Here is a 40862-nt window from a genome sequence, read left to right as displayed (position 1 = left end):
CCCTCTATCGTCCCCACATTCAGGTAAGGGTGGGTAATGCCCTCGACTTTCGATGTGACTTGTTTGTAAAGGGTGTTTTGCGCATACAGGGCATTCAAAATTTTCACTGCTGCCTGCAAGGCATCGATACCCGAATCAGGGATAGCTGCATGGGCCATCTTGCCATGTACGCTTACTTCCACCTGCAAGCAACCATTGTGCGCCGTGATGACCTGGTAAGAAAAACCGGCAGCGATCATCAGGTCAGGCTTGATCAGATTATGCTTGAGCATCCAGCCGGGGCCGACTTCGCCACCAAATTCTTCATCGTAAGTGAATAGCAATTCCAGTGTACCCGCTGTTGGTTTTACAACGGCTTCGAGGGCACGCAGGGCAAAAGTATAAGTCGAGAAATCACATTTGCTCACAGCCGTAGCGCGGCCATAGATATTGCCGTTTTCTATTTCACCACCGTAGGGGTTCTTGGTCCAGCCTTCGCCCGGTGGCACCACGTCACCATGGGCATTCAGCAGCACGGTCTTGCCTGGGCCATACTGGCGGCGTACCAGCAGATTCGTGATACTTTGCAGGCCAGCGTCTTTGACTTCGCTCTCTGGCACAGCATGTTTTTCTGCTGTGATCCCCATGTCTTGCAGCAGGTCGGCGGTACGCTCTGCATGCGGGGTGTTATTGCCGGGTGGGGTATCAGTTGGTACGCGCACCAGTTCTTGCAGGAATTTGACTTGCTCGTCAAAGTGATTGTCTACCCAGGCATCGAGTTGTTCGTAGTTATTCATGGCTTTGTACTTTCTTGAATTTGGCTGATTTATTTCGCACCGGCCTGGAACCAGGCACCGACGACTGCACGTTCTTCTTCCGTCATTTGCGTCATGTTCCCGATAGGCATGGCCTTGAGTTGCACGGCCTGCATATTGACCTTTACCGCATTTTGTTTGATCAGTTCTGGCGTATCGAGCTTGATACCGGCGGGTGCGGTGGCAAAGCCCGGTTGGGTCGGTGCGGCCGCATGGCAAGACACGCAACGCTGCTGGATGATGCCCTGCACTTTAGTGAACTGGGCCTTGTCTGCTTCTGCCGCCGACAAGGCCGGGTCAGGCGCTGCCACTTTGGCAGGCGGCTTGGGGGCAATCGCAATCGCCACTGCCAGCAATAAAGTCACGCCCGCCGCAGGATAAGCCCAGTTGGTAATGCCCTTGTGGCGCAGGTTGAAGAAATGACGTATCAATACGCCCGCCGCCATGATGGTCGCCAGCACCAGCCAGTTGTATTCATGGTTATAGGTCATTGCATAATGGTTGCTGATCATGATGAACAGCACAGGCAGGGTAAAGTAATTATTGTGTACGCTGCGCTGCTTGGCTTTCTGGCCGTGGATAGGGTCAGGCGATTTACCCTGCTGCATGGCTTCAACCAGTTTGCGCTGGCCGGGGATGATCAGCATCAGTACGTTACCCACCATCATCGTGCCTATCATGGCACCAACGTGGATATAGGCAGCGCGGCCACTGAGGAATTTCGACAACACAAAAGCTGTCGCCACAATGAACACGAACATGATGATGCCCAGCAAACCTTCACGCTTTCCCAGCGGTGAGCGGCACAGCAAGTCATACACCGTCCAGCCCACCAGCAGCGTACCCAAGCCTATGCCTATGGCTTGCCAGCTCGTCAGATCAGCGACGGACTTGTCTATCATCATCGCAGACGCATTGAAGTAATAGACAATAAACAGCATCGCAAAGCCAGACAGCCAGGTGGCATAAGCTTCCCATTTGAACCAGTGCAGTTCTTCCGGCAGCTCTTTGGGGGCGATCAGGTATTTTTGCGGGTGATAAAAACCACCGCCATGCACGGCCCACAATTCACCGGACACCCCCTTGTTGGCCAGTTCAGAACCGGGCTTGGGCGGGCGGATATTATTGTCCAGCCAGACGAAATAGAAAGATGCACCTATCCAGGCTATGCCAGTGATCAGGTGCAGCCAGCGGACGATCAGGTTCAGCCACTCAGTGCCATACGCAAGTAAAAAAGCTTCCATGTTTTCTCTCATGTTAGAAGCTCGTCTGCCTCCGCGGGGCTCTTCAGACGAGAGGGATAGAAAAATATCCCAAAGTGGTCGCGAACCGAAGCTCCGCTGCGACCGGTGTTATTAGAACTCATTTCATCAATAGGGTGAGATGCGTTTGCCTCATAACGTGGGCTGGCAAGGCAGACGAGGCAGTCAATAGCAGTGCTATTGATAACGAGTCCAACGCAGTCCAGCGCGCGTTATGAGGCAAACCCTCCGGGAACTGACGATTTGGGCGCATTGCAGCGTTGTGCCACTTGCAAAGGCGGACGCCTTAGCTGCGCGTCACGCCTTGCACTGCATCCCCAAATCGTCTTGTTCGCACTCATCCTATTGATGAAATGAGTTCTAAGAAATATACATTCCTATTATTCACGATGTCAGTGCTAAAAAACCACAAACTGCATCTATCTGCTGCAAATGTCTCCTATTGCCGCGGTTAGACCAAGGGCAGGAAGCGTTGGATTGTCACAGTCCAGCACTAATAACAAAAAACTTGGTGAAGTCTGGTAACGATAAACTTTTTCCCTACAAACTTCATTGAAAACGAAGTATATTAAAAATACAGATTTCGATATACGTTTGAAGACAGGCATCAGCATGGCACAACTACCCAATCATCTCGATCTGCATCTGATACGCATTTTGTATCTCTTGCTCAGTGAGAAAAACGTCTCCCGCGTGGCTTTGAAGCTTAACCAGCCCCAGCCGTCGATTTCTGCCTCGCTACGCAAACTGCGTGAGCTGACCGGCGATCAATTGCTGGTGCGTGGTGGCCGTGGCATGGTGCCTACCCCCCATGGTGAAACCCTGCTCAAGCCTGCCAAGCGCATACTCGATGAAACCGAGCTCTTGTTTGAACGCAAGGTGCCCTTCGTGGCCCAGCAAGAGAGCAAGACCTTCCACATCGCTGCGCCAGATTCCCTGCATGTGCAATTCTTGCCCAGTGTGGTGGAGCGCCTGCGCCGTGAATCACCCAGGAGCCGCATCGTCATTCATGGCCTGGGGGCGGAAGTCGATTATGTGCGCCACCTGTCTGACGGCGACCTTGACCTCGTCATCGCCAACTGGGATGAACCGCCGCAGCACCTGCACCTGTCCAAGCTGTTTGAAGACCCCATCGTCTGCGCCATGCGCGCCGACAGCCCCTATGCCAAGCGCACCGGCACTGACGACATGACGCTGGAAGACTATCTGAGCCTGCCGCATGTTGCACCTTCTCAACTCTTGTCCGGTTATCACGGCGTCATCGATGCCCATCTGGAACGTCAGCACCTGCGCCGCAACGTTGTCGTCGAGTCGGCCTACTTTGGCCTGATGCCGCATATGCTGACGCAGTCAGACATGGTGCTCACGACAGGCAAGCAATACCTGAGCTTTTATGAGAAAAGCCTGCAACTGAAGACTTTTTCCATTCCCATCAAATTCCCGCCACTGCGCTTTTACCAGCTCTGGCATGAACGCGTCCATCATTCGCCAGAACATAAATGGCTGCGTGAGCAAATCGCCCAGGCAGCCAAGTCGCTGATGTCCAAATAATCCTGAACAACGCAGGGGCTTAACTACCCCTGTAAGTCGAGTACGCCCATGGCGACACCACCAGCGGCACATGGTAATTCTGGCTGGCATCAGCCACGCCAAAAGCCAAGGTCACGCGGTCTATGAATTTGGGGCTGGGCAGATCCACGCCCTGCTTGTCGAAATAATCACCTGCGGCAAATACCAGCTCATACAGGCCGGGCTTCAGGCTGTCACCTTCCAGCAGGGGCGCGTTGCAGCGGCCATCATGGTTGGTGGTTTCTGTCTTCAGCAAGGTTTTCTCACCCGCATTGACGGCATACAACTCCACCTGCACACCCACGCCGGGTTTGCCAACGGTGATATCCAGCACATGTGTACTAAGCTTTCCCATACTGATCTCCTATATTGATGACTTGAAATGCGCTATCAGCCAAATCTTATACTGCCAGCAGTCTATCAATATACTATCGAGGATATACAGATCATGAAGACAGCAGCACATTACAGGCCAGGATTGGGCTTAAGCTTCATCATCATGCCGGGACAACACCGGTCACATTAATGAATACGTACCAATAACAGGCACAACGCCTGAGCAATTATGACGACAACTCTGGACCACCTGAACCACTGTAGCCCGCAAGACTTTGTGCACATCCTGCACGGTATCTATGAACATTCACCCTGGATACCCGAGCGGGCAGCCGTCAGCCGCCCCTTTGCCAGCATCACAGCTCTCAAGCTGGCCTTGCAAACCGTGGTCAGCCAGGCGACAGAAGCAGAACAACTGGGTCTGATCCGTGCCCACCCCGAGCTGGCAGGCAAGGCTGCCATCGCCGGAGAATTAACGGCAGAATCGACCGGTGAACAGGCCAAGGCAGGCCTGACCAATTGCAGCCCTGAAGAATTTGCGATACTGCACAAGCTCAATGCTGACTACAACAGCAAGTTTGGCTTCCCCTTCATCCTCGCCGTTAAAGGGCCGGATGGCAAGGGCTTTACGCGGGAAGCCATCATCGCCACCTTCCAGCGCCGTTTTAAAAACCAGCGTGAAGATGAACTGGCAGAATGCCTGCGCCAGATAGGCCGCATCGCTGAACTGCGCCTGAATGACTTGCTCGAACATAGCCTGCAATTTGGCAACACCATCATGCAATGGTCAGAAACCCTGGCCGCCTGGAGCGATGACGAAGATGGCTTGACTTGCGCCTATATGACACCCGCGCACCAAAAAACCGCAGAGCAACTGGCCGCCTGGATGCGCGAAGCGGGCATGCATGTGCATATCGATGCTGTCGGCAACGTCGTTGGCCGTTACCTGTCTGATGCAACCGATGCCAAGACCCTGCTGACCGGCTCCCACTATGACACCGTCTGCGATGGCGGCAAATACGATGGCCGTGAAGGCATCCTGCTCCCCATCGCTATCGTCAAGCACCTGCACGAAAGCAATGAAAAACTGCCTTTCAACTTCGAGATCATCGGTTTCTCTGAAGAAGAAGGTGTGCGTTTCAAAAGCACTTTCCTGGGCAGCAATGCCATCGTCGGCCAGTTTGACCTGGCCTTGCTGGACAAGATTGATGCTGACGGCATTAGCATGCGTGAGGCACTGACTGCCGCCGGACATGATGTCAAACAAATCCCGGCCATCGCGCGTGACCCTGCACAGATACTGGGCTATGTCGAAGTGCATATAGAACAGGGCCCGGTCTTGCTGGGCCGCGACCTGCCGGTGGGCATCGTCACTTCCATCGCGGGCAGTTGCCGCTATCAGGTGCAACTCAAAGGGGTTGCCAGCCATGCCGGCACCACACCCATGAGTATGCGCAAGGACGCCGCTGCCGCTGCCGCAGAAATCATTTTGTATGTAGAGCGGCGCTGCGCCAATGGAACATCCCTGGTAGGCACGGTCGGGCAGTTACAGGTGCCGCATGGCTCCGTCAATGTTATACCCGGCTCCTGCAATCTGTCGCTGGATATCCGTGCTGCTGACGATGCCTCCCGCGATGCTGCGGTGAATGACATCCTCGCCAACATACAAACCATCTGCCAGCGCCGCAATATTGAAGTGAATGTGGTCAAAGCCGTATCCGCCCCGGCAGCGCCTTGTGCCCCATGGCTGATGCAGCAATTGGCAGCAGCCACGCAAAGGGCAGGTTTGCCCGCCTTTGAATTGCCATCAGGCGCTGGCCATGATGCCATGGCGATAGCCAAAATGACCGATGTGGCCATGCTGTTCACCCGCTGCGGCAACGGCGGCATCAGCCACAACCCGCTGGAAACCATGAGCGCCGATGATGCAGAGGTCTCGGCACAAATCTTGCTCGATTTTTTAAGGAATTTTAAGGGTAGGGATTAAGACCAAAAAGATCACCACAGAGACACTGAGGCACAGAGAAAAGCATGAGAAAAGCAATTCAGATTCTGTGCAGATTAAGAAGTTGTTTTTTAGCCTTTCTCAGTGTTAACTCTGTGTCTCTGTGCCTCTGTGTTGAGAGGTCTTGCTTTTAAGTTTCAACATTTTATTACCAGGAATTCTGGCGCCACTTTCAGTATTGCCTGGATCAGCTTCGCAATGAAGACCTGATGCAGAACAAGGACTGAGCTTGAGCCTGCTGCCATGTTTGCGCTTGATAACGCTGCATGGTTTGAGGCGACGCAAGAATATGTCTTTACCGGCATTTTTTTACGACGCAGATCAATCCTGACGAGATGTCTCCTTCCAGTTTGTGGAGGATGCACTTCGTCAGGCAGCAGTGAAAAGCGCAGTCGGACACTATGTTTCGGCTGTATTTGTAGCCGCTCTTTGTGACGACACCATCGTCAGGAAGGCAAACCAGGAGTCATGCACATGATGCATTCTTCCCCCGTCCCGATTACCAGTCGCTTTAATTTGTAGTATGCGCATTTCCAGCCATCACTGACAAAAATTCCGTCAGAGAATCCAGCAGTGACGTGGCAAAAAACCAAACCATCAAGCAAGGAAGAGACAATGCAAACAGCGATACACCCGGTAGATGAAAAGCTACCAGCAGCAAAATTATTCACGCTGGGCATACAGCATGTGCTGGTGATGTATGCCGGGGCGATAGCCGTGCCTCTCATCATCGGCGGTGCCCTGCACCTACCCAAAGACCAGATAGCCTTCCTCATCAATGCCGATTTATTCTGTTGCGGCCTGGTGACCCTGATACAGGCGCTAGGCATCTGGAAATTTGGCATACGCATGCCTGTCATGATGGGCGTGACGTTTGCCGCAGTTGGCCCCATGGTGGCGATGGCGGGCAACCCCAACCTGGGCATACTCAGCATTTATGGGGCGGTTATCGCCTCAGGTATTTTCGGTTTGATTATCACGCCCTTCATGAGCCGGGCCGTCAGGTTTTTCCCGCCTGTCGTTACCGGCACCATCATCACGGTCATTGGCATTACCCTCATGCGTGTGGGTATTAACTGGGCCGCGGGTGGGCAACCGATGATCTTCGATGTGGCGAGCAAATCCATGCAGCCCAATCCCAACTATGGTGCGCCTGAAAACCTGGCGATTGCCTTGTTCGTGCTGGTGTCCATCATGGTCATGACACGTTATTTGCGCGGCTTTTTGGGCAATATCTCGGTCTTGCTGGGCATGGTGGCGGGCTTTGTGGTTTCACTGGTCTTGGGCAAGGTCAGTTTTGATGGTCTGGGCGAAGCAGGCTGGTTTGCCTTCATCATGCCGTTTCAATATGGCATGCCGACCTTTGACCTGGGTGCCATCATAGGTATGTGCCTGGTCATGATCGTCACGATGGTGGAATCGACAGGCATGTTCCTCGCCCTGTCTGAACTTACCGGCAAGCGCATCAGCAATGAAGAGCTGGCGAATGGCTTGCGGGCCGACAGCCTGGGCACGGTCATCGGTGGTGTCTTCAATACTTTTCCTTATACCTCGTTTTCACAAAACATAGGCCTGGTCGGTGTCACTGGTGTACGCAGCCGTTATGTCTGCGCGGCTGCGGGTGTGATCCTGGTAGCGTTTGGCATGTTCCCCAAAATGGCGCATGTGGCGGCATCGATACCTGTGTATGTACTCGGTGGTGCAGGCATCGTCATGTTTGGCATGGTAGCCGCCACCGGTATCAAGATACTCGGCAATGCGGGTCTCAATCACCAGCGCCATAACCTGTTCATCGTCGCTGTCAGCATAGGTGCAGGCATGATACCGCTGGTGGCACCGCAGTTTTTCTCGCACTTGCCGCACTGGCTGGGCACGATAGTCGATAGCGGCATCTTGCTGGCCACCATTGCGGCAGTGACGCTCAATCTGTTTTTCAACGGTCAGGGTGCTGAGTCTGACGCCAAGGCATTTGCCATGGCTGCGGCGCACAGTTCCGACCATTAATCTTTTCTGTTACTTTATTTGTTATGGCCAGCTTACTTATCAAAAATGCCCGCGTCGTCGTCACCATGGACGACACGCGCCGAGAAATCAGCAATGGTGCGGTATACATCATCGACAATATCATCGCGCAGGTGGGGTCAAGTGCAGACTTACCACACACCGCTGATGAAGTCATTGATGCGACTGACCATGTTGTCATGCCCGGCCTCATCAATACCCATCACCATATGTACCAAAGCCTGACGCGCGTCATACCTGCGGCGCAAAATGGTGAGCTGTTCAACTGGCTGACCAACCTCTATCCGGTTTGGGCCAATCTGACACCAGAGATGGTGCAGGTATCGACCCAGGCCGCCATGGCAGAACTGATCCTGTCAGGCTGCACGACCAGCAGCGACCATCTCTACATTTATCCAAATGGCTGTCAGCTTGATCACAGCCTGCAAGCCGCACAAGAGATAGGCATGCGCTTTCATGCGGCGCGTGGTTCCATGAGCGTGGGTCAGTCAAAAGGTGGCTTGCCACCAGACCGCGTGGTGGAAGATGAAGCCAGCATACTGCGCGACACCCAGCGCCTGATAGAGACTTATCACGACAGCAGCCGCCACGCCATGCAACGCATCGTCGTTGCACCCTGCTCGCCATTTTCTGTTTCACGCGATCTCATGCGTGAATCAGCAACACTGGCGCGCAGCTATGGCGTATCGCTGCATACTCACCTGGCAGAAAATGCCAATGACATCGCCTACAGCCGTGAGAAGTTCAATATGACCCCGGCAGAATATGCCGAGGATTGCGGCTGGGTAGGTCATGATGTCTGGCACGCGCACTGTGTGCAGTTGGACGATGATGGCATCTATATGTTCGCCCGCACCGGCACTGGCATTGCCCATTGCCCCTGCTCGAATATGCGCCTGGCATCCGGCATTGCACCAATACGCAAGATGCTCGATGCCGGTGTCAGTGTCGGCCTGGGTGTCGACGGTTGCGCCTCGAATGATTCCGGCCATATGCTGGGCGAAGTCAGGCAAGCCATGCTCCTGCAACGCGTTGGCTTTGGCCCTGACGCCATGACCGCCAGACAGGCGCTGGAAGTCGCCACCCTGGGTGGTGCCAAGGTACTCAACCGCGACGACATAGGGGCCCTCAAACCCGGCATGTCTGCGGACATTGTCATGTTCAACCTCAAACAGATAGGCTATGCCGGTGCCTGGCATGACCCGGTCGCGGCACTGGTCTTTTGCACGCCATCAGATGTGGCTTATAGCATCATCAATGGCCGTGTCGTGGTAAGGGAAGGGCAGATCACGTCGATAGATTTGCCACGCGTCATGGAAAAACATAATCATCTGGCTCTTCAACTGGCAGAAGCAGCAGGTTGAAGAACCTGAGAGAATCGTAAAAACATCGCTCAATTCACCCAACAAGCTGATTTGCTGCATAAATGTGAGAAAGGCTCATCTTTTATCCTGTTAAAGACGCTTTTATCGCTAAAATCATGCGCTTGTCGCGAGCAAGCCATGAGCGCCTTTTTCTCTGGCAAAGTGACAACATGACATGTCGTCATGAACAGGAGAAAACATGAAACTGAGATTTATTTTTTTATCGATACTTGCTGCAACGTCTTTATATGCGCTGGCTGCAGAATCTGTAGAAAAATTGGGGGCACCGTGGGATCTGGCTGGTGAGACGCCAAAATCCTATCAGATCGGTATAGACCGGAGTCAGACTATCAGTGGTAAGGGGAGCAAGTTTATCCGTTATGCCAATGGTGATGATCAAAGCTGGGGAACCCTGATGCAAATGATCGCGGCAGATCGGTATCTCAACAAACGTGTGCGTTTTCAAGCCAGGGTAAAAACCAAAGATGTGGATGGCTGGGCCGGTTTGTGGATGCGTATTGATACAAAGTCAAAGTCAGAATCCCCTTTTTATAATAGTGAAGACAAACCCATCAAAGGTACAACAGACTGGCAATTACGCAGCGTGGTACTGGATGTACCTGCCGATGCCAAAGCAATTGCATTTGGCGTCATTGATGACGGTAAAGGCCAGGTTTGGCTGGACGACTTGACACTGGAAGTGGTAGGCGCGGATGTACCTGTCGACAAAATGAAGCCGACCAAATCCTTGCCGACTAAACCCAGCCTATGAATCTGGCTTTGTTGAATACCCTGGCGACAGCAGGCAAGCGCCTGCTGTGGACCAGATCATCTGAAAAGAATAGCCACAGCATGCCAGACAGTGACGCTGCATCGGTAGTGTTTACTATGCTGGGCTTTTCAAGATCACAGTTCCTGCTCAGCCTATGCATGCTGGCGGGCGTGATTATGCTGGCGATAAAGTGGCACGCCCATGCCTGGCTGGGCTTGCTTGGCTTACTGGCCTTCCCTTTATGTATGACAGCATGGACTCTGCTGCTTAGTCTGCGACTGTTTAGCAAATGCCGCAACTGGCTGTGGATATGGTGTTGTCTGCTGTCGGTCACTGCATTGACAGTCTGGATGGCAGTACGCACGTATCACTGGTGGGTGGATGCTCATGAACTGCATGGTCTGAATACGTTGCAGGCTTTTGCAAGTACTATCGTGTTCAGTGGCGTATTGCTGGGATGGCCTTTGTGGCGGGTGCAGATCCAGTCACATGACTTACAGATCGCCAATTTGAAACAATTGGCGCTGGCGGCAGAGCTGAAGGCTTTGCAAGCCCAGGTCGAACCGCATTTTCTTTACAATACCCTGGCTAATAGCCGTTATCTGGCGCGTCATGACCCAGACAAGGCTGTGCAGATGCTGGACCACCTGATCGCCTACTTGCAAAGTGCCTTACCAGATTTGCGCAGCCCCATGTCTACCGTGGAAAGAGAATTTGAACTGGCAGAGCATTATCTGGCATTGATGGCCATACGTTTTGGCGAGCGTTTGAGTTTTCAGATGCATTTTTTACCAGGGTTGAATAACGCAAGTTTACCACCCATGATGCTGATGTCACTGGTGGAAAACGCCGTGCAACATGGCGTTGAATGCCAGCCGGGTCAAGTGAAAATAATGCTACGGGCGCACGAACAGGCAGGAAGTCTGTACATCACCGTCAGTGACGATGGCGCAGGACTGGAACAAAAAGTACTGGGTAGTGGCGTAGGTTTGCGCAATCTGCGCCAGCGCCTGCATGCCCTCTATGGCGACAAGGCAAGTTTTGAACTTCGCATGGAAGCCGACCAGCTCACTATGGCTGAACTGATTTTGCCGCTAAATTTGTACTCTGAACCGAACCATGAATAGTCCCGACAGAAAACCGCGCTTGATGATTGCAGATGATGAACCTTTGCTCAGGGCAGAATTGCGCGAATCGCTGGCTTTGCTATGGCCGGAAGCCGAAATCGTTGCTGAAGCCAGCGATGGTTTTGAATCACTCAGGCTGGCCAGAGAAATGTCGCCGGATGTGGCATTTCTGGATATACGCATGCCAGGCTTGAACGGCCTGGAAGTTGCCAAAGCTTTTGCGGCCCGCACCCATGTCGTCTTTGTTACTGCATTTCAGGAACATGCCATCGCCGCATTTGAAGAAGGCGCACTGGACTATGTCGTCAAACCCAGCAGCCCCGCAAGACTGGCACGCACCATCACCCGCGTGCGTGAACGCCTGGGTACGCCACCGCCTGATCTGAGCAGCTTCATGCAGAAGATACAGGACAAACCACAAAAGAAAGCACAGTCTCCAGCCTGGTTGCAGGCAGCGGTTGGCAATACCATCCACTTTATCGATCTCAGCGAAGTCATCTATTTTTGTGCTGAGCAGAAATACACGCGGGTAGTAACAGACAAATTAGAAGCGCATATACGCATTCCTTTGAAAGAGTTGGCAGATACCCTGGAAGAAGGCGGCTTCTGGCAAATCCATCGTGCTTACCTGGTCGCCGTCAAACGCATTGCCAGCGTTAATCGTGACGCTGATGCCGCACTGTGGCTGAGCCTGCGCGAACATAGTGCCCGCTTGCCAGTGAGCCAACGTTATCAATACAGATTCAAGGGAATGTGAATTGATGAGCTCTCACGCCATTCTGCTATAGTCTCAAAAAATCCCCTCCATACTGACGTGAACTCAGGTCAATTCTCTTTATTCATAAGTGCAAAAAAAAATTCCATCAAATCTAGCTGAAATTACAAAGCTGCAAAAACAGTTTTTCCATTCCCTGAAACTGGGAACAGGCAGGGCGATGTTGCTCTTGAAAGCGTATCCGCAAATAGATTTCTCTGCGCAGATACTCGCTGCCACTGTCAATAACCTTGCCTATGACAGACAATGTGAAGGCAGCAGAGCCGTATATCTGTACAGCCTGATCAGGCGATCACGTCAAAAAGATGAGCTGATTCGTACTATCATCAAAAAATTCAGCGCTAAAAAACGCAATGACTATGGTATGGATCAGCTTGGTGATCTCGTCCTGTATTTCTATCAGGATGGCATAGCCGGAGCGAAAGAGGCTTTGTTAAACAGGTTTGAAATAACTTTCAGCAATGGCTATGAGCTGTATGCGAGAGACGTGTTGCTGGAAATCAAAGGCATGGCGGGCCTGATCATGGCTGCTGAAAAAGTAGGGCAACTTCCAGAGCAAGAAAGAGCTGATTACGAAGACCGCTGGCGCGTTGATGATTTTCAAGAGATGAACAAGTCTATTGATGTCTATGCAGAATTGACCAAGGCCGCAGAAACAAACCCAGCGATAAAAAATTACCTTGATCTGATCTTGTCTGCTGAACCCAGGGAAAAATACAGGCGTAGCAAAACTATTCCTTATACAGTGGCAGAAATTGATGAGCTGATTGATGAGGCAGGTCGCTTCCCCCGCTTTTGGGCCTCGCACATTTCAGGAATAACACAGGCAGATATAGAAAAAATTGCGAGAAATTTTCTTGCCGAAAAAGACGGTGACAGAAAGTACAAATACCTGCCCTTCTTTTATCAAACGAAATTCCCTTTTGATTACGGGGTTCTGCTGAAGTTGGCAGGCGGCAGAAATGTGAAGCAAAATCGCCGGATAATGCATGCAGTGAATGCCCTCAGTCATTTCAAAGGCGATGATATCCGTGCACTTGCATTAAAAAGATTTGCCAGTGAAAAGACACCCTGGGATTACCTGAAACTGCTGATCAATAATTATCAAGCAGGTGACGAGAAAATTTTACTTGAGATCATACAACGCTCAGACAATGTACATCACATACATGAACTGGTCGCAGGCATCATTGACGTTTATGACGCCAATCCGGATATGGAATGCAAGGCACCGCTGGAGGCCATGTACTACAGCATGAATTGTGCAATGCATAGACGGAGCGTGATAGACCTGCTAAACAGAAATGGGGTCTTGTCTGAGGAAATCGTGGAAGAACTTGCCTATGATACCGATGAGGACTTACGAAAATTATCCCGAAAAATAAAACGCCAGCGCAGCGCTGCTGCCGTGATGAATTAAGCTGAACTGATCGCTTTCTGGTTCACATGCATCGAAATGCATGTGAACTCTCAGTCAGTTTGTTAACTCAAGCTGCTCAAGCCGCAATAGCAGCGCGGAGTGCATTCTTTTCCTGCTCAGTAAAGTCAAGTGTCGTCAGATCATCATTGAGCAGGACGATATGTGGTGTGCCAGTGAGCCTGACGGCCAGTGCCATATCTTCCTGATGCGGCATGAACAGAGGGCTTTCTTTTTTGCGCAAGATATGACGGAGTTTTTTCTTCGCGCCATCTATATCGGTTTCAAAAAAGACGGTGCGTTGGTTTTGTATGTCTTTGACTCTGACCATCACCGGTAGCAAGCCCGGTTTTGTTTGTATCAGGCGATTAAAGAGATGGCTTAACCAGGCCGCGTACAGGCAACCGAAAGTCACGAAACCAAACAGCAGGGTAAAAGTCAGTATCATGAAAAAACGGTTGGTGATATGTTCTGTCGCCATCGTCGTCGTGATCATGCCGGGGTAAGATCTTGATCTGACGGCCTCGGTGGACATGGATGGTTGAAAACTGACAAACCAGAAGCTGTGTTTGATCTCTTTTGTTACGGTGTCTTCCGGCGTAGGCAGGTAACGGATCTTGACATCGCAGTCGATAAAAATGACTTTGCGGCTCTTGCAGCTACCGTGAATTTCTGCGCGTTCATCGACGACAGGGTCTTTGGATACCTTGTAGTCATACAGAAAATCCGGCACCGTCATATAGATCAGGCCGACCAGGAAAAGCAGCCCGGCAATGGACAGGCCTATCAACATCAGCACCCCTTGTTTTCCGGTAGCGAGTATCTCCATGCGGCGCTTGGGGAAGGCAGCGTTGATGGATGCAAGTTGTGCTTCCGCAGTTGTGCCGCGTGTTTGAAATTGTGTTTGGGACATGTCTGGCTTTCCTGGCAGTATAAAGATACATTTGTATGTAAATTTGCAAGCGGGAAGTATCTTTAAAGCTGACAGGCCAGGGTAGGATTATTTCAAATTTTTACAATCAGATCACCAGCTTGAAACTGTGATGATCATTCGGCGACCTGCATGCCTGCTGGTAATCAAATGGAAAAATGTAAGTGTTGATAAGCTGGTCAATGAAAAGATCAGGTACTACATTTGCTGGAATAAATGTGTGTGATTGCGGCTGACCTCCAGTTTTTCTGTATGGCCTTTCAGGCCGATCAACTGGCGGCCCCGGAAATCACGGGAGACTTCTGCAATCGCAGACACACGCACCAGGGTAGAACGATGGATGCGCCAGAATTCTTTGGGGTCGAGCTCGTCTTCGAGTTCTTTCAGTGATTTGCGTATCAGGTATTCGGCCTGTTCAGTCTGTACCAGGGTATATTTTTCATCGGAGCGAAAAAACAAAACCTCTTTGGTACTGACCATGCGCAGGCTGCTGCCCACGCTGGCCTGTATCCAGCGCAGATATTCGCGCTTCTGGCTTTGCTGCTGCATTAATTGCGTCAGCATTTGCTCGACCTGTCTGGCTTGGTCGCTGGCGGTATTGCTTGCACTGGCGGGTGCGTTTTTTTCTTGCTGGCGCTGTTGTAATCTTTCTTGCAGGCGTTGGCAAGTGCCGGCCAGCCTGTCGGCTTCTACTGGTTTTAGCAAATAGTCCATGGCACCGCGCTCAAAAGCCTGTATCGCATATTCGTCATAGGCGGTCACAAACACCACCAGTGCCTGCTTGGCCAAAATGCTGGCGGCTTCTATGCCGTTTTTGCCGGGCATGCGTATGTCAAGGAAGATAATGTCGGGCTGGAGTTCTTCGGCCTGTTCTATCGCAACTATGCCATTGGCAGCTTCAGCAATGATGGATAAATCAGGCCATACTTGTTGCAGGCGCGCGCGTAACTGATCGCGCATCGGGCTTTCATCATCGACTATCATTGCTGTTGCTGCAGTTGCTAATGCTGGCATGCTGTTACCTGAAATAGGGTTGTGGAGTGAACGAGACAAGCATAATAGTCTTATTGTTTTGTGTCTACAGGCACCAGTATGCCGACGACTGCGCCGCCAGTCTGTGGTGCTTCAATAACCAGTTGTGCCTTGCCTGAATACAGTACTTTCAAACGCTCACGTATATTCGTCAGGCCCATGCCATCGTCAGCATGGATGTCAAAGCCCATGCCATTGTCGCTGACTTCGACCAGTAATTGCCCATCGACTTTCTTTGCCGTGATGCGGATATGACCGCCTGTAGTCTTGGGTTCCAGGCCATGCTTGATGGAATTTTCTACCAGGGTTTGTATCATCATCGAAGGAAAGGGCAAAAATTCCAGTTCCGATGGCAAGTCTATATCGTAAGTCAAACGCTCCTGCATGCGTGCCTGCATGATGTTCAGATAGGCGCGGCACATGTCCATTTGCTGGCCCAGCTTGCCATTACCCTTATCGCGCATTTGCGGCATGGCTGAGCGCAGGTATTTGATCAGATGCTGGTGCACGATGGTGGCTTGTGCCTGATTGGTCTCAATGAGCTGACCTATCAATGCTAGGGTATTAAACAAGAAATGCGGCTCTATCTGGGCTTGCAGGGCTGCCATCTCTGCTTCCAGCAAGCGACGCTCCAGTGCTTCAACATCGGCGCGGGTTGCGGCGGCTGTGGCGGCTATTTCTGCGCTGCGTTTGCCGCCTGCCAGGCTTTTGATAATGAAAGAAGCGAACACCAGCGCAGGCATCAGGCCACCGAGGCCCAGGGCACCACCTACTATCATGGCGACCAGCGAGATGCCCAGTAAAGATGACCAGGGCACTACTGCCAGCCAGTCAAAGAACTTCCACCAGACCACGGTCACCGTATCGGTGATATCCATGATCAGGTCGAGTACCTTGTTATCGTCGCGATGTTTCATACCAGTTCCATTCGCCGCCTGTTTTGCCAGGCAGCTTATTCAGTTTGTGGGTTGCTTGCTGCTTTGTCTTTATCAGCAAATAATTTGGCAATGATAGCGCCAAACACCAGGCCATTTGCCAATGATGATAAATGCAATATGCCGCCAGTGATCAATGCCAGCAAAGAAGTCAGCAAGAGTTTTTTCCATGATGCCTGCAATACCCAGTCAAGAGCATGGCGGCCTGCATAGACCATGGTGTCTGCCAGGTTCTTGGCAAAGTCCAGAACTGGGTTGTTGTTTATGTTGTTCATGTTATCGCTCCTGTTAGTTGTTGTTTCAACGGTGATCAAAGTGTTTTCTGTTTGAGTATGCATTTTTCTCTCCTGTCTGCCGGATGATGTTCTTCATCCATGGACGCAGAATAGCAGGCACTTTTACAAGGCAATAGCCCGCTGCGACTAACAGTAACTTGACCGGGTCTAACGGTTATTTAAGGGGATAAATGGGACTAGAAACTTGAAAGAAGCTCGCTGCATCAGTGCCAGGCAAGCTTCTTTTTAGAGTGGATTTTATGTATTACACAACATCAGCCTGTCAAAACCCAGGCCAAAACCCATGCCCTGCTGATAGCTGCCACCGCCTACCACTTGCTTCTGTGCGCCTAGAGCAGGCACAGATATTTCAAAACCAGCTTCAGTGTAATAATCCAGTCCACGTTTGACTGAGCTAGCGACTTCATAAGCACCGGTTTTCAAAGCCACCATTTGTTCAGCCATGGCCAGCAACTCTGCACGACAGGCTGGATTGTCAGGATGGATGATTTCCACACCAAACTGGAAAAATTCGCGATAGCGTCCTTCCTGTGGTTTTTCATACCGCCAGCAACGTTCGAAATACCAGAGCTTCAGATTTTTCTTTTGCTTGAAATGTTTGTCGGCGAGCAGTTGTACCGTAGCCGTAGCCTCGGGACGCAGGCACAGCTGCCTGCCCTTTTTATCCGAGAAGACATACATCTGCGACAGCACTTCCGGGCCAGCCTTGTTGACATAGATATTCGCCGGTTCCAGCGATGGCAACATGATTTCGTTAAAACCATTCGCTTCAACGATACCGATCAGGGCGTTAAGGAGACGGCGTCTTTCCTTGACTTCGTCACCCACTAAAATTCTGACACCACGGCTTTGTTCTTCTATTCTTAATTCCATATTTCACTCCATCACTGCATTGCAACATAGCTGCAGGGCGAGAGCGCTATGCCCCGCTGGCTGCAGAAACAAAAAAGCCCTCTGTGCAGGCTGAGAGGGCTTTCTTGGTGACGAGGCTTAACGTTCATCCAGGCAATAGCTCTCCCAGCCAGCGATGTGACTGATGTTGAGCTGCATACAAAACGGATGTGGAAAAAATATTCATGTCTTGAGCATAAAGTTGCTTTTGCTTAATGTCAACAGGGTAGCGAACAGAAAACAAAAAGTTTTTTTGCCGACTTAAGAAAATTCAGTCTGTTACGTCTAATTACAACTTTTCAAAACATTATTCTTTCCAATCAATGGCTTACAGCTCTAAAATTCCGCCCTGCTTAGCAAATGCCCAATTTTAGGGTTTTGTTAAAAATGATCTAGATATTTATAAAATATATTACTAATATATTTCAACCAAATCATAAACAAATTTAGTAAACACGATTTGGTTAATGCAGTATCCGGCGCTAATAAATAGAGAGTTGACGGATATTGCTAAAGGGAAGCGGAAGCAGCCGCATGCAGATGCATGTCTGCTGTTTCCACACATATGGGGGCTGGTAAAGACCTTCTTCGAATTATTCAGGCGGCGATAGCCTACAAGCTATCGGATGAAAAAGCCTGAAGGGGACGGTATTGCCTGAAACTCTTCAACAATCAGGGAGACGTATTACATGTTATATCCACATAAAATAGCAAGCATGGCGGGGCTGATGGCCCTTAGCTTCACAGGTCTGGTTCAGATGGTATATGCGGCGGATGCCGAAGACCATGCACGTTTGAAGCAAGCACCTATGCCGCATCAGAGGCAGAGTTTGCCACCAACGGCTGAACAAAAGAAATTCAATTTGCCACCAACAAATGGGGCACGCCTGGACTTGGGTATCGTCAATAAACAAAAAAATCTGATGGCACCACCACCGTCAGATGACTGTAAAAACATGGCGACACTGGCCAACTACAGTGGAGATGCATTGGCAACTTACATCGTCAATCTGCCCAGTTATGAATGTCATTACGGTTTATTTTCATTGAATGCAACAGATGCGGCGAAGGTTTACTCACCGGCAAATTTCACAGCTGTCGTGAATCGCTTTGCACAAGAAGCGACAAACTACAATGCCACCAATATGGCGCTGGTCAACCTGATCATTTACCTGCGCGCCGGTTACTACCTTGCAGGCGGCAACACGATACCAGCACCATCGTCGAATTACCTGACCAGCATGCGTGGGCCTATCAAACAACTGGTGGATGGCAATCAACTGTTCAAGACCAACACAGTTGGCCCAAGTACCGCAGCCGAGACCCTGAAGCTGGTCACCAACCTGCATGACGAAGCCTATTATCTGGGCAGTGTTAAAAACATCATCACGCGCTACACAAATACATCAGCAAATCCAGCGGCAACGGATGCCTTGAAATCATCGACTGTTGCTGATGCTTACACGGCTGCATTGACCATCCTGTTCTATGGCCACTCACGTCCGGATGCTTTACCTATATTGCGTAATGATGTGTCCTATGCGACTGCATTGAACAATTTTGTGGTGAACAACAAGGCCGCATTATTGGGCACCAGCCTTGAGTACCAACTCAGCGATACCGAGAATGAAGCCTTCCGTTTCATGCAGTATGCCAATCTTCTGCCTACGGTCAAACCCATGGTTAAGTACCAGCTCAGCAATTCGAGCATGACAGGTGCCGACAGCATGTTGTGGTTGAACGCAGCATCTGCCGTCAAGTACTATGACACAGCCAATTGCGCAGAGTATGGCACCTGCAATTACGAAACCACGCTGGCCAATACCATCCTCAAAAACAACTATACGTGCAGCCCCAGTTTGAAAATCCGTGCACAGGACATGACCACGGCGCAGTTGCAGGACTCATGCTCCATGCTGGCAACAGAGGAAAACTATTTCCACACCATGCTGCAAAGCAAACGTCAGCCAGTAGCGGGAGACAACAACACTGCGCTGGAAGTAGTGGTGTTTGACGACTATACCAATTACAGCAAATATGCCTCCATCCTGTACGGTATCGACACCAATAATGGCGGCATGTATCTGGAAGGTGATCCTAGTTCGACCACCAATCAGGCGCGTTTCATTGCGCATGAAGCATCCTGGTTGCGCCCTACATTCCAGGTCTGGAATTTGCAGCATGAATACGTCCACTATCTTGATGGCCGTTTCGACATGAAAGGTGACTTTAGTGCAGGCACTGCCAAACCTACCGTGTGGTGGATAGAAGGCATAGCCGAATACCTGTCACTGAAAAACAATAACCAGAAAGCCATAGACGCAGCAAAAGCAGGCACCTACAAGTTGAGCCAGATTTTTGGCAACACTTATTCCATGGCTGATTATGTGACGCGTGCTTATAGCTGGGGTTATATGGCTACCCGTTTCATGGTGGAAAAACACCGCAGTGATGTCGATGCAGTCATCGCCAAGTTCCGTGTCGGTGATTATGATGGCTACCAAACCTACATGGCCAATATAGGCACACGTTACGACAATGAGTTCACCGCCTGGGTTGCTGCCGCAACTACAGCAGGTGAACCACCATTGCCAGTCGATAACAGCTTGCCTGATTGCCCTGCTGGCAGCTACATGGCTAAAAATTGCGTGAAGCGTAATTTTGCTTCCAGCACCCAGGCCTACACCTACATCATGGTTCCAGCCGGTGCGAAAAACCTCAAGCTGACGACCAGTGGCGGTACGGGTGACGTGGACTTGTATGTATCCATGGACAAATACCCAAGTACAGGTATCTACGACTACGGTTCAGTCAAGAGCGGCAATGATGAAAGCGTGACCATCGCCAACCCTACGGCCAATCGCTGGTACTACATCATGCTCAACGCCAGACAGAGTTTCTCTGGTGTGAGTGTGTCAGCGACTTACGACTGATAGCAATCAACTGAAATTGCGTGAACAAGGCCGTCAAACACAGATAAGCCACCTATAAAAAGCAATTGAGTGTTGGGGCAGACATCTTGGATGTCTGCCCTTTTTTTGTCTTTGCTATAAGGCGCAAGACCCAGTCAGGCCGACCTCCTGTTTTTTTGCTATTCTTGATGCATGCCTGGATTCGCTAAGGCAAACAAAATAAACAAGTCACAGGAGATCAAGATGCATAAAAGTCGATTGGCATGTTTTGTCATTGATTGCCAGGTGGATGATATCAATCCAGGAGCAAATTTTTGGGCAGGGGCGCTGGGTTATCCCGCCGGGGATACTGATGACAAATACGTCGTTCTCGAAGCCACACCCACCGGCCCAAAAATGCTTTTGCAAAAGGTCGAACATCCCAGCCACATTCATCTCGATATAGAAACCGACAATAAGGAAGCCGAGGTCCAGCGACTGGAAAAGCTGGGTGCCAAAGTCGTCAAGATCATGGAACGCTGGATTGTCATGGAAGCACCGACGGGGCACCGGTTTTGCGTCGTCAATCCCCAGCGGTTAGATTTTCATGAGGCGGCGGATGTCAATGTTTGGCCGTGAACTGGGTATCAGTTAAGCCTGCGGCCAAATCTCGGCTATCCGCAATAGATTCGTGGAGCCCGGCTGGCCAAAAGGCACCCCCGCGGTAATAGCTATCTGTTCGCCAACTTGTGCCAGCCCCTCCAGCCAGGCGGTACGGCAGGCAGTGGCGACCAGTATGTCTTCGTTGGGTACGACATCGCTGACGCTGGAATGCACGCCCCACACCAACGCCAGGCGACGGGCGATATTTATCTTGGGGGTGATGCTGAGTATCGGTGCCATCGGCCTTTCACGAGCGGCACGCAGGCTGGTGTGGCCTGAGCTGGTATAGGTGACAGTAGCAACCGCACCGACTATTTGCGTGACTGAACGCAAGGCCGCGCAGATGGCATCGCCTTTATTGTTTTGTGGCGATTCATGCTGGGCAGCGATCATATTCTTGTATAGCGGATCACGTTCCACTTCCGAGACAATGCGGTTCATGATCTCAACCGCAGCGACCGGGTAAGCACCACTGGCAGATTCTGCCGACAGCATGACCGCATCGGCCCCATCATAAATCGCGCTGGCGACATCAGAGGCTTCGGCGCGGGTGGGCACCGGTGCGGCGATCATGGATTCCAGCATCTGGGTGGCGATGACTATAGGTTTGCCATGACTGCGGCAAACGCGCAGTATGCGCTTTTGTACACCGGGTACGCGTTCTGGCGGCAATTCCACCCCCAGGTCACCACGCGCCACCATGATGGCGTCAGACACAGTGACGATTTCTTCCAGCCTGTCGAGTGCTGCCGGTTTTTCCAGCTTGGCCAGCACGCCTGCACGCCCGGCTACCAGGGTTTTGGCTTCTTCCACATCTTCCGGCCTTTGCACAAAGGACAGGGCGATCCAGTCTGCGCCCATATTGAGTGCAAATTCCAGATCGCGCTTATCTTTTTCAGTCAGTGCCGGTATCGGCAAGACGGCATCTGGTACATTCACGCCTTTGCGGTCAGACAGTGCGCCACCGTTGATGACGCGGGTACGTATGCTGTGCGCGTCACTGTCCATGACTTGCAGGCGTAGCTTGCCGTCGTCTAGCAATAGTGCTTGCCCGGCGGTGATGACGGCAAATAATTCAGGATGTGGCAGACAGACCCGGTTTGCATCGCCGGGTGTGTTGTCGCTGTCGAGTATGAATTCCTGCCCGGCAGTGAGGATGACCCGACCCGCACTGAATTGTCCTACCCTTAGCTTCGGGCCTTGCAAATCCGCCAGGATAGCGATGGGGCGACCCAGTTCTGCCTCGATTTCACGCACGATATCGCAACGCTGTTGATGGTCGGCATGGCTGCCATGACTGAAGTTGAAACGGAATACGTCGGCGCCGGCTTCAAACAGTGCCTTGATCATTTCCCTGCTATTGCTGGCAGGGCCCAGGGTGGCGACAATTTTGGCTTTGCGGCTGCGGTTCATGGCTTGCTTTCATTTGTTTAAGGCGACAGCCATCGCGGCGCGATGCGCCGTGAGGTTTTGCTGCCTTTGAATATTTAGATTGTGTCTTACAAGATCAGGATGGCTCTGACGTCGTTGACGTTGGTGCGTGTAGGGCCGCTGACGACGAGGTCATCGAGTGCGCTGAAAAATCCATAACCATCATTGTTCTCCAGCAGGCTGCGGGCGCGTATCTGCTTTGATGCTGCTCGGGCGATTGAATCTGGCGCATACACCGCTCCGGCATTGTCTTCCGATCCGTCTATGCCATCAGTATCACAGGCGATGGCGTGGATATCTGCGTGACCATCGAGTGCGACTGCCAGACTCAGCAAGAATTCTGCATTGCGGCCGCCGCGCCCTGTGCCACGCACAGTGACCGTGGTTTCACCGCCAGAAATCAGTACGCAAGGTTTCTGAAATGGCTGGCCATGTTTGGCCACCTGCTTCGCCAGCGCAGCATGTACCAGGGCGACATCGCGGGCTTCGCCCTCTATGCTGTCCGATAGAATATAGGGCGTGATGCCTGCTGCACGCGCCGTGGCTGCGGCGGCTTCCAGTGCCTCCTGCGCAGTGGCGATGACATGATGGCTATGGCCTTCAAAACGCGCATCATCCGGTTTGGGTGTTTCACCTTTACCGCTTTCCAGGTGTTGCAAAATCTCCGCTGGAATAGCGATGTCATATTTGCGCAAGATTGCCAAAGCTTCTGCGCAAGTCGTGGCATCAGGCAGCGTGGGACCGCTGGCGATAATGCCGGGTTCGTCACCGGGCACATCGGATATCAGCAAAGTCACTACCCGTGCCGGGGCGCAAGCCAGTGCCAGGCGGCCACCCTTGATGGCTGACAAGTGCTTGCGTACACAATTCATTTCAGAAATTGCCGCGCCGCTCTTCAGCAAAGCCTTGTTGATGGCCTGTTTTTGTTCGAGGCTGATACCGTCTGCAGGCAGGGCTAGCAAGGCTGAGCCGCCACCAGAGATCAGGCAGAGTACCAGATCATCCTTGCTCAGCCCTCGCACCATGTCCAGTATGCGCGCTGCTGCCCGCTTGCCTGCTTCGTCGGGCACAGGGTGGGCGGCTTCCACCACTTCTATCTTGCGGCAGTCTGCACCGTGGCCGTAGCGTGTGACGACCAGGCCTGACAGTTCGCCCTGCCAGTGGTCTTCCACCACCTTGGCCATGGCTGCCGCGCCTTTACCGGCACCGATGACCAGCGTCCTGCCTTTTGCAGGCGGTGCTGGCAAAAAAGCAGGCAGGCATTTCTCTGCGCTGACGGCGGCGACTGCGCTGGCGTAAAGATCGAGCAAGAACTGGCGTGGGGCTAGGGTGGTCATGTCAGGGCTTTCTTAAAAACTTTGTGTTGCTTCGTTACTTTGTAGGTTGGGCTACGTTTCATCAGCCCAACACTCGGCGGTTCAATGATGTACGTGTTAATTTAAGGCCCAGTGTTGGGCTGGTAAATCGTAGCCCAAACTACGAGAACATTTCAAATCCAAGTATGCCCTCAAACAGCTTTACGCCAGATGAATTTTTTTCGTGCATCCATCATGAAGGCTAACAACGATCAAGCCTTGGCAATCTCATGATTCGACATGATCTCTATCGCCCGGCAAAGGGCCGAATGATCGAGACCGCGCATGCCATTCGCCGAACAGGCATTCATCAACTCCTGCACTGCCGCGGTATTTGGCAAAGATACACCCAAAGCTTTTGCCCCTTGCAAAGCCAGGTTCAAATCTTTTTGATGCAACTCTATCCTGAAGCCGGGGTTAAAGGTGCGCTTGACCATGCGTTCACCATGCACTTCCAGTATGCGGGAGGCAGCGAAACCGCCCATCAAGGCTTGCCTGACTCGTGCAGGGTCTGCACCGGCCTTGGAGGCGAACAGCAGGGCTTCAGCCACGGCTTGTATGTTCAGCGCGACGATAATCTGGTTGGCGACTTTGGTAGTCTGGCCATCGCCATTGCCACCCACCAGAGTGATGTTCTTGCCCATCAACTCGAACAGGGGTTTGACCTTGTCAAAGGCAGTTTCGGAACCACCGACCATGATGGTCAGGCTGGCTGCCTTGGCACCGACCTCGCCACCGGATACCGGTGCATCCAGATAGTCGCATTTCAGGCCATTGATTTTTTTGGCAAAATCCTTGGTCGCCATTGGCGAGATAGAACTCATATCGACCACGATCTTGCCAGCGTCAAGACCAGCAGCAACACCGTTCTCGCCAAACAGCGCCGCTTCCACATGCGACGTATCGGGCACCATGATGATGATGATGTCAGCCCGCCTGGCCACTTCTTCGCCCGATGTACAGACGGTTGCACCGCGCTCTATCAATTCAAACGGCGGGTTCTTGATGTCGTGCAAATACAGCTTATGCCCACCCGCCTGCAAATGCCCGGCCATAGGTGCGCCCATGATACCCAAACCTATAAATCCAATTTTTGCCATGATAGTTCCTGATAAAGTTAATAGTTTGCTTAAGACCTCTCAACACAGAGGCACAGAGACACAGAGAAAGGCAGGAGAAAAACAAATTTTTCCTAAGTCACGTACATCAACAAGATTCCTCTCTTTGCTTTTCCTCTGTGGTGTAGCAGGGGATTCGAGTGGCATGCCACTCGCCTGCGTAACGAAGACTTCTTGCAAGAAGTCTTTCCTTCCTCTGTGCCTCCGTGGTTAATGGTCTTTCTCTTAGAGTCCGTGCGATTTAATCCAGTCCAGTCCAGCGACAGTGCCGTTCTGTGGTTTGTATTCGCAACCCACCCAGCCCTGGTAACCCATGTCGGCCAGTGCGGCGAAGAGGGTGCGGTAATTGATTTCGCCTGTGCCCGGTTCAAAGCGGCCAGGGTTGTCGGCCAGTTGTATATGTTTGATCTTGCCCAGATTATTTTTGATGGTATTGATCAGTTCACCTTCCATGCGCTGCATATGATAGATGTCGTATTGCACGAAAATATTGTCTGAGCCGGTGGCACGTATCAAATCGAGTGCCTGTTGTGTGCCGGATAAAAAGAAGCCAGGTATGTCGTAGGTATTGATGGCTTCGATGAGCAGGCTGATATTTGCGGCCTTCAGTTTGTCCGCCGCATAACGAAGATTGCTGACCAGGGTTTGCTCTGCTTCTTGTGCGCTGACATTTGCCGGGCGTATGCCGACCAGGCAATTCAGTTGCGTGACATTCAAGGCTTTTGCATAAGCGATGGCAATGTCCACACTCTGGCGGAATTCATCGACACGGTCAGGGTGGCAGGCGATACCACGTTCACCGGCTTCCCAGTTACCTGCGGGCAGGTTGTGCAACACCAGTTGCAGATTATTTTCCTGCAGTTTCTCTGCGATCTGTTTTACTTCAAAGTCATAGGGGAACAAAAATTCCACAGCCTTGAAGCCTGCCTGCGCGGCAGCGGCAAAGCGGTCGAGGAATACATGTTCGGTAAACAACATGCTGAGATTGGCGGCCAGTCTGGTCATCGCATATCCTTGTAGATGAGTAACCGTAAGCCTCCCGCAGTCAGGCCACGGGAGTTCACGGGGTAACGGGCGGGGAGGTCCGGTACCTGAACATTTTTTGCTCATTGTTTAATCGAGCAAAGCTATCGCTGTTGGCGCATGACCATCTTCCGTTGCCAGCTCTTCAAACTCATTGATGTTGCTGATCTCGGTGCCCATGGCGATATTGGTCACGCGCTCAAGTATGATTTCAACGACCACAGGCACGCGGAACTCTTGCATCCAGCGCTGGGCCTGGGCAAAGGCATCTGCAATCGCGCTGGGTTCCGTCACACGTATGGCTTTGCAGCCCAGGCCTTCGACCACGGCAATGTGATCAACTCCATAGCCATTCAGTTCTGGTGCATTGATGTTTTCAAATGCCAGTTGCACGCAATAATCCATGTCAAAACCACGCTGTGACTGGCGTATCAAACCCAGGTAAGAATTGTTGACGACCACATGCAGGTAAGGCAGCTTGAATTGCGCGCCTACTGCCAGTTCTTCTATCATGAACTGGAAATCATAATCGCCAGAGATGGCAACCACCTGGCGCTGCGGGTCAGCAGCGCAAACGCCAAGGGCTGCTGGTATTGTCCAGCCCAGAGGGCCGGCCTGGCCGCAGTTGATCCAGTGGCGCGGGTAATACACATGCAGGAATTGTGCGGCAGCGATTTGCGACAAACCTATGGTGCTGACATAGCAGGTTTCGCGGCCAAAAGCCTTGTTCATTTCTTCATACACGCGCTGCGGCTTTACCGGCACATGATCAAAATGCGTGCGGCGCAGCATCGTACGTTTGCGCTCCTGACATTCTGCTAGCCAGGCAGAACGGTCTTTGAGTTTGCCTGCAGCTTTCCATTCTTTGGCGACTTCGATGAACAATTTTAATGCTGCGCCAGCATCCGAGACGATGCCAAAGTCGGGGCCAAACACGCGGCCGATTTGCGTGGGTTCTATGTCGATGTGGACAAACTTCCTGTCCTTGGTAAACACATCGATGGAACCTGTATGTCTATTGGCCCAGCGATTGCCTATGCCCAGCGCAAAGTCAGATGCCAGCATGGTGGCGTTGCCATAACGGTGGCTGGTTTGCAAGCCCACCATGCCCACCATCAACGGGTGGTCATCCGCAATTGTCCCCCAGGCCATCAGGGTAGGTATCACAGGCACGCCAGTCAGCTCGGCAAATTCCACCAGCAAGGCTGAGGCATTGGCATTGACGATGCCGCCACCAGCGGTGATCAGCGGGCGCTCTGCATCATTGAGCATGGCCAGGGCTTTTTCTATCTGGGCGCGGGTGGCCTTGGGTTTATACACTTCCAGTGGCTGGTAAGTGTCCGGGTCAAATTCTATTTCGGCCATTTGTACATCAAATGGCAAATCAATCAGAACAGGGCCAGGGCGGCCAGAGCGCATGAGATGAAAAGCTTGCTGGAATACCATAGGCACCAGCGCCGGTTCACGCACCGTTACCGCCCACTTGGTGACAGGCTTGGCAATGGATTCTATATCCACTGCCTGGAAGTCTTCCTTGTACAACCTTGCCCTGGGTGCCTGGCCAGTAATACAGAGTATGGGTATGGAATCTGCCTGGGCAGAATACAAGCCGGTAATCATATCCGTCCCCGCCGGGCCGGAGGTGCCTATGCAGACGCCAATATTGCCAGCCTGGGCACGGGTATAGCCTTCGGCCATGTGGGAAGCCCCCTCAACATGGCGCGCCAGTATGTGTTTGATGGTGCCCTGTTTCTTCAAAGCCGCATAAAACGGGTTAATCGCCGCACCCGGCACCCCAAATGCCTGATGCACGCCTTCTTTTTCCAACACATAAGCCGCCGCTTGCGCAGCTGTCATCTTTGCCATTTCGCTCTCCAGTTTTGCTATTCGTCGTGTGTATGCAGATCTTGAAACACATGCTAAAGGCAAAATAGGCTACTGATAAGAAGACAAATTCTCGCTTTATTCGATACTATAAGTATGGAATAATAAAGCCATCTCAAGATTTCTCTGTGCCCCCTCTGTGCCTCGGTGTCTCTGTGGTGAGAGGTTTTCATGCCAAATTCACATGGATAAACCATGGACAAACTCACCCAAATCGAAGCCTTCGTCGATGTAGTTGAAAAAGGCAGCCTGGCCCGCGCAGCGCTGGGCCAGAACATCACCCCGGTCATGCTGGGCCGCCGCATCGATGCACTGGAAAAACGCCTGGGCGTCAAGCTCATGCACCGCAGCACGCGTCATCTGACGTTGACAGAGCAGGGCACGGTTTATCTTGATCATTGCCGTAAGTTACTGGCTGACCTGGGTTATGCCGATCAACTGGTGTCTGAAGGACGGCACAAGGCTACCGGCCATCTGATCGTCTCAGCTCCCGCCGCATTCGGGCGCAAGCATGTGGCACCGCATGCGCCGCTATTCGTCAAGGCCAATCCTGCCGTGCAGATTTCCTTCAACCTGACAGACAGGGTGGTCGATCTGATACGGGAGGGTTATGACCTGGGCATACGCATCGGCGGCAATATCGATCCCAATTTTGTTGCCGTGAAGCTGGCCAGTAACCGCCGCGTGGTCTGCGGCACACCAGCCTATTTTGAGCGACATGGCATACCGCGCACGCTGGAAGACCTGGCACAGCACAATTGCCTGGCGTTCAACTTGCAGGGTGGGCAACAACGCGGCTGGTATTTCCAGCAAAACGGCAAGCCTGTGACCATCAAGGTGGCTGGCAATCTCGATTGCAATGATGGTGAATTGCTACATCGCTGGGCTTGCGAAGACCTGGGCCTGGCCTGGCGCTCTTCTTGGGAGATACAGGCGCAACTGATCTCTGGCGAATTGATGACCGTGCTTGATGACTATGCCTTGCCGCAATACGACATCGTCGCTGTGTACCCGCAACAACGGCATTTGCCGGTGAAGACGCGCTTTTTTATTGATACCCTGAAAGCTATCTATGCACAGCCGGATTATTGGTTAAAGAATTAATGAAAACCATACACATATTCAAATTCAAATAGCATCTATAGATATTCCTCAGCTTGGACTTTGAAAAAATTAGGATATCGTCCTTTCATAAATTCTAATTATGTTCAATTGGTATATCCAAAATTGAGGAGACAAACGTGTTAACTTCCGAGCAAATTCCGGCTGCACAAGATAGCAACAGGCCTGTCAATCACAGCCCTGTGCAGCTTTCCTTTCTCGACAAATTTTTCAAGTTAAGAGAAAACGGTACCGATGTACGTACAGAATTACTGGCAGGTCTGACGACTTTCCTGACCATGGCGTATATCATTTTCGTCAATCCCTCTATCCTTGGCGATGCTGGCATGCCCAAGGATGCAGTCTTTGTTGCGACCTGTGTGGCGGCCGCAATCGGTACCATGATCATGGGCCTGTATGCCAACTACCCTATGGCGCTGGCACCGGGCATGGGTCTGAATGCTTACTTTACCTATGCAGTCGTCAAGGGGATGGGTATACCGTGGGAGGCAGCGCTGGGTGCGGTCTTCATATCGGGCTGCCTGTTTGTCGCAGTCAGTGTGTTCCGCCTGCGTGAGATGATCGTCAATGGCATACCACATTCCATACGTACCGCCATCACGGTGGGTATAGGCTTGTTCCTGGGTCTGATCGCACTGAAAAATTCCGGTATTGTGGTTGCCAATCCCGCGACCATGGTGGGTATCGGTGACCTGCACAAGCCACAGCCCATTTTGGCAATACTGGGTTTCTTCCTCATCGTGGCGCTGGACCGCTACCGTATCAAAGGTTCAATTCTGATCGGCATTCTGAGCGTGACAGTGTTGAGTTTTTTCTTTGCCGGTAATACCTTCCACGGTGTGGTGTCGATGCCGCCTTCGCTTGACCCTACCCTGTTCAAGCTGGATATCATGGGGGCACTGTCCGTCGGTATCCTGAATGTCGTACTGGTATTTTTTCTGGTGGAATTGTTTGATGCAACAGGTACTTTGATGGGCGTTGCCAGCCGTGCCGGTTTGCTGGTCAACGGCAAAATGGAAAGACTGAACAAGGCACTGCTGGCTGACAGCACGGCTATCGTTGCAGGCTCTTTTTTGGGCACTTCCAGCACAACGGCTTATATAGAAAGTGCAGCCGGTGTGGAAGCCGGAGGCCGTACAGGTTTGACAGCCGTGGCTGTTGGCCTGCTGTTCCTGGCCTGTCTGTTCATTGCGCCGCTGGCCAGCGTCGTGCCATTCTGTGCTACTGCCCCAGCGTTATTCTATGTGTCTTGCCTGATGTTGCGTGAACTGGTTGAAATCGACTGGACAGACACCACAGAAAGCGTGCCTGCCGCTATCACTGCTTTGCTGATGCCTTTTACTTATTCGATTGCAACCGGTGTCGCATTTGGTTTTATTGCATTTGCTGTCCTGAAATTGTTGAGCGGACGCGCCAAAGAAGTCAAGATCATTGTCTGGGCGATAGCGACAATATTCCTGTTCAAATTCGTTTATCTCGGTGCAGGTTGAAGCAAGTATAAAAACTAAGTTACAGTTAAAGACAGCGCAGAAAACTGCGCTGTTTTTTTTGCGATATTTTTATGAAATGCAGAACCATATAATATTTGCTGCATACTCCATCATATTCTGACAAGAAGATCAGGAATAAATTAGCTGGAGTAAACATGGTAATCGTAAGAAGTGCGGGAGAAGCAGATAACTTGCAGATACGCAAGCTGGTGCAGGCATCACTGGCAGATTTCAACCTCGTGGTTGAGTTTGATGGTCTGGATGCCGCCATAGGTTCAGCGGGTTTGCCCGCCAGTAAAAATCTCGTCGAACTGGTTGCCGAATTGAATCAGCAGGTGTGCGGCTGCATCGCCCTGGAAGCGTTTGAAACGGCAAATGCGCAAGAAGCAAAAGTGTTTGGCTTTCATGTTGATCACCGCTATCGTGGCAAAGGCATAGGGCGCGCCTTGTTGACAGCATTGATGTCGCAAGCGAAACAAAGGGGGTTGAAAACCCTGTATCTCGATACCTGGGACAGTATGCACAGCGCCATCCGTCTTTACGAGTCTCTGGGCTGGGTACCAGCCCTTGATCCCGCGCCTGAATCAGGGGCAAACCGATCCTATATCTTTACTATCAGTTGAGTTAGCATGAGCAGATGATGCGATGAGCTGAAACATGAGCGATGTACAGACCGAATATGACAAACTGGTCAACAAACTGACGACAGCAGCCTCCGCAGAACCTGGTCAGATGTTGGGCAAAATATGTCTCAAAATCAATGGCAAAGCTTTCGTCGCATGGCATAGATAGACGGTTGTATTCAAATTGACAGGTGGTGCCCATGCGAAGGCGATTACGCTGGCGGATGCGGTCTTGTGGGATCCCTCAGGCCAAGGCTGCCCCATGAAAGAATGGGTGGCACTGAGCGCAACGTATGGCAAGAAATCTCCCACCCTGGCACAAGCCGCGTTTGAGTATATGCAGTCCCTGATCTGAAGTGGCCATGAAAAAATCTCTTGGCTCTGTTTTATTATTGGCCGCTGGTCTGCTCTGTAATGACAGGCAAGCATAAGCCAGTGAGACACGCTGGGTGCATAGCTCCTGGGTCAATGTGCGCGCGAAACCAGAAGCGAATGCTGAAGTGCGACGCATCTGCTGACAAATACGCAGGTACAAGTGGATGTCGCTGCATCCAGTGCCAAATTTTGTGCCATCACCTGGGGCGCAGACCAGCATGGTTTTGTTGCCTGTTATTTATTGGGTGACAAGGCTTTACGGCTGGAAGACTTTGTCGATAGTAATAACCGGACTGGCGAGCACTAATTATTTTTCGGCGCGCAGTTTCTGGATGGCCCCCAGTTTAAAGCGTATGCAAGATGCTGGCTCTTATTTTCAGGAGACCATGCTCAGCCCACAACAAAAAGCGCTGGAAACGGCAGACAATCAAATCGCCGGGGAAAAAGCGGCCAGCGCTCAAGCGCTACCCTATTCTTGAATTTGAAGCCATGAAACAGCGCATGATGGCCGGTGTCATCGAACCAGATTCGCCTTATTTCAGCCTCCTGCGCCGTGGGACGACATATTGAAACTGGCAAAGCCGGAAGAGTTACCCGGTAAAAAGACCACTGAGGCAACAGCCCGTTTGCATTCCTCCCTGTTTTATCCCGGCGTGCTGGTCATGGTGCGGCAACTGGATTTGCCTATTGCCGCACCATCGTATTTCAAATCGCTGGATGATCTGGGTAAGCCTTTTGCCAAGCCTGAAGAGATGTCCAGGCAATATTAGTTGCCCTATGCCATCAAGCCCGTCGGTGGCCCCTATTGGAATGAGTACGAACCGGCGGGTAACTATGTAATAGGCTGGTGGGACTTGGGCAAGACCGATGTGTTCCTGCCAAAGCCTGTTAGTAAACATAGCGTGATGCTCAGTGGGCGTTTTACTTCAGTCAGTTCCAATTTGAAGTACAGCGTGGGTTTGGATAACTGCAAGCAGGGTTTTCGTTTCATAGAATCTGAAGACCAAACTGAGCCTGTGAAAAGCCTGGCGCAAAGAAAGCTGGAAAGCTTGCAAGCCAAATCCAGCGCCAAGGCCAAAGATGAAGCGCTCTTGTATTTTTACACCCGTAATCAATGAACCGCCTTACAGGGGCTGGCAAAAGTGACGACACAAGCGCCAGTCAATCTGCAATACGATACCAAGGCAAAGTCGAACAGCTTCGAACACTTTTCTCAGGCCAGCATCACCAGCATAGATCTGGACAAGGATGGCGTTGCCGATTTTGTCATCGCTCAAGCCTGGCACCGCGGCATCATGCTAGCCAGTGCCATCCATCAGCCCGCTGACAGAGCGATATTTGTGAATGCAGGCGGACGCTGGTATTTATTCGATATCGATCAGTATATTATCTGTGGTTGCTAAAATCAGTACCTGCTAAAACCTGTGCTGCAATAAACCTTCAGCCAGAAAATCAAATACCGTCCTGATACGCTTGCTGGACTTGAGTTCGCGATGTGTGGTCAACCATACGGGCAGGGATGGCAGCTCCTGTTCGACCAGCACCTGTTCCAGGTCAGCATTGCGCTCTGCCAACCAGCGCATGGCGATGCCTATCCCCAGGCCTTGTTGTATCGCCTGCCAGTTGACCAGGTAGTTATCGCAACGGAAGTCGAAAAAGCTGCGGTCTATCTGTATGCCCGCCGCGCGAAAGCCAGCGATAAACTGGTCAGACTGATCCAGCCCCAGCCAGCGAAATTTTTGCATCAACGCCAGTGTAGCTGTCTGGTTTTTTGATGGCAGGACTGGCAAGCCTGCCAGATAATCCCTGTGTCCATACATTCCTATGGGCCAGTCTGTCAGGTGGCGGGCAATCAGGGCAGACTGCGCTGGCCGTATCATGCGTATGGCGATATCGGCTTCACGTTCCAGCAAATTGCTGACCTGGTTACTGGCCACCAGTTCTATCTGGATTTCCGGATGCAATTGCGCCAGCTCGCGCAGCAGCGCTGGCAAGACAAAGCCGGACACCATCTCGCTGGCAGTGATCCTGACCGTGCCGCGTAAACCATTATTCTGGGTTGCTGCAGCCATACCCAGTGAGCGCGCAGCTGTCATCATGTAACGGGCAGGTTCTACCAGGTTTTCACCGGTACTGGTCAATTTCAGGCCACGCGCTACTCTTTCAAACAAGGCTGCACCTATGCTGCCCTCCAGCTCCGCAATCTGGCGTGACAGGGTAGGCTGGCTCAAGCCCAGAACTTCGGCAGCACGCGTCAGCGAACCCTGTTCTACGACCGCAACAAAACTGCGTATCAGGTTCCAGTCAGTCTGACTGGGATCAAAAGTGAGCTTGGACATGTTATTCCATCATGAGGACAGGCTAAAGATACGCAAAAAACGGCAAAAAAACGCAAATCAAGGTATTCAAATTTGAATAGAACTTATGTATTTATGTCGATTGTAAATACATCCTGCCAGATTGAAAATGCCTGCATTACTTATTTTGTCTGACAAGCACATCACCGGAGCCTCTCATGAATCTTGCATCCAAAGCGAACAATGCTCAATCACCCTCAGTGCTGATACTCGGCGCCAAAGGCCGCCTGGGGCAGGTTGCGGTTGAGGCCTTTGCCGCCGCAGGCTGGCGCGTGATTGCCCAGGCACGCTCAACTGGCGATGAGCTACAGCAGAAAAATATAGAGTTCCTGCAATGTGATGTACTCGACACTGCAAGCATACTGGCTGCGGTACCCAGGGTGGATGTGGTGGTGCATGCGGTGAATCCCGACTATACCCGCTGGGAAAGCCTGTTGCCACCAACCACAGATGCTGTCATACGCATTGCTAGCACCACCCAGGCTTTGCTGATGGTGCCGGGCAATGTGTATAACTTTGGGGCTGATTTGCCTGCAGTGCTGGCAGAAGACACACCCTTTGTCGCCAATATCCCCAAGGCGGCACAACGCATCGCCATGGAAGAAAGCCTGGCTGCTGCCGCCCAGCAGAGCTTGCGCTGCGTGATTTTACGCGCCGGTGATTTCATTGGTGGCACTGGCACCTGGCTGGACATGGCGATCACCAAGTCACTTGCCAAAGGTGTGGTCACCCACATGGGGCCAGATGATGTGCCGCATGCCTGGGCCTACCTGCCCGATCTGGCCAGGATATTCGTGCGCGTTGCTGAGCAGCGTGATCGTTTGCCTGCTTTCGAGGTCATGCATTACCCTGGCATTACTGCCAGCGGCAAGGAAGTGCATGCCGCACTGGAGCAATTGAGTGGCCGCCCGCTCAAAGCCAAAGCCATGCCCTGGTGGCTGATGCAGGCCGTAGGCCTGTTTTCTCCCATGCTGCGCGCCGCCATCAAAATGCGCTACCTGTGGCAGCGTCCGCATCAATTGCAAGGTGACAAACTTGAAAAATTACTCGGTAAGATATCGACCAGCAGTCTGCAGGATGCCTTGCGTGGCTATGTGAAGAAACCACAAGCAGGCAATGATTTCTTGCTGGAGACCGGTACAGGCAAGCGAAGCGAATTTTGACAGGGACAGGCAGCTTGCTCGCTGATTTTCTGTAGAGGTCTGCTCTGCAAGAAATGCCATAGCGGAGTATATTCAGGTTTCGTTCTTGTTGATTGTGTATCGCAACCATGCCTGAAACCCGCACTGTTATTATCGTTGGCAGCTCCAGAAGCACGGGCAATACTGCCGAACTGGCATTCGCCATTGCCAGCAAACTCAAGGCCAGTGTCATCGATCTTAATCAATACCGGATAGCTCCTTTTGATTATGAGTTCAGAAACCGTGACGATGATTTTTTGGCGCTGATGAAACAGGTACTCAGCTTCGACCGCATCATACTTGCGACGCCGATGTACTGGTACTCTCCCAGCGCCATCATGAAAGCTTTCATGGACAGGATTTCGGACCTGCTGAAAGTCGAAAAAGACCTGGGGCGGCAATTGCGTACAAAGAAGGCCGCTCTGCTGGGCACAGGTTACGATGCCATCCCCGCCGCCTGCTTTGAGCAAATGTTCCAGCATACTTTTGACTATCTCGGCATGGCATATGAAGGCATGTTGTATGCAAGCTGTCAGGATGATTTCATTCATGCCGAGCATGCGCTTGTCATAGAAAAATTCACGGAGACCCTGCATGCTGAATGAAGCACAGCTTGGAGCCTATCTGCACAGGCTCGCCTATCAGGGCTCACGCAATGCTGATCTGGGGACACTGACTGCCTTGCATCAAGCGCATCTGCAAAAAATCGCTTTTGAAAACCTGGATATCAGCCTTGGTAACAAGCTGGATTTATCGACGGATGCCTTGCTGGATAAATTATTGCGACAAGGCCGTGGTGGTTTTTGTTATGAACTGAACCAGGCTTTTGCACTACTGCTGGAAACCCTGGGTTTTGGCGTCAGCCGCTTGTCTGCCCGCGTTCATAATGGCAAGGATTACGGGCCGGACTTTGACCACATGCTCTTGCTGGTGCATGTGGATGGGCAGGATTATTTGGCTGATGTGGGTTTTGGCGATTGCTTCCGTACACCGCTGCAATTGAATGGTGAAGGCGTACATGAACTGGGCTCGCACTATTATCTGCTTGCGGATGGTGATGCGCACTATGTACTCATGCAGGCCAGGAATGGTGGTGCCGGGCATGCACAATACCGCTTCAGTTTGCAGGCTTATGCGATCAGTAATTTTTTTGCAATGTGTGAATATCAACAGACTTCGCCTTTATCGCATTTCACGCAAAAATCGATTTGCTCTATCGCGACTTTAACGGGGCGTATCAGCATGTCGAATAACAAATGCATCATCACGGATGAGGAGGGGCGACATGTGCATACTATCCATAGTGAAGATGAATACAGGGTCTTGTTGCTCAAGTATTTTGGGATGAAATTGGCGGGGGATGTGGATGTTGGGAAGTTATTGGTGAGGCAGGCGTAGGAAATAATTTCTCAAATCTGATTTATCGTGTTTCGCACTACTTACCTCTACGATTTATCGCAATCTTAGCTACGTCATTCCTGCGTGTTTTTGGCAGGAATCCAGCGGGCTGGCGCTCCAGCGTTGTTTTTGGCAGAGCGTGAAGTTAGTTAGTTTCAGATTTGTGTTTCTTACGTATCTGATATTTCAAATACCTGCACACGTCATTTAAGATTGCAGGCCGGTGGTAGACCGGCGGCTACACACCTTTTTGCTTCGCCAAAAAGGTGTGCCAAAAAGGCGACCCAGGCGTAGCCGCCCCTGCGGGGTTCCCGTTTATGCAGTACAAAAAATGGGAAGATCCGAAACTCGCTACGCTCAGACATCGGCTCTTCTTTTTCCATTTTCTGTACCGCACAAACGGCGTCTACACATGGGAACTGCAGAAAGTCAAAATCAACTGCAACTGCAACTGCAACTGCAACTGCAACTGCAACTGCAACTGCAACTGCAACTGCAACTGCAACTACCCCAACAGAACCATCAATCCAATTGCTATTGATATTTCTTAACGCCGCTATCAATCAATAATCCGCATCCTGAATTGCCTGCCCTTGATATTAGTACGGCTCAGCCTGTCCATCGTCTTTTCAGCAACCTGCCTGTCGATGGCGACGTAAGTCACAAATTCCGAGACATTGATTTTGCCTACCTGTTCTTTTTTCAAACCCAGATCAGCAGTTAATGCGCCGAGTAAGTCGCCAGGGCGGAGTTTGTCTTTTTTGCCGCCCATGATGCAGATGGTCATCATCGGGGCTTGCAAGTCTCGTTCCGGGCCCGCTTCAATTGTGTGGATATCACCCCAACTGACGGATTCACCCTGATATTCTTCGATCAGTTTGACCCACTTCTTTTCACCTGGGGTGGCGAGGCTCAGGGCCAGGCCTTTTTCACCGGCGCGGCCTGTTCGGCCTATGCGGTGGATGTGGACTTCGGTGTCTTTGGAGACATCGACATTGATGACGGCCCCCAGAGTTTGTATGTCGAGGCCGCGGGCGGCGACGTCGGTGGCGACGAGGACTGAACAGCTTTGATTGGCGAAGCGTATCAGCACTTCATCACGGTCGCGCTGTTCGAGGTCGCCATGCAAGGCCAGGGCGCTGATGCCCTGGGCATGTAATTCTTCTGTCAGTTCGCGGCAATGGATCTTGGTATTGCAAAAGGCAATGGTGGATGTCGGCTGGTAATGATGCAGCAGCGTGGCGACAGCGGTATTGCGCCCTTCTGGTGTGACCAGGTAAAACATTTGCTCGATATGATTGGCGGCGTGCTGTGATTCAACCTTGATTTCCACGGGGTCGCGCAACAATTGTTCGCTGGCCTGGCGTATATCATCCGGGTAGGTAGCCGAGAACAGCAGGGTTTGCCGGCGCGTGGGGGTGGCAGCGACGATATCGTAGATATCATCATAAAAGCCCATATCGACCATGCGGTCGGCTTCATCCAGCACCAGGGTTTGTACGGTTTTCAGGTTAATCGTGTTGCGGCTGATATGGTCGATCAGGCGGCCAGGTGTACCCACCACGATGTGGGCACCATATTCGAGCGAGGCAATCTGTGGCCGCATGGCCGTGCCACCGCACAGAGTGACGATCTTGACGTTCGGCATGGTCCTGGCCAGGCGGCGCAATTCATTGGCGACCTGGTCAGCCAGCTCGCGCGTAGGGCAAATCACCAACCCTTGTACTGCAAAATAAGTGGGATTAAGTTTGGCCAGCATGCCTATGCCAAAGGCGGCGGTCTTGCCGCTACCGGTCTTGGCCTGGGCGATCAGGTCTTGCTGTTGCAAGATGATGGGCAGGCTGGCTGCCTGTATCGCTGTCATTTCCTTGTAGCCCAGGCTGTCCAGATTGGCGAGCATGGGGGCGGATAGCGGCAGGGTATTGAAGGCTGTGGATTCTGACATGGAAGGTATTTTGTATGAAGACGACGACAACAGGCTGCTTAGTTTATAAGCAGCCTGGCGAATATGTCGTCATTGTAGGGTAAGCTGCCGCCAGTGTGGCAGGCTTTGGTGCAGGAAAGACTGAAACTGGCTATTACTGCGTGTTTATGCAGGCCAGACCAGATATTCAATGCCATTTTGTATAGAACCTATGACCAGAGCCTGGTTTTCGGCGCTTTCACAAAAGCTGGCAAGGGCACCGGCAGCAGTGATTTTATTGGTGTTGAGCTGGTCCAGCCAGTAATTGAAACCAGCCAGGTCTGGTGTACGGTGCAAGACATTCTGGTAAAAATTGGTGACCAGCACGGTATTCGTGGGTTTAGTGCCATATAGTTTCTGGAATTCAGCCGACAACATGAAGCCAGCCGCTACCGTCGTCAGGCTGGAACCCTGGTCCATATCATTGATCCAATAACCCAGGCCTTTCAAGTCTGGCTTGCGGTCAAAGGCCGCCTGGTACAGGCGGTAAGCCTGCCCGGCAACGCCATTGATATCAAGGGCAATGTTTTCATCGGTAAAATGCAGGCGCTCTACGTTGACCAGAGTATCCGTGCCTTCAGTGCCAGTTTTGGCAGCGACTACCGCAGTGCCCCCTTTGACGCTGACACTGTAATTTGTGTGCAGACCGTTGTAGATGGCGGTATCGAGGCCCAGATCACCATCAATTGCATCGTTGCCGCCATTGCCTGTAAAGCTGTTGTTGAGCTTGTTGCCATACAAAGTGTCATTGCCCGCACCGCCTATCGCATTCTCTATATAGGCACCATAGGCAATACCGAGATTTTGCCTGCCATCGTAAGTTGGTACCGTGCCACCGGTATAGCCAGGCGGATTGGGCGCAGATACCATGCGTATGTCAGAATAACTGCCCGGGGTAAGGTCAATCATGCAGCCAAGGGTAAAGTTGGCGACAGAAATCGTGTCATTCCCACCGGCATCCCAGATGGTTTTCAGGAAAGGAGTATTCGGGTCGAAGGTATATGCATCGTCACCGGTCCGGTAACTGTTATTGGCACCATACGCATATTGCATGGCAGCGATATCCAGCACCATCGGTGTTTCCGGCACGATGTATTTGAAGCTGAACGAGGGTTTGCCCGAGGCATCATAAGTAATGGTCCTGAACATGTCATTGGCTTGTTCCGTGTAAGACATGATGGAATATTGTGCCGTATCAAAGGCGGCAGGCAAGACCACATCACCCTCGAAAGGGTGCTTGAGCCCGAGCGCATGACCAAGCTCATGTATCAATGACGAATAATTGAATGAACCCACGCTCCAGTTGGTATTGGTTTTATTGCCGTTGCCAGACAGCCAGATGTCCCCGCCAGAAGGACTGACGCTGCTTGGCCTGTAAGCCCAGCCCCAGGCTTTGTCACCTGTCGAAGTGGTGTCCGCAAATGAAGTCCAGGCAACGCGGATATTTCCTGCACTGGTGCTGTTGTCAGCAACCTGTACAAACTGTATGTCAGCGACATTGGTCCATGCCTGCATGGCAGCCTTGGTGGCGTTTTGCTGTTCCAGGCTGAGCGCCATGTGGCTGGCACCCGGTTCATTGTCCGAGGTGTAGCTGCTGGAACTGTTGCGTCCATAAAAATAGGATTCACCCGCAGTCCAAGGAAAGCTATAGGTAACAACTGCACCATTGAGGCCACCCCATTTGATGCCATGGAGCAGCGCATCAAGCAGAGTGACGCCAGTTAGCGTGAAGTTGGTGGTCTGGCCTGCATCGCTCGGTAATGGCATAGGAAGATGGGTAAATTAACGGAGAATAGTATTAGTATAGCCAGTTTGTTGCCTGAAACACAGCAATCACAGGCACATGAGTGCACTTTGACAGTAACTTTTGTAAGCAAAATATACTGGGCACTGCATGCAATGCTGGTAAATAGGCCTCAGACAAATTAAGCTGTTAGCAACATTCAGGAGACATTCATGATCATGACCATCATCTTGCTTTTGTTCGCTGCCCTCTTGCTGTATGTCTCCACCAGGCCGGATCATTTTCGTATCGAGCGGTCTCTCGCATTCCAGGCCAGGCCTGAACAGATTTTTCCCCTGATTAATGATTTTCACGAATGGGAAGCCTGGTCTCCCTGGGAAAAAGCTGATCCGGCTGTACAGCGCACCTATAGCGGTGCTGCGCAGGGGCAGGGAGCGGTTTATGCGTGGAAGGGAAACAAAGACCTGGGCGAAGGCAAGATGGAAATTTTGGAAACCCGGCCTCATGATTACCTGCGCCTGCAAATCAATTTCTATAAGCCATTTGCTGCGCAAAACACTATCGAGTTCCACCTTGAAGAAAAAGATGGCAGCACGGTCGTCAGCCATGCCATGTTTGGCCCTTGCAATTTCATGTCCAAACTCATGAGTCTGTTTTTCAGCATGGATAAAATGGTGGGTGGCAAATTTGATGAGGGCTTGCATAGCCTCAAAAGT

41 protein-coding genes (1 of these 41 cut by a window edge) are annotated in these 40862 nt (G+C 51.6%); 24 read left to right on the top strand and 17 right to left on the bottom strand.

Annotation, left to right across the window (positions count from 1 at the left end):
* On the bottom strand, positions 1–776 hold a 776-nt coding region (locus ACO0LG_RS06290; RefSeq protein WP_423024404.1), incomplete at its 3' end, for a M20/M25/M40 family metallo-hydrolase.
* A 29-nt stretch (positions 777–805) separates the two neighbouring features.
* Positions 806–2038 carry a urate hydroxylase PuuD gene (locus tag ACO0LG_RS06285; protein WP_423024402.1) on the bottom strand — a complete coding sequence of 411 codons (1233 nt, stop codon included), beginning with the start codon at positions 2036–2038 and terminating at the stop codon, positions 806–808.
* 630 nt (positions 2039–2668) lie between these two features.
* Between ACO0LG_RS06285 and ACO0LG_RS06280 the strand changes: the two genes are divergently transcribed.
* Positions 2669–3607: a LysR family transcriptional regulator gene (locus ACO0LG_RS06280; protein WP_423024400.1), complete on the top strand. Its 939-nt coding sequence runs from the start codon at positions 2669–2671 to the stop codon at positions 3605–3607.
* A gap of 19 nt (positions 3608–3626) precedes the next feature.
* On the opposite strand, the gene uraH is transcribed toward ACO0LG_RS06280, so the two are convergent.
* A complete protein-coding gene (gene uraH / locus ACO0LG_RS06275; RefSeq protein ID WP_422940329.1) occupies positions 3627–3980 on the bottom strand; it encodes a hydroxyisourate hydrolase in 354 nt (117 codons plus the stop codon).
* 210 nt (positions 3981–4190) lie between these two features.
* Here uraH and ACO0LG_RS06270 point away from each other — a divergent pair, with 210 nt between their 5' ends.
* The 7 genes from ACO0LG_RS06270 to ACO0LG_RS06240 all read left to right on the top strand — a co-directional run bounded on the left by ACO0LG_RS06270 (position 4191) and on the right by ACO0LG_RS06240 (position 13446).
* Positions 4191–5948: an allantoate amidohydrolase gene (locus tag ACO0LG_RS06270; RefSeq protein WP_423024398.1), complete on the top strand. Its 1758-nt coding sequence runs from the start codon at positions 4191–4193 to the stop codon at positions 5946–5948.
* A 633-nt stretch (positions 5949–6581) separates the two neighbouring features.
* Positions 6582–7970: a nucleobase:cation symporter-2 family protein gene (locus tag ACO0LG_RS06265; RefSeq protein ID WP_423024396.1), complete on the top strand. Its 1389-nt coding sequence runs from the start codon at positions 6582–6584 to the stop codon at positions 7968–7970.
* Positions 7971–7993: 23 nt separating this feature from the next.
* A complete protein-coding gene (locus ACO0LG_RS06260) occupies positions 7994–9352 on the top strand; it encodes an 8-oxoguanine deaminase (protein WP_423024394.1) in 1359 nt (452 codons plus the stop codon).
* A 199-nt stretch (positions 9353–9551) separates the two neighbouring features.
* The gene (locus ACO0LG_RS06255; protein ID WP_423024392.1) at positions 9552–10124 is read left to right on the top strand and encodes a transcriptional regulator; all 573 of its coding nucleotides are present in this window, start codon (positions 9552–9554) and stop codon (positions 10122–10124) included.
* Positions 10121–11251, top strand: a complete 1131-nt coding sequence (locus tag ACO0LG_RS06250; RefSeq protein WP_423024390.1) for a sensor histidine kinase — start codon at positions 10121–10123, stop codon at positions 11249–11251. The genes ACO0LG_RS06255 and ACO0LG_RS06250 overlap by 4 nt, the downstream gene beginning before the upstream one ends.
* A complete protein-coding gene (locus tag ACO0LG_RS06245; protein WP_423024388.1) occupies positions 11244–12008 on the top strand; it encodes a LytR/AlgR family response regulator transcription factor in 765 nt (254 codons plus the stop codon). Before ACO0LG_RS06250 ends, ACO0LG_RS06245 begins: the two co-directional genes overlap by 8 nt.
* Positions 12009–12186: 178 nt before the next feature.
* Positions 12187–13446 (top strand): hypothetical protein, encoded by a 1260-nt coding sequence (locus ACO0LG_RS06240; RefSeq protein ID WP_423024386.1) that lies wholly within the window; start codon positions 12187–12189, stop codon positions 13444–13446.
* Positions 13447–13522: 76 nt separating this feature from the next.
* On the opposite strand, the gene ACO0LG_RS06235 is transcribed toward ACO0LG_RS06240, so the two are convergent.
* From ACO0LG_RS06235 to ACO0LG_RS06215, 5 genes are all read right to left on the bottom strand, one after another.
* Entirely contained in the window at positions 13523–14356 is an 834-nt protein-coding gene (locus ACO0LG_RS06235; protein ID WP_423024384.1) for a hypothetical protein, read from the bottom strand.
* Between the two features lie 216 nt (positions 14357–14572).
* Positions 14573–15388: a LytR/AlgR family response regulator transcription factor gene (locus tag ACO0LG_RS06230; RefSeq protein WP_423024382.1), complete on the bottom strand. Its 816-nt coding sequence runs from the start codon at positions 15386–15388 to the stop codon at positions 14573–14575.
* Between the two features lie 50 nt (positions 15389–15438).
* Positions 15439–16323 (bottom strand): sensor histidine kinase, encoded by an 885-nt coding sequence (locus ACO0LG_RS06225; RefSeq protein WP_423024380.1) that lies wholly within the window; start codon positions 16321–16323, stop codon positions 15439–15441.
* Between the two features lie 35 nt (positions 16324–16358).
* The gene (locus tag ACO0LG_RS06220) at positions 16359–16616 is read right to left on the bottom strand and encodes a hypothetical protein (RefSeq protein ID WP_423024378.1); all 258 of its coding nucleotides are present in this window, start codon (positions 16614–16616) and stop codon (positions 16359–16361) included.
* Positions 16617–16874: 258 nt separating this feature from the next.
* Positions 16875–17510, bottom strand: coding sequence for an ATP phosphoribosyltransferase regulatory subunit (locus ACO0LG_RS06215; RefSeq protein WP_423024376.1), 636 nt, complete (start codon positions 17508–17510; stop codon positions 16875–16877).
* A 707-nt stretch (positions 17511–18217) separates the two neighbouring features.
* On the opposite strand from ACO0LG_RS06215, the gene ACO0LG_RS06210 reads away from it, so the two are divergent.
* On the top strand, positions 18218–20461 hold the full coding sequence (locus ACO0LG_RS06210) for a collagenase (protein ID WP_423024374.1): 2244 nt from the start codon (positions 18218–18220) through the stop codon (positions 20459–20461).
* A 222-nt stretch (positions 20462–20683) separates the two neighbouring features.
* Positions 20684–21058 (top strand): VOC family protein, encoded by a 375-nt coding sequence (locus ACO0LG_RS06205; RefSeq protein WP_423024372.1) that lies wholly within the window; start codon positions 20684–20686, stop codon positions 21056–21058.
* A 12-nt stretch (positions 21059–21070) separates the two neighbouring features.
* Here ACO0LG_RS06205 and pyk read toward each other — a convergent pair whose 3' ends face one another.
* The 5 genes from pyk to gcl all read right to left on the bottom strand — a co-directional run bounded on the left by pyk (position 21071) and on the right by gcl (position 27875).
* Positions 21071–22495 (bottom strand): pyruvate kinase, encoded by a 1425-nt coding sequence (gene pyk, locus ACO0LG_RS06200; RefSeq protein WP_423024370.1) that lies wholly within the window; start codon positions 22493–22495, stop codon positions 21071–21073.
* A gap of 86 nt (positions 22496–22581) precedes the next feature.
* Positions 22582–23850 carry a glycerate kinase type-2 family protein gene (locus tag ACO0LG_RS06195; RefSeq protein WP_423024368.1) on the bottom strand — a complete coding sequence of 423 codons (1269 nt, stop codon included), beginning with the start codon at positions 23848–23850 and terminating at the stop codon, positions 22582–22584.
* Positions 23851–24080: 230 nt separating this feature from the next.
* Complete coding sequence (locus ACO0LG_RS06190) at positions 24081–24968, bottom strand: 2-hydroxy-3-oxopropionate reductase (protein ID WP_423024366.1); 888 nt, start codon at positions 24966–24968, stop codon at positions 24081–24083.
* A gap of 243 nt (positions 24969–25211) precedes the next feature.
* Positions 25212–25991 (bottom strand): hydroxypyruvate isomerase, encoded by a 780-nt coding sequence (gene hyi / locus ACO0LG_RS06185; protein ID WP_423024364.1) that lies wholly within the window; start codon positions 25989–25991, stop codon positions 25212–25214.
* 108 nt (positions 25992–26099) lie between these two features.
* Entirely contained in the window at positions 26100–27875 is a 1776-nt protein-coding gene (gene gcl / locus ACO0LG_RS06180; RefSeq protein ID WP_423024362.1) for a glyoxylate carboligase, read from the bottom strand.
* Between the two features lie 213 nt (positions 27876–28088).
* Here gcl and ACO0LG_RS06175 point away from each other — a divergent pair, with 213 nt between their 5' ends.
* The 10 genes from ACO0LG_RS06175 to ACO0LG_RS06130 all read left to right on the top strand — a co-directional run bounded on the left by ACO0LG_RS06175 (position 28089) and on the right by ACO0LG_RS06130 (position 32906).
* Positions 28089–28997 carry a LysR family transcriptional regulator gene (locus tag ACO0LG_RS06175; protein ID WP_423024360.1) on the top strand — a complete coding sequence of 303 codons (909 nt, stop codon included), beginning with the start codon at positions 28089–28091 and terminating at the stop codon, positions 28995–28997.
* Positions 28998–29197: 200 nt separating this feature from the next.
* Positions 29198–30505, top strand: a complete 1308-nt coding sequence (locus ACO0LG_RS06170) for an NCS2 family permease (RefSeq protein ID WP_423024429.1) — start codon at positions 29198–29200, stop codon at positions 30503–30505.
* A 155-nt stretch (positions 30506–30660) separates the two neighbouring features.
* Positions 30661–31128: a GNAT family N-acetyltransferase gene (locus tag ACO0LG_RS06165; RefSeq protein ID WP_423024358.1), complete on the top strand. Its 468-nt coding sequence runs from the start codon at positions 30661–30663 to the stop codon at positions 31126–31128.
* A gap of 34 nt (positions 31129–31162) precedes the next feature.
* Positions 31163–31297, top strand: coding sequence for a hypothetical protein (locus tag ACO0LG_RS06160; RefSeq protein WP_423024356.1), 135 nt, complete (start codon positions 31163–31165; stop codon positions 31295–31297).
* 15 nt (positions 31298–31312) lie between these two features.
* Positions 31313–31483 carry a hypothetical protein gene (locus ACO0LG_RS06155; protein ID WP_423024354.1) on the top strand — a complete coding sequence of 57 codons (171 nt, stop codon included), beginning with the start codon at positions 31313–31315 and terminating at the stop codon, positions 31481–31483.
* A gap of 180 nt (positions 31484–31663) precedes the next feature.
* A complete protein-coding gene (locus tag ACO0LG_RS06150) occupies positions 31664–31810 on the top strand; it encodes a hypothetical protein (protein ID WP_423024352.1) in 147 nt (48 codons plus the stop codon).
* A 25-nt stretch (positions 31811–31835) separates the two neighbouring features.
* Complete coding sequence (locus ACO0LG_RS06145) at positions 31836–31982, top strand: hypothetical protein (RefSeq protein ID WP_423024350.1); 147 nt, start codon at positions 31836–31838, stop codon at positions 31980–31982.
* A gap of 87 nt (positions 31983–32069) precedes the next feature.
* Entirely contained in the window at positions 32070–32273 is a 204-nt protein-coding gene (locus ACO0LG_RS06140) for a hypothetical protein (RefSeq protein ID WP_423024348.1), read from the top strand.
* Entirely contained in the window at positions 32274–32621 is a 348-nt protein-coding gene (locus tag ACO0LG_RS06135) for a hypothetical protein (protein WP_423024346.1), read from the top strand.
* Positions 32622–32645: 24 nt separating this feature from the next.
* Positions 32646–32906, top strand: a complete 261-nt coding sequence (locus ACO0LG_RS06130; RefSeq protein WP_423024344.1) for a hypothetical protein — start codon at positions 32646–32648, stop codon at positions 32904–32906.
* A gap of 12 nt (positions 32907–32918) precedes the next feature.
* Here the strand turns inward: ACO0LG_RS06130 and ACO0LG_RS06125 are convergent, their stop codons facing one another.
* Positions 32919–33842, bottom strand: coding sequence for a LysR family transcriptional regulator (locus tag ACO0LG_RS06125; RefSeq protein ID WP_423024342.1), 924 nt, complete (start codon positions 33840–33842; stop codon positions 32919–32921).
* 176 nt (positions 33843–34018) lie between these two features.
* Here ACO0LG_RS06125 and ACO0LG_RS06120 point away from each other — a divergent pair, with 176 nt between their 5' ends.
* From ACO0LG_RS06120 to ACO0LG_RS06110, 3 genes are all read left to right on the top strand, one after another.
* Positions 34019–35023 carry an NAD-dependent epimerase/dehydratase family protein gene (locus ACO0LG_RS06120; RefSeq protein WP_423024340.1) on the top strand — a complete coding sequence of 335 codons (1005 nt, stop codon included), beginning with the start codon at positions 34019–34021 and terminating at the stop codon, positions 35021–35023.
* A 107-nt stretch (positions 35024–35130) separates the two neighbouring features.
* Positions 35131–35646, top strand: coding sequence for a flavodoxin family protein (locus tag ACO0LG_RS06115; protein WP_423024338.1), 516 nt, complete (start codon positions 35131–35133; stop codon positions 35644–35646).
* Entirely contained in the window at positions 35636–36439 is an 804-nt protein-coding gene (locus tag ACO0LG_RS06110; RefSeq protein ID WP_423024336.1) for an arylamine N-acetyltransferase family protein, read from the top strand. Before ACO0LG_RS06115 ends, ACO0LG_RS06110 begins: the two co-directional genes overlap by 11 nt.
* A 203-nt stretch (positions 36440–36642) precedes the next feature.
* Here ACO0LG_RS06110 and ACO0LG_RS06105 read toward each other — a convergent pair whose 3' ends face one another.
* From ACO0LG_RS06105 to ACO0LG_RS06095, 3 genes are all read right to left on the bottom strand, one after another.
* Entirely contained in the window at positions 36643–37002 is a 360-nt protein-coding gene (locus tag ACO0LG_RS06105; protein WP_423024334.1) for a hypothetical protein, read from the bottom strand.
* Positions 36999–38384 (bottom strand): ATP-dependent RNA helicase DbpA, encoded by a 1386-nt coding sequence (dbpA, locus tag ACO0LG_RS06100; RefSeq protein ID WP_423024332.1) that lies wholly within the window; start codon positions 38382–38384, stop codon positions 36999–37001. Before dbpA ends, ACO0LG_RS06105 begins: the two co-directional genes overlap by 4 nt.
* A 144-nt stretch (positions 38385–38528) precedes the next feature.
* A complete protein-coding gene (locus tag ACO0LG_RS06095; RefSeq protein ID WP_423024330.1) occupies positions 38529–40169 on the bottom strand; it encodes a DUF4214 domain-containing protein in 1641 nt (546 codons plus the stop codon).
* Positions 40170–40358: 189 nt separating this feature from the next.
* On the opposite strand from ACO0LG_RS06095, the gene ACO0LG_RS06090 reads away from it, so the two are divergent.
* On the top strand, positions 40359–40862 hold the 5' portion of the coding sequence (locus tag ACO0LG_RS06090; protein ID WP_423024328.1) for an SRPBCC family protein. 18 nt of this gene lie beyond the right edge of the window; the window shows 504 of its 522 coding nt (coding positions 1–504); the start codon lies at positions 40359–40361; its stop codon lies off the right edge, out of view.

Origin of the sequence: Undibacterium sp. Ji42W, assembly GCF_049340405.1 — a bacterium.
GTDB lineage: Bacteria > Pseudomonadota > Gammaproteobacteria > Burkholderiales > Burkholderiaceae_D > Undibacterium.
This window is presented reverse-complemented; position numbering and strand designations above follow the sequence as displayed.

Excerpts from the sequence above, each read along its gene's own strand:
- ACO0LG_RS06220 (WP_423024378.1), bottom strand. The coding sequence starts at position 16,616 with ATGAACAACATAAACAACAACCCAGTTCTGGACTTTGCCAAGAACCTG.
- ACO0LG_RS06190 (WP_423024366.1), bottom strand. The coding sequence starts at position 24,968 with ATGGCAAAAATTGGATTTATAGGTTTGGGTATCATGGGCGCACCTATG.
- ACO0LG_RS06110 (WP_423024336.1), top strand. The coding sequence starts at position 35,636 with ATGCTGAATGAAGCACAGCTTGGAGCCTATCTGCACAGGCTCGCCTAT.
- ACO0LG_RS06280 (WP_423024400.1), top strand. The coding sequence starts at position 2,669 with ATGGCACAACTACCCAATCATCTCGATCTGCATCTGATACGCATTTTG.
- ACO0LG_RS06195 (WP_423024368.1), bottom strand. The coding sequence starts at position 23,850 with ATGACCACCCTAGCCCCACGCCAGTTCTTGCTCGATCTTTACGCCAGC.
- ACO0LG_RS06165 (WP_423024358.1), top strand. The coding sequence starts at position 30,661 with ATGGTAATCGTAAGAAGTGCGGGAGAAGCAGATAACTTGCAGATACGC.
- ACO0LG_RS06225 (WP_423024380.1), bottom strand. The coding sequence starts at position 16,323 with ATGAAACATCGCGACGATAACAAGGTACTCGACCTGATCATGGATATC.
- ACO0LG_RS06160 (WP_423024356.1), top strand. The coding sequence starts at position 31,163 with ATGAGCGATGTACAGACCGAATATGACAAACTGGTCAACAAACTGACG.
- ACO0LG_RS06285 (WP_423024402.1), bottom strand. The coding sequence starts at position 2,038 with ATGGAAGCTTTTTTACTTGCGTATGGCACTGAGTGGCTGAACCTGATC.
- ACO0LG_RS06245 (WP_423024388.1), top strand. The coding sequence starts at position 11,244 with ATGAATAGTCCCGACAGAAAACCGCGCTTGATGATTGCAGATGATGAA.
- ACO0LG_RS06145 (WP_423024350.1), top strand. The coding sequence starts at position 31,836 with ATGGCCCCCAGTTTAAAGCGTATGCAAGATGCTGGCTCTTATTTTCAG.
- ACO0LG_RS06265 (WP_423024396.1), top strand. The coding sequence starts at position 6,582 with ATGCAAACAGCGATACACCCGGTAGATGAAAAGCTACCAGCAGCAAAA.
- ACO0LG_RS06175 (WP_423024360.1), top strand. The coding sequence starts at position 28,089 with ATGGACAAACTCACCCAAATCGAAGCCTTCGTCGATGTAGTTGAAAAA.
- gcl (WP_423024362.1), bottom strand. The coding sequence starts at position 27,875 with ATGGCAAAGATGACAGCTGCGCAAGCGGCGGCTTATGTGTTGGAAAAA.
- ACO0LG_RS06250 (WP_423024390.1), top strand. The coding sequence starts at position 10,121 with ATGAATCTGGCTTTGTTGAATACCCTGGCGACAGCAGGCAAGCGCCTG.
- ACO0LG_RS06240 (WP_423024386.1), top strand. The coding sequence starts at position 12,187 with ATGTTGCTCTTGAAAGCGTATCCGCAAATAGATTTCTCTGCGCAGATA.
- hyi (WP_423024364.1), bottom strand. The coding sequence starts at position 25,991 with ATGACCAGACTGGCCGCCAATCTCAGCATGTTGTTTACCGAACATGTA.
- ACO0LG_RS06125 (WP_423024342.1), bottom strand. The coding sequence starts at position 33,842 with ATGTCCAAGCTCACTTTTGATCCCAGTCAGACTGACTGGAACCTGATA.
- ACO0LG_RS06215 (WP_423024376.1), bottom strand. The coding sequence starts at position 17,510 with ATGGAATTAAGAATAGAAGAACAAAGCCGTGGTGTCAGAATTTTAGTG.
- ACO0LG_RS06260 (WP_423024394.1), top strand. The coding sequence starts at position 7,994 with ATGGCCAGCTTACTTATCAAAAATGCCCGCGTCGTCGTCACCATGGAC.
- ACO0LG_RS06235 (WP_423024384.1), bottom strand. The coding sequence starts at position 14,356 with ATGTCCCAAACACAATTTCAAACACGCGGCACAACTGCGGAAGCACAA.
- ACO0LG_RS06115 (WP_423024338.1), top strand. The coding sequence starts at position 35,131 with ATGCCTGAAACCCGCACTGTTATTATCGTTGGCAGCTCCAGAAGCACG.
- ACO0LG_RS06210 (WP_423024374.1), top strand. The coding sequence starts at position 18,218 with ATGTTATATCCACATAAAATAGCAAGCATGGCGGGGCTGATGGCCCTT.
- ACO0LG_RS06095 (WP_423024330.1), bottom strand. The coding sequence starts at position 40,169 with ATGCCATTACCGAGCGATGCAGGCCAGACCACCAACTTCACGCTAACT.
- uraH (WP_422940329.1), bottom strand. The coding sequence starts at position 3,980 with ATGGGAAAGCTTAGTACACATGTGCTGGATATCACCGTTGGCAAACCC.
- pyk (WP_423024370.1), bottom strand. The coding sequence starts at position 22,495 with ATGAACCGCAGCCGCAAAGCCAAAATTGTCGCCACCCTGGGCCCTGCC.
- ACO0LG_RS06230 (WP_423024382.1), bottom strand. The coding sequence starts at position 15,388 with ATGCCAGCATTAGCAACTGCAGCAACAGCAATGATAGTCGATGATGAA.
- ACO0LG_RS06120 (WP_423024340.1), top strand. The coding sequence starts at position 34,019 with ATGAATCTTGCATCCAAAGCGAACAATGCTCAATCACCCTCAGTGCTG.
- ACO0LG_RS06270 (WP_423024398.1), top strand. The coding sequence starts at position 4,191 with ATGACGACAACTCTGGACCACCTGAACCACTGTAGCCCGCAAGACTTT.
- ACO0LG_RS06255 (WP_423024392.1), top strand. The coding sequence starts at position 9,552 with ATGAAACTGAGATTTATTTTTTTATCGATACTTGCTGCAACGTCTTTA.
- ACO0LG_RS06205 (WP_423024372.1), top strand. The coding sequence starts at position 20,684 with ATGCATAAAAGTCGATTGGCATGTTTTGTCATTGATTGCCAGGTGGAT.
- dbpA (WP_423024332.1), bottom strand. The coding sequence starts at position 38,384 with ATGTCAGAATCCACAGCCTTCAATACCCTGCCGCTATCCGCCCCCATG.